This window comes from Streptomyces olivaceus (assembly GCF_000721235.1).
GTDB classification, from domain to species: domain Bacteria; phylum Actinomycetota; class Actinomycetes; order Streptomycetales; family Streptomycetaceae; genus Streptomyces; species Streptomyces olivaceus.
Genome location: NZ_JOFH01000037.1, coordinates 1 through 57,671, shown reverse-complemented (window position 1 = coordinate 57,671; position 57,671 = coordinate 1). Strand labels below are relative to the sequence as shown.

The window sequence follows — 57,671 nt, the reverse complement described above, 5'->3', positions numbered from 1 at the left end:
CCGGGGCGCGGGGAGGCCGGTGGCCGCCGCCCGCGTCCTTCCGTCCGCTGTCCCGCGGCCGTGGCCTGCCCCCGGTGTCGGCCGGGTGGGTTTGGTGCCGCCAAGATGCGCAAGCGGCTAACCCGCTACGGCTGCTGAAGCCTCTACCGCTGAACAGCCCGGCCTGCCAGGCGACGGGCGGGCGCCGCGCTGACATCTTCACGAGATCTGCTGTGGGCTTCCTGGCAGGCCATCTGGAGTGATATCACTACGGTGCGTGATCTTGCGTGGCAGTAGGGATGGGGGTGGAGTGTGGCGGGGGCGCTTGAGCCGGGTAGGGACGGAGCCCGGCCGGTATTCGAGGGCTTTCCCGAGCCCAAATCGCCAGAGGTCGTCGTGCTCGCCCCGCCGACCCAGAGCGCTCCCTTGCCCACGCCTCAGGTGTACCTGCAGTACATCTACGACGCTGACGACTGGGAGGACTTCACCGTCGAGTGGGTCCACCAGTTCGGTGCATGGTCTGGTCGTCCCTATGTCCGGGTGCAGCGGATGGGCGGGGCCGGCGACCGCGGAGCGGACGTCGCAGCCTGTCTCTCCGAGCAAGGCACCGCGGGCGAGTGGCACTGCTACCAGTGCAAGCACTACCTCAAGCCGCTCGGGCAATCAGACGCCTTCCCGGAGATGGTCAAGATCTTCGTCGCGAAGATCCTCGGCACGTACGAGTTGCCCACGCGCTACATCTTTGTCGCACCAAAGATCGGCACGGGACTCGAACGACTCTTGCTCAACCCGCCCCAGCTGAAGGATGAGTTCTTCGCGGCGTGGAACGACAAGGACTCCAAGCTCGGGACCAAGCCCAAGCTCAGCCCGGAGATACGCACAGCTGTAGGCGCGCTGGCGCAGGCGACGGACTTCTCGATGTTCGAAGCCAGGAACCTCGAAGAGATTCTCGAACTGCACGCTGCGACCCCCCACCACGTAAGGCGCTTCCCGCAACCGCTCAAGCAGCGCCCCGCCGCCGACCCGGCCCCACCTGACCAGGCACCCCACGAAGCCGTCTACGTCCGCAAGCTACTGGACGCCTACAACGCGAAGCACGGCATCGTCTTGGAGACGCTTCAACAGGCCCGCGACCACGCGAAGGTCAGCGGCCACCTTTTCCGCCAGCGTGCCGCCTTCTTCCACGCCGAGTCGCTGTGGCGTTTCGCGCAGGAGAGCGTCCCGGAAGCGACCTACACCGCGATCGAGACTGACCTGTACGACGCCGTGATCGAAATCGAAGACCGCGACCATGCCAGTGGCTACGCACGGCTGGAAGCCGTGCTGGACGCGGCCGTCGCCCACACACCGAACCCGGCGAACATCCTCGCCCCCGTGGTGAAGGTCATCGACCTCAAGGGCATGTGTCATCGTCTGGCCAACGACGACCGGCTGACCTGGTGCAAAGAGGAGACTCCGTGACCCCCCTCAACAGCCCCGTGGAGGCCGGGATGCGCGCTCTGGTCCTCCTGTCAGAGACCTTCCCCCACCGCCTGGACGTCGCCCAGCTCGTCTACCTGGACCACGCAATGCTCCACAGCGGCGACCTTGACCACGGCCCGGCCAGCCTCCACCCCGACCTCCCAGCCGGCCCCGGCGAGCTCGGCCTGCGCCGCCATCTCATCGAGCAGGGACTCATGGTCCTGCTGCGCGCCGGCCTCGCCGACATGACCGCCATCGAAGACGGCTTCATGTACGGGGCCACAGATGAGGCCGCGAGCTTTCTCAGCGCCCTGGAGTCCCCCTACGTCGGCCAGCTCATCGAACGGGCCGACTGGCTCACCAGCACCTACATGCATGAAGGAACGGACGTCCGCGAGGGCATGAAGCAGATCACCCAGCGCTGGTCTGGCCGCATCCACGTGAGCACCGCCGACCTGGGAGGAGAGGACGTCCTGTGAACAGGCTGACGCTCGTACACCTGACCTTCCTCGGCATGGACAAGCCCCCGGCGGCGGTGGACTTCAGCCCCGGACTAACGGTTATCTACGGAGCCTCCGACACAGGTAAGTCCTACGTCGAAGAGGCCGTGGACTACATGTTGGGCGCCAGCGAACTCAAGTCAATTCCGGAGGACGATGGCTACACCCGCATCCTCCTAGGCCTGCGCGTGAGCGACGGCCACAGCCTGACCCTGTCCCGCGCCGTGGGCGGCGACACCATCGAGGTGTTCAACCGCGACCTCCGGGACGTGCCATCCGAGCCGGCCGACGAGACCCTGGGGTACCAGCACAACGCCAAGTCGAAGAAGAACATCTCCCGCTACCTGTTGACCGTGCTGGGGATCGACGGCCGAAGGGTTCTCCAGAACTCGAGCGGCAAGACGTTGCCGCTCAACTTCCGGGATTTGGCCCGCCTGGCCGTCGTTAACGACACGCGCATGGCCGACCAGAGGCCCCCCGTGCTCGGCACCCGTATGCCCCAGAACGAGACCAGGGAGAAGTCGGTCTTCAAACTCCTCCTCAGCGGACAGGAGGAGCCGGAGCGCCCTGCCGCGCCCAGCAATCTGGAGAAGCAGTTCGGCAAGGGCAAAATCGCGGTCATCGACCACCTGATCGACGAGAACCGCGGGAAGCTCACGATGGAGGTGAACCAGTCGCAACTGCGGGAGCGGCTTGGCCGCCTGCAAGCGGCCCTCGGCGAGGTGACCGCCGCCGCCGTCGAGCTTGCTGAGGTTCGCACCAGCCTTCTGCGCGACCGCCGGGGCCTGGAAGAGATCGACCTCGCGGCCCAGCAGCGGGCCGCCGAGGTCCAGCAGCTGCTGGCGCGATTCGCTCTGCTGAAGGAGCAGTACGAGTCGGACCTGGTCCGGCTCCAGATGGTCGGTGAAGCCGGAACCCTCCTGGGCTATTTCCAGACCGGGACCTGCGTCTTCTGCGGCGCCGAGCCTCAGCACCAGCACCCGGAGCACCACGTCGCCGAGAGCACCCAGCTGGCAGCGTCTGTATCTGCGGAGACGCGCAAGACAACGGACCTGCTCAGCGATCTGCTCCTCGTGATCGAAGACCTGGAAGAGCAGGCAGCAGACCTAGAGTCGGCCCGCGCCGCCCGCGACGAACAGCTCACGCGCAACGCTGTGGAGCTCCGCGCACTGGATCAACGGATGCAGCCGGTCGACACGGACGCCACCGAGCTGCTGAACGCCCGTTCACGGGTCGAAAGCGAGCTTGCCCTGCATGCTCAGATCGAGCAGCTCGAAGACCTCAAGGCATCGCTGTCCACCGTGGCTCCTGTTCTGCCGGCTGCCCGTCCTGACGGCATTCCCGCCGCCGACGTCGCCGACTTCGAGCGCGTGATCCATGAGACCTTGGAAGCCTGGCACGTTCCGGGAAACAACCACGTCCTCTACGACCCGACGACTGCAGAGCTCTCCGTTGACAGGCAGCCGCGAAAGAGCCGCGGCAGGGGCATGCGGTCCATCCTCCATGCCGCCTTCGCAGTATCACTCGCGCGTCTGAACACAGGCCGCGACCTGATCCACCCAGGCTTCGTCGTGCTCGACACGCCGGTTCTCACCTACCGCCGGCCTGAAGACCCGCATGAAGACCGTCCCGAGCTGATGACCGCCGACGTCGCCGAGAACTTCTACCGCGACCTCCTGGAGAATCCCCCGGGCCAGGTCATCGTGATCGAGAACCCCACACCGCCAGAGAGCATCAGGGGGCGTGCCACCGTCCACGCATTCAGCGTGGACGGCTCGGAGCGCCAAGGGTTCTTCCCACCCCGAGACGGGCAGTGAGCACCGGCCGCCCACTGTTGGTCGGTGTCCAATTGGCCCTTCTCGATTTGGTGTTCGAGATCCACACGCCGAGTTTCACCGGCGCCGACTCGGCTTTGTCGTGGGCCGCCGTTATCTCGACGACCGCGCCTCTTGGCACCGGCCGGTCGCTTCCCGCTCCTTCCATTGTGTGAGGGCTGCCAGGCCCCGCGGGAACGCCGCTTGGGCTTTGCTTGGCCCCTTTGCCGTACGGGCGGCTGCCGGGGCGGGGGCGAGTACGGCGCAGGGCGAAGGCCCGTCCACTCGATCGAGTCAGAGTTCGGTGCAACCCGCCCGTCCTTGCCAACCCATTGCCTAGCGTCGTGCCGGTAGCAACCAGGACAGCAGCGCCTGAGGGGCGCTGCTGACACTGCATCTGAGTGAATGGACCGACTGCGATGGCGACAGCACTGGACATGACAACCGCATCGGAACTGGCGGTGCTGCGAGCTCTGGAACGAGCGGGAAACCATAAGGTCCCACGCTCCGAGCGAGGCGGGCTCAAAGACGTCCCGTCCTGGGAGATCTACACCCACCGGCCGCCGGTGGACCCCAGCAGTCTCGACAAGCTGCTCACCCATGCCTGGGATCTACCCGCAGCAGTGGGGTTCTCGGAAGAGCTCATCTCTGCTCTGGACTCCTACACCCGGACGCTGCTCGCCTCCGGCCACGCGTTCGACCGAAACGACCTGCAGCGAGTCCTGGCACGGCTCCGATAGTGCTGGACGGGCAGGTCGGGTATGTGCCCCTGAACCGGTTCGAGACGCTCTTTGCCGCGCTCAGCACATCCTTCTGACACCCGTGCGGTGCTGGCGCAGACCGGCGGCTTCCGGGACGAGCGTCCGGGAGACCGCTGGTGCTAGTGCTCGTCTTCACACGGGTGGTCTCCCCAGTCCAAGGAACCGCGGAAGCGGTCGACCACAAGCTCTCCATGATTGAGGGTGTACGGGGGTGCTGCCACCTCCGGATCGGCCATGATGATCACTTGGACCCGCCCCAAGACGTTCATGTCGATGGCCTCCTCGGCGCCGAGGAGCACTTGGTCGTGGTAGGCGGCGTAGTGCCGGGCCGCGCCCGGGCGCCGGTCCAGAGCGAAGCGGGCCGCACGGAGTTCTGCTTCGGTGAGTTCACCGGCTTCGCGGCGGCGCCGGCAGCTGCGGCACAGGTGGATCAGATGCCAGGGGTTGGGGGCCTCCGGCCTCAGGCCGGTCTTACGGAGGAACGCCGGGGTCCTCCCCGCGGCGGGGTCCTCCAGGACGACGATGTCGTGGGGCTGAGGGAGCTGCCGGGTCGGGTGGGACATAGAGCACTCCGGGCTGAGCGCGAACAGCAGCCTCCGAGTGGCGTCGGACATGCGAGGCGGCTCCCTCTGGACGGCAAGCGCCTCCTCCTCGCGCTTGGCCTGATACCACAGCCGTTCGAACCGACGGAGGGCCTTCTCGATACCAGTCGCCTGGCTGATGCCCGCCCCCCAGTCGCGGACCTGCAACGTCAGCCAGTCGACGATCGCCATCGTCAGACGCTGTTCGGGCACCTTCGCCAGCCGGAACGCATTGTGGACCCCACTGGGACTCTTGCCGATCGCCTCGGCCAACTCCCGGACACTGGGCAGCCCGGCCCGGCGATGCAACAGGTGAAGTTCCTGGTTGAGATCTCGGCGAGCACCGGATGGCAGATCCGGCCGTTCGATAACTCCGAGGCGTCCCATATCGCCCTTGCCCTTCTCTCGTGCGGATTCGCTGTGTCAGCGGGCTGCGGGGTTACGTCGAGTGCGAGCGGTGCGACGACGGCGCCATTCGAGCCGGACCCGCCGGGCACCCCAGACAGCCAGTGCGACGAGGAGCCCAGACGCGACGTTCTCAACGATGTTCATGGTGAAACCCTCCCAACGCCTGTGGGGCTAATGGACAGATCTGAACAGCGAACTCGCGACTCCCCCGATCGACACCAAGAGGCCCTGGGCGATCACACCCAGGGCCTCTCTGCACTCTTCGCTTGACCGCCCAGCTCAACGACCGACGGCAACCGGTGTCACGCCCACTGCACCCCCAGCCTGCGCAGCGCGTCCAGCTGCTCCGGGGTGAGCTTGTCGCGCCTCGCGCGGGTGTTCGAGATCCACACGCCGAGCTTGACGGCCACGGGCTCCGTCTCGCCGTCGACCGAGATCTTCTCGGCGTGCCCCCTCGGTACAGGCCGTTGGCCTTCCCGCTCGACCCATAGCGCGAGGGCCGCGAGGCCGCGCTGGAACGCTTGCTGCGCCTTACCCAACCCCTTCGTCACACGCGTGGCCGCTGGGGCGGGAGCCGGGGCCTCAGTGGGCTGTACGCCCAGCCTGGTCAGCCGTCCTTGCTGCTCGGCGGAGAGCTGCGCCCAGGTGTGAGGTTCGCGTTGCCGCGTCAGCCATCGTCCGATGTCGTCGCCGTCGAAAAGCACGCCGGGCTGGATGTCGGGCAGGCTGCCGTCGGCGTCGACCAGGTCCGCGAGCACCTTGTAGTGGCGTTGCCAGTCCAGCGGCCAGGGGCAGTCCCAGTCCGGGTCGATCGCCGCCAGCTGCTCCGCGCGCACGGTGGCCCGTTCCGGGTCCTTGCCCAGGCCGTTCTTCTGTCCCTTCCGTCGGAGGTTGGCCAGGTGCTGCCCGATGGGCAGCATCGCCTGGCCCTCGCCCCAGACTGCGTCTTGGCGGGGTGCGAGGTGTCCGGTGGCGCGGTGGTAGGAGCGGAGCGCGGCGAGTTTGTTCTCCCATGCTTCGTCGCCTGGTTCCCACACCATTCCGGCCTCGTCGAGCAGCGTCTTGCGGTGGGGGTCGAGTTCACCGGCTCGCAGCGCCTTGCGCTGCTGGTGGATCCACCGGCCCAGGGGATAGTCCTTCGTCACGCCGACCGCGGTTTCGGTGTCGTACGGCACTGCGTGAAGGCCGGTGATCTTGTTCTCGGTGCGCCAGCGGATCAGGGCCTGGTAGCCCTCGAGCCAGACGAGGGATTCGGGCCGGATGACGCGGCAGCGGGTGAGGGCGGCGATATCGGCGGCGTCGCGGGGGGAGGCGAAGTTGACCACGATGGAGGTGACCCGGTCGACCTCCTGCTGCGTCTGGCTGGTCTCCGCGGGCATGTCCCCGTTCTCCGGGCCAGCCGCGGGGGCGGGGGAGGGGCGGACGTGGATGCGCCGCCGTTCGGTGCCGCGGGTCAGGGCGCGGGAGGCGAGCTGGTCGACCATGCGTTCCGAGTGCGAGCGCAGGGCTTGGAGGATGTCGACCAGGGGCTGGTAGCTGGCCGAGGCGATCATGTCTTTCGGGTCCTCCCCGGGCTGGAGGAAGACGGGGATGATGATCCGTGCGGTCTTGGCCCGGCCGTCGGGGTTGGGGCGCAGGGCCCGTCCAATGTTCTGGACGACGTCGACCTGGGAGCTGCGCGAGCCGACGATGCACACGGCCTCGACCCCGCGCAGTCCGGTGATGTCGACCCCGACCCCGAGGGCGCGTACTGAGGAGAGGAACGCCCGGTGCACCCGCCGGTTTTGGGCGTCGATGCCGTTGGCGAACCGGTGGATCACCGCACGCCGGTGCGCGATGGGATGGTCTCCGCACAGCCAGTCCGCCCACACCCGGTCCGCAGGCACATGACGGCCCTCCTCCAGCTCGTACAGCTCAGCGTCGATAGACGATGCGGGCAGCTCCTCCGCACCGGCCAGCGCCGCCGCGGAGGCCTCAGCGGTATACAGCTCGGCGGCGGTGCGCGGCATCTGCCCGGCTGTTGCGGCGCTTTGGGGGTGAGTAGCCCTAATCCGTGGACCTGGGGCTTTGCTCAGTTTCGGAGGGTGGAACTCCGTGAAAGTTACTGAGTGGTAGGAACGTCTGGTTCGGACGTGAGTCTCTGTTAGTTCGCTTGACCTGCGGTGTTGTGATGTCTTCAGGGGGCTTCTCAGTTGGAGCGTTGGCTGCTCAGGTGCGAGGGGTCGCCGGTGGTGGCAGCCTGATTGTGCATGGTGCTCGTCTGGTTCGACCGCTCTCATGCTTCGACTGTGCGCGGGGGTTGATGGGCTACTGCCGGTGGACCGGAAGTGAGGCGCTGCGTGATCGCGCGGATGTGGCGTTGCCGGGCGGTCTGTACCCGACTCGCGTGCGTCGTAGTGCTGTTCCGGTTGGCGGAGTGCGCGAATGATATCTGGTGTGACGGAGGTTACATTTCACGTTCATGGGTCTCGGGTGCTCTAGATAGGCATGACAGAGAGTCACTCGCGGGATTCCGGTGAGCCGGGGCTGGTGTCAGACTCGGCACCGGAAAGGCGCTTCGATGCTGCCGGGCCGGTCGTGGGTCGGGAATCCGGCGAGACAGCCGGTCTGGTGGTTGTCATCAACGCTGTGCTGGGGGGTTTGGGGAGTCTGTATCTGACCACCAAGTCGACTGTGATCACGATCACTTCAGCTGTACTTGTGGTCCTGCTGGTCGTTTTCGTCAAGCGTAGGGGCGGGCGGGCATTCCGCCCGGGCCGGAGGGGCGATCGGAGTGGATGGTGAGCTCGGTGGCTTCGGTGCCTTCTTTGCGGACCACTACCCCCGGGTGATCGCCATGCTGGTCGCTCACCGTGGCTTCACCGAGGTAATCGCGCAAGACGCAACGGCTGAAGCCATGACGAGACTCGTCGAGCACTGGGGCAAGGTGGAAGCGCCCCAAGCCTGGGTACGGACTGTTGCATTCCGAGTGGCCTGTCAGCTCGCTGGGCATCAACAGACAGGAATGCTCGCGAGCCAGCTCGTTGACCACAGGGCCGCTCACGACCTTGTAGCAGCCGAACTCGCTCTGGTTGCAGGCACCGTGATCGCGGCGTTGCCGCGACGGCAGCAGGAGGTCATGACGCTGACTCTGGTTGACATGAAGCCTTCGGAGATCGCTGACATCCTCGGTTGCACGCCGGCGCAGGCCAGAGCGAATCTCGCCCACGCGCGCCGGGCACTGAGGAACGCGATCCGGATGGACAAGGAGGCGTGATGATGAATCCGGCACACCGCGACGCGTCTGCGTCGACTGGTCAGGACGCCGCTTACGAACGCCTTGTCGCACGCCATTCGTCACCAGACGCACTGGTGGCTGCGCTGGAAAAGGTGATGGCCGAAGCTCGCCGGCGGGCGGCAGCGCAGGAAGAAGCTGCCCGAGGCCGTTCGATGGTCAGCGTTGTCGAACACGATGCTGCTGCCGCGGTCGCGGCCCAACTGGCTCACCGTTCGAGCCGTCAGGTCTCCTCCAACGGGAGCCGGCGAGTTGGGGAGGCAGCGAGCGCCGGCCCACACACCCTTCCCCGTGTGACGACGGCGGGAGAGGACGGTGCAGCTGTCATCCGTGCCGTGGCCCGTCCTTACGTCAAGACCGGCAGACGCGTCAGCTCTGGATACCAACTGGCCATTGAAGCACTCGTATTGACTACGGCTGATGCTCGGCAAGTAGGGGGGCTGCTGCCGGAGCATCAGCGGATCTGCCACCTGTGCCGTGACTTCAAATCGGTGGCGGAAGTCGCCGCCCTGCTTCACATGACCTTGGGCGTCGCACGCATTGTGGTGGCTGATCTGGCGGAAGCAGGATTGGTCGCCATCCATCAACCGGGAGGAAACGACGCCAGGGGAGGCGTACCTGACGCGCGCCTCATCGAGCAAGTGCTTGACGGGCTCCGTAAGCTGTAATCGCCCGGCCGCCGGCAATGACCGGCGGCTCCTGGGTCGTTTCTTGTTGGGGCGGGCGGCCGACGCGGCGGGGCTGATTCTTCAGTGGCCGGCTGGTGCCGACTCGTGTCCTGGACGACCCTCCCTGCCAACGGGCTTGATCGCTCGGCCACCCGCCAACATGCCGCCAGCTGCAGGTCGACGCTGCTGCTCAGAACGTCGCGGTCGGGTTGCTGCCAATCCCCACCTCATCAAGGCCACCGCCGAGGTAGAGCCGCGCAGGACGCCCTCAGGCGGTCAACGTCGTCGATGTGCTTGCGCGCACTGCGTCCTGAAGACCCCGTGGCCGGGCGGGCTTCAGAGCACAATGCTGGAAGGCTTGCTCGTGCTCGAGCCGGATGTCTCCAGCCCCGACTTCACTGAGTTCTGCGGTCTTCCTCGACGGGATCCGCTCAGAGCGGGCCGACGCGACGCCGCTGCAGGTGCCCTCGCTCACGACGTCGCAGGCGAACCTCATGTTCGGCGCGGCGACAACTGTCCCGCAGAACTGAACTACCGCTGGCACCCAACGAGCATCATGTCGGCAGGGCTGCCGCCCTCGTCGTGCAGGGCCTCCAGCGGCACTCGCCGAGCGGGGCGGGTGAGGTGACGGCCCGACCGCATGCGATCGACGACCGGCTGGAACAGTGTCGGCAGCTCGCGGCGGCGACGCGAGTGCACCGCGTAGCGCGGGCCCCCTCTCCCCAGCAACGGTTGGTGACCCAGCCCGGATCACGTACGAGCCGCCACTCACCTCTCGGTGGCGGGGCTCGAAAGGAGGACAGCGCCGGTGTTGGAGTGGTTACACAGAGCTGCCGTTGTGTGCTACTTGTGGGATCTTGCATCCAGCGGGGGCTGGGGGAGGGGGGATTGGGTGGCGGATACCGGTGTGCGTCGGGCGTCGCGCGCGCAGGACGCGGTGAGGTTGCTGTTCCTGTTGGATCGCTGCGGTGCACCGTGCGGCGGCGAGCAGGTGGGTGAGGAGCCGCAGGAGGCGGTTGCGGTGGTCCGGGGGCAGAAGCGGCTGCAGGCGTTGGATTTCTGGCTGCGTAATCCCGACTACCTGGCCGATGAGCTGCTCAACCAGGTCGAAGCAGGGAAGGTTGACGACACCGCGTGGTCGCTGGAGCGAGCTGACGCCCTTCTCCAGGGTGACGAGCCCGAGATCTCTCGCTATCCGATGGTGCGCTGGCGGTTCGGCGCGTGGGAGGCGCTGGACGACGCCTTGGGCCTTTTGTACGCGCACGGCTTGATCGACATCATGCCGGTGGGTGAGCCGCCAGCGAGGGTGGAGCGGTGGGACTACTACCTGCTGCCCGCTGGCCGGGAGACGGCGGCCGAGTTGCGGACCGCTGCCGCAGATCTGGCCTGGTACGACGAACGGGCTTCGGTGGTGCTGGCGGTGGCGGGGCAAAGCAGCGGCAGCCAACTGAAGGCTTTGCAGTACGCGCAGGCCGAGTATGAGCGCACGGTGTGGAAGGCGAGCATCAGCGGTATCACCGACCGCGTGCGTCAGAGACTCGCGCAAATCATGAATCACAGGGTGGGAGCCGGCGGATGAGCGACTTCGTCGAGACGGTAGCCCGCCGGGCTGGCGTCGACAGCGAGCAGGCAGGAGAGATCCTGGCACGGCACGGAGTGCGGGAGAGTGGTGTTCTGCCCCGCCCGCATCAGCTACTGATCAAACACCTGGGGTTCACCGGAGAGAAGAGCGGCAAGTCCACCGGCACAGTCAACTTCTCCTGGGACCTGGGGCCGGGCTTGTGGGGTGTGACGGCGGACAACCTGCGTGGCAAGAGCAGCATCCTGGAAATCATCTGGTGGTGCCTGCGCGGCACCGATGCTCTCCAGGCCGATGTGAGGAACTGGATCCACAATGTCTGCCTGGACGCCCAAGTCGATGGCGAGGCGTTCATGGTGCGCGTCGACAACACCGGTGACCAGTTCACCGGAACCCTGGCCGTAGGCGTCCAGCAACACGTCACGCCCTTCACCAGTGAGACGGAATTCGCCTCAGTAATGGGCTCCTTCATGATGGACCGGCTTGGGTTGGAGTTCCTGCGCGGCTGGCGCAAGGACACCTCCGCCAGCTCCCGCGCTGACATCGACAGCCGAGACGGCCAGGTCGTGACGACGTCCTGGCCGGCCTTCAGCCACGCGCTGCTGTGCCGCAACCGCGAGAGCGACGCGCTGCTGGGAGAGACGGCCGGCGGCGGCACGATGGTGAGCCTGCTGCAGATGTTCGTCGGCCTGCCATGGACGACGACCCGCCGCGATGCCAAAGCAGCCCTCGACCTCGTGCAGCAGGCTCTGCGCGGCCAGCGCCGGCGTGCCCAGCAGGACCTCAGCGCCCGTGGCTCGTCCCTGGAAGACCTGGAAGGTCAGCTTGCCCAGGCCCGCCAGAAAGCTACTCAAGCCGCTTCCTCTCTCAGGCTGGAGGACGCCGCCGAAGCCGTTGAGCATGCTGGCGCGCGCCTGGCCGAACTGACCGCCCAGCACACCGACGCAGTACAACAGATGCACCAGACCCGCCAGGCCGAGGAAGAGATCCACGAAACCCTCGTCCTGGACCAGGCCCGTCTGCGAGATCTACGGGAGACTGCGGTTGCCCAGCGCTTCTTCGGCGCGCTGAAACCAACCTGCTGCCCGCGCTGCTCCACCACCCTGGACCAACTGCCCCACGCCGATCTGGACGAGACACACTGCCGCATCTGCGGATCCGCTCCGGCGGAAGCACCTGCCGACCTGTCCGCGGCCGATGAACTGGCTGCCACCGTCGAAACCCTCAAAGAGGCCCACTCCCAGGCCAAGACCGCAGCCCAGCGGGCTGCCAAGGCTGCGACCGCCATCGAGGCAGCACTGGCGCACGCCCGCGCTGACCTGAGCGCAGCACAAGCAGCCATGCCCCGCGAGTCCGCACTGCGCGCGCACCTGGAAGTCGCCCGTCTCGAAGGCAAACTCTCTGAGCGGCAGGCGGCGGACCAGCGTGCCCGCCGGCCGGACGGGATGTCGGCAGAAGAGCAGGTGCTGGAGGCCGCCGCGAAGGAAGCCGACAAGCGTGCCAAGGGCACCTCGACCGCACTGTTGGGTGCCGTAAGTGAGGAGATCTGCCGTCTCGGGATCCGGCTCGGCATGAAGGAACTTCAAGCCATCAAACTGCTGGGCAACGGCAAACTCGAGGTCACCAAGGGCGGCAGCAAGACCACCTTCACGGCCGTCACCCCTGGTGAGCAGGTGCGCCTGCGCATCGCCACCCTGCTTGCGCTGCTGCGCGTCGGCAAGAAGACCGGCGTGGGCCGCCATCCCGGCCTGCTCCTGCTCGACTCCGCCGGCGCGCAAGAGACCATCGACGTCGACGTGGCGGAAGTCCTCAGCCAGCTCAAAGACATCTGCGAGGAAACTGCCGGTTTGCAAGTGATCACGGCTACGGCCAAACGCGACCTGGCCACCGCGGCTATTCCAGCCGACCGCCTGCGCGTCGCAGGACCGGGTGCCCCCGTGTGGTGACCAGCTCGTTAAGGTAAGCGACCGTCCATCGAAAAAGGCCACCGTCCGTGACCCCACTCGAGATGCTCCTCGCCCAGAACGGCGATCTGCCCACTCTCACCGATATCGGTGGTGAGAACGCCCTCTGGCAACAGGCCGACACCCTAGCCGCCTCCCCACTGTGGTTCCGCGCCGTCGAGATCCTTCTGGCCGAATGGGACACCCTTCACCATCCCGACCAAGCGGCCACCTTCGTCACGCAGGCCCTGACCACTACCACCAGCCCTGCGGCCGCCGACGACCTCCTAGACCAGCTCGTCGAACATCCCGGCTACCTTCAGCGTGCAAGCTCCCAGCTCAACACCCTCGCCCTCGAACGCAGCCGCCACCACAGCACCCCCCTGGAAGCCGAACTCGCAGGCATCTTCCTCGAAGCTGCCCTGCGCCTCGCTCTGCCCGGAACTACCAAGCGCTACGCACTGTTCGACCGCCTCGTCGACTCCGACGCCACCACGGCCTCCGCCGCGTATGCCCGCCGCGTCGTCCGCGCCCTGGGCACCGCCTACGAGTACTGGCGGGACATCGACCTGCTCACCGCATTGCAGCGGTTCTCCCACTCCGCCGCCCACGGCGACGCTGCCTACGAGCTCGCCATGTGTCATCTCGCCGACGCCGCCAACGCCCCTGACCGCTCCACGCTGCTGCAGGCATTCGCCACCGCCCGCGACCTTCTACAGCAAGCCATCGACGCCGACGAGGACCGACCCGACGCCACCGCCTTCCGCGCCGCTCTCGACGCCGTTCTCGCATTCGACACGGGCAACACCACCACCCTGGCCACTGCCACCGGCCAGCTGCGCCGCTCCCTCGCTGAGCACGCCCTGTGGCTGACCGGCACCCGCACACACTGGCGCGCTGGCCGCTACGACACCGAAGCCGCCTGGTACACCCTCAGCTGCAGCCTCGAACACGTCGACGCCCACCTGGACCAGCCCCTGACCGCCTGGCCGAACCAGACCATCCAGCACGTTCTCACCGTCTATACCGCGCACCGCAGCGTCCGTCTTCAGCCAGCCGAAGCCGACCAGGGCCTGCAAGTCCTGGTTGCCCCGCGCATCGAGAATGCCTTCGCTAGCCGCCAAGGCCTCCTGCTGCACCTACGGGGTCTGGTCACCGACGCCCCCGACGACTGGGACGCTCACGCCGCCCACCAACTTCTCCAAGCCATCGACAACCGACTGCAAGCCGACGCCTCCCAGGCGCAAGCAGGAGACCCGGGAAAAGCCGCAGCGGCGGCCTCCTACCCGGAGCTGGCCGCCGAACTCGGTAGCCAGCTCCTCGCCAGCCTGCCCACGCACATGCTCACCAGCCTCCAGGCCACCTACGCAGACTGGGAAGCCACTCTGGTCCGCAGGCTGCCGATCGCCCAGCAGTACATTTACAACGACATTCTTGCGGTCCTACGGGGCTGCCACGACTTCCACCACCCCACCGTCCGGGAGCATTTCACCCACTTGATCGTCCAGGCCATCCGCTTCCTGCACAGCAGGACCAATCGTGCCCGCGCACACCACACTCCGCGCTCCGCCTACCTCTTCGCCCCCGCGACCGGCGAGAGGCTTCCCCTGGAGGAAACAGTCCAGGAAGACCTCCACGACTATCTGGACGGCAACCTGGAGGAAGCCGACATCGAAGTCACCGACCGTAGTGGAGGCCGCGCCGACATCGAAGTCCGCTTCCCCGGCTTCACCAGCGTCATCGAATGCAAGCGCACAAAAGGTAGAACCACACGCAAGGGTCTACGGCGCTACCTCGGCCAAACAGTCGCCTACCAGGCCGGCGGCATCACCTTGGGCATGCTCGTCGTTCTCGACCTGACACCCAAATCAAGCTGGATCCCCAATATTCGTGACGACATGTGGGCAGACCACATCTCCTCACCAGTTCCAGGACAACGAGACCGGTGGGCTGTCGTCGTCCGCGTCCCCGGAAACAGAACCTCTCCGTATGACATGACCACGCCGGGCCCAGCTCAGTAGAATAGACGACCGATCCAGCTACACCCATCGCGTCCCGATCGCGGACAGTTGCTCCACTCGTTCCGGGACAGCGGCGCTGGTTCCCGATCCGCGCCCCCAGCCGAAGCTCCCGCCCTCCTGGTCCTCCTCGACGAAGATCCGTTCGACGTACTTTCCGACGTGCCCTTCGCGCTCGGAGAGCTGCCGAGTGTCGGCGTAATCGCCTATGTGACTCTGGCAAGGACTCTGTGCTAATGGGGTGTGCTGGCGTGCGCCGGTGACGCCTCGTCACGGGTAGCAGCATGGTCAACGAGTGTGATGACCTCGTGCAAATCGTGTCTCCGCACCTTGATGCGGTGCAGGTGAATCGAGTGTGGGTGGTGGTTAGTGTCGTCCGCATCGCAGCCCGCACACGCGAGTTGACGGTGGCGTGTACGGACTGTGCTCGCGGTTCGGCGTGGGTGCACAGCCGCTACGGCCGCATACTGGCCGATGTAGCTGGGGGTGGCCGACCGATGGTGATCGAGCTGCCCGTGCGGCGGTTGCCGCGGTGACTGCCCGGGCTGTGGTCGGCGGGCGTTCGCCGAGCAGGTTGAGGGGCAGACGACGCGCTACCAGCACCGCATCCCGCTGCTGCAGCACTGACCTGGCTCAGGAACTCCCAGAGCCGGTAACTAGTGCTAACGGCCCTCGTTGTCACCTTAGTTGGGTGTCAGTGTCTGCCTCTGCGTGTAGAGAGGGGCATGTTGCGGGAGGCGGGATGGCAGACAGGACGGCGTTCATGCAGGAACTGTGGTCGCAGGTGCTGGAAGTAACCAAAAGGCGGCGGCGGTTCACCTGGATTCTGCTGAGCCAGAACGTAAAAGTTCTCTCCTACGACGGTCTCACGCTGACACTGACCTGGGTGAATCAAGGCGCATTGGACAACTTCGTCAACTCAGGATCCCGCAGCGTGCTTGCGGGAGCGATCGAGGAGGTCCACCACCAGGTCACCATCGAATCGGTCGTCGAGAACGCACTACCTGCCCTCGGAAATTCCGCGCCCGATGGTTCGGCGACGCAACTGCACGTATCCGTCGCCGTCACGGCCCCTGCCCCGTCACCCCAGCCGCCTAAGCAAGCGACTCTCACCCTGCACCGTGTTCTGGGCCAGACGGCGTTTCTCATGCACGAGCAGGGCAACAATCAGGCCGCGGCCCTGCTCGCGGATGTGGGAAACGTGGAACTGGGCCCACAAAACCTGTCGGGGCACCCCCAAGACGCTGTCCTCATTGTGCCGGCCTACCTCGTCCCCCGTTTCACCGATGACGTCCTCGCAGCGATTCAGCCGGTGCTCGAGCACGTGGCGGGACGACACGGACTGAGAGTCAACGGAGTCTCCGCCGCGCCTGCGCTTCCCCAGATCGATGACGACTGGAGGCAGGTCCTGCAAACACGGCTGGCCACGGAAGCGGCCCCCAACCAGCCGTTCCAGCCCCGAACCGACGAAGCCGCCTTGGCTACTGGGCAAGAGGGCCCGGTTGCAGATCGGACGCCTGGGTGCACCCGGTACGGCAAGACCACTGGCCGTCAATGCCGACGCCTGGCTGCCGAATGGCCCCGCTACGACAGCTTGCCTCCTCCTGTAGCTGCTTGCTTCAGTCACCTCACCCCCGAGGAGTGGGCAGCCTGCCAACAGGCCCGTGCTCGGGCCGGGGAGGAACGCAACACCCGCTGGAAGGCAGAGCACGTTGCGCGCGAGTATCCCGAGGATGTGCCGAGACCTGCAGCGAATCCCAGTCCTGCGCCGCGGCCCTGCACTGGCGCATGCACTTCACGAGAACGTGCCTGGGGCCACGACTCGGACGGAGCCTCGGTGACATGCGCCTATTGCGGCGGGTGGGTGTGCGTGAGTTGCGGGCAGGCGAAGGTCGACGGAGCCTTCGAGTTCTGCACCGACTGCTCGAAGAACAATCTGTGGGACGACACCGAGTGCGACCGGCAGCATGAAGAAGAGGCCGACAGCGGACCGGACCCTCACACCCGGCTGACGGCCATGGTCAATGACCTGGTCAAGGCAACCGGCACCACGCACCGGCAGGTGAACGCACGCCTCAACCGCAGAGTCGGGGTGACCACCAGAGTCGGCGCAGACGAACAGGTCATCCGTCGTGCAGTCGGCGCGGCCCGCGTCTGGCTCGGCCAGCTCGGCCCTTCCGACTGACCAAGGCGGGCGGGACGGCCCTGCGTGCCATCACCAGGCGCTCCGACGGACCTTGCCGAGGCGCGATGGGCCGCCTCATCAGCACCGGCTGGTTCGAAGTCGTCCGCCCGACACGCACCCAGCCCCTGCACGCTCTTCACACCACCGTCCGGGGCCGCTCCGCTCTCCCTCACTGGTGACACCCCGTACCTGCGAACGCCCCCTCGCCCCGGCCGGGCCGTGAAGTGTGCCGGGCTGCAGCAGGAGGTGGCACCGAGTGAACACGCTGCGGGTGGACGTGCTGGCCTATGACATGCCCTGCCGGCAGTGCGCCCTGCCGTTGTGGTGGGTGTTCGCGCTGCTGCCCTCACACCGGCCGCGCGGGGACGAGTTCACGACGACAGACTTTCCCGAAGCCGTCGAGATGGCACGCCGTATCCTCGCCGATCCCTCGGGCGACACCGCAGACATGGCCGCGCAACTGCGCCCTCGCCCCGCCTGGCAGCAGGGCCGCGGCTTCAATCCCAACACCTGCGGCCGCTGCGGGCACCAGGCCGAGTGGCATGTACTCGACGACGTGATGCACGATGCCTTCCACGAGGGCTGCATCCGGGCAGCGGAAGGCCGCATTCCTATCGGGGAGTGGCGCGCGATCCGAGGGCGCGGCCAGGGCATCTTCTGGCCCTTCCTCTGACCGGCCACAGGGGTTGCGGGATGAGCCGTGGTCAAGCAGTGATCACCGTGTCGCCCGATGGGATGCTTCAGACGGGCAAGCCGATGCCAGTGAGGGGGCCAGGCTCGTTGTGGGCCACTGACACGCCGTACCCCGGCGGCGTGCGGCACCATGATGGAGCAGCGCATGCCCGGCACGTTCAAGCGGCTCAAGCAGGAAGCCCTCATCGACGGTGAGTGGGACGGCCTCCCTCTCGAGGGGACGCTGCGGCAGCTGAAAGCAGGGATCGGCGCATGTTGCAGCAGCCTGGCCGACGCCTTCTGGATCACCCTGGGAGCGGTCTCCGTCAAACTGCTGCGCGACGCGGCCGAACAGGTCCAGGCGCTGCGCGCCACCGTCGAGTTCGACTCCGGCGTCCGGATCATCACCCACGACCTCCTCGAACGTGAGGTCTCCTTCCTCGACACGGCCACCGGCGAAGTCGAAACCCTGCCCGTCGTCCCCGAAGGAGGCGAGCGCAGCGCCGGCTCCTACAGCGTCACTCTCATGGGCATCCCCGTGGTCGAAACCGCCCGCGGCAGCGTGACCCTCGACGCCGTCATGACCCTGCTCTACCTCCAGCAGGCCCACGCCGGCCACGCTGTCTACGGCGGAGCGAACGCCAACGACCTGGCCGTCACCATCGAGGTCTGCTTCAACCTGCTGGACGAGGAGGCAACCCGGCTCAAGGCCCACTCCACCGCCGCCGCCCGCCGGGCCTCGGCGAGGGCCACACAGCTGAAGAAGGCCCTCGAGCAGCGCGTCGCCGACGGACTGCCCACCGCCATCGAGTTCGACACCGACGAAGCCCGCCTGGCCAAGGCCCTCGACGCGGCCAACAGCGAAATCCTGCGTCTGAACACCGAACTCGACACCCACCAGGCCATCCTCGCCACCCGCAGCAGTGAGCAGGCCCAGGCCGCGCAGCGCGCCACCGATACAGGGCTGGATGCCGACCGTGCTCAGCAGGCCCTGACACCGCTGTACGAGGCCCGCGGACAGGCCCGCGCAGCGCTGGAGCGAGCCGAGGAGGACGCCCGGCCCCGCATTCGCTGCCCCGAGTGCAGCCAACTGCTGAAGAACGACACCAGCCCCGGGCCGGCCTGCCCGCTGTGCGGCCAGCCCGACTCCGCCCTGCCCGAACGGCTGGCCGCCAAGGCCCGCACAGCCGATGCGGCCCGGGCCGCACTGGCCGCCGTCGAGGATCAGCTCCAGACCGCCCAGACCCACGCGCAGCAGGCCGTCGACACGCGCCGCAAGCGCAGCGAAGCCGTGCACAAGGCCGCATCCCGCACCGATGCCTACCGCACAGCGGAGATCACGCCCCGGGAGCAGGCCAGGTCCAAGGCCGCTTCCGCCGCAGCCGAGCACAAGGCCGCCCTTGCCGCGGTACGCGACCGCCGCAAGGAGCTGATCCGCCTGAGTGAACTCGAACGCCTGGCCAACCATGCCGCCGAGGAGGCCGAACGAGCCCGTACGGCCTGGGCGAGCGCCGAAGGCGACGCCCAGCACGTCCGCCAGCAGACGGCGAAGGAACTGTCGGTGATCTACGCGGAGAAGGTCATCCCCATGGCGCCCGACAAGATCCGGCAGGCCACCATCGACCCCAAGACCTTCATGCCGAAGCTGAACGGCCGCACCGTCCGGCAGCTCGCCCGCTCAGCAGGCATGATCAATATCGCCAACAACGGGCTGCATCTGGCTCTGCTGGAGGCATCCCGGACTCTGCCCGGCCTGAGGCTGCCCAGCAGCCAGTGGCTCGATGGCTCCCTCGACGGCCTTGGTGCCGGCGACGAAGGAGCTCTCCTGGCCAGCAGGACGCTCGCCGTCATCACCGCTACTGCCGGAGCCGACTCCCAGCTTCTGCTCGCCACCGCCCACGACCTCCCGCCGGCCGCCGACGCCGTGATCACCGAACACGACAGTCACCACCCGGTGATCCCGCACGCCCGCACCACCGCCGACGACACTCCCTGACAGGTCGGCGATCCCATCGCAGAGACGCTGTCCCCTTGCGCCGCACGGCCGTTGGGGGCAGGGGAGGGGGGTGTCATGGGGATGTCCTTCTCGGTGAGGGAAGCAGAAGAGACGAGATGACGGACGGCGCCGAGTGCGCCGCCCGCGGCCTGCGGACGGGCCCGGCGGCCATGCCGGTGGCGGGCTCAGCCGGTCGGCCGGTCGCCGTCGCCGTCGAGGCCGGTCACTGCGGCATCGACGAACGCCTGCACCAGCTCTCTGACTTGAGATGCCGGCACGATCTGGTCCCAGGCCTGCTGCGCGGGGTGCTGCCAGCAGGAAAGCCGGAAACGGACCGAGCCGTCCGCCTCCATGGTGCCGAAGGCGCGGTCGGGTGGGCGCGGGCAGGCACCGTGCGGTGCGAAGACGAAAGTGCGCAGCACGATGTCTGGCTGATGGCGGGGCGGGACGGTCCGGTCCTGGAGACAGCCCTCGCACTGCAGGAGATGCCGCATTGCGCCGGGCCGGTCCAGGAAGCGGGCGCCGCCGCCTTCGTAGGCGTTGCAGTTGGCGCACACCGGTCCGCGGACCAGTCCGTGCTCGTGGCAGTGGTCCCAGTACAGGGCCGGCCGGGGAACGGGGCACAGCCGGCACAAGAAGCCCTCCGCCCGCGCATACACCGGCAGCGACGTGTACCGCCGGCCCCGCAGGTGGTCCCGGTAGGGCCGTGCGACATCGGTCGCGCACGCCGGGCACAGCGTGACGTAGCCGGCCGTGCTGGCAGTCCGCAACTGCCCGGCCTGCCCGACCGTCCGGCAGCGGCTGCAGGCACCCGACGTGGTGACGCACCGGGCGGCGAGGGCATCCGCCCGGTCCAGCAGGGCGGCGTAGCCGCGGGGAAGCGTCCAGGCGGTGCCGGACCAGGCCAGCAACGGCCAGGGCAGGGTGGCGGCGAGGGCCCGCCGGCCGAGGAACTGTTCGGCTTCGGCCCGGCTCGTTGCACACCCCAGGCCGTCGCCGTTGGGCCGGGCGCGGTCGCAGGGCTGTCGCCCCGTGCAGGTGCAGCCGTGTCGGCTCTGGTGCCGGTAGGCGGCGTCATCGAGCCAGCTGCGGATGCGGGAGCGCCACGAGGAGTGGTCGCCGCCCATGGGCAGCTCGGCGTCGACCGTGTCGTCGAGGCCGACGGGAAGGGAGACGAGGTGGGCGGCGGCCGCGCGGACTTCTCGTTCATCCAGGCGCCAGCGGTTGTTGTACTTGTAGCCGCGGACCGTGGTGTCCCCGACGATCACGTAGTCGCCGGCCTGGAACGTGTACCGGGACAGCCAGTCGGGCGCGATGGGGACGGGGCACTGTGCGGTGCACTCCAGCAGCAGCCGGCGTGCGTAGTCGATGCTGATCACGACATGGTCCGGGAGGGGACGGGCCGCCAGGACAGGGAAGGGCAGGGCCGAGGGCGGGGCAACGATGACATGAGGGGCACGTTCCTTGGGTGTGAGTGGCGGAAACTGACGTCGCCGGCTGGCACGGGCCGGTTCGGCGGGGGCGTGGCCGGACGGGGCAGGGAGCGGGGGCTGGGCCGGGCGAAAGGCGTCACGCGCACAGCACCGGTGCGCACGGAGTTTGACCGGCCACCGGTTCCCAGCCGCCAGTCATCGACAGGTCCTGGGCTTGGGCAAGGACGCCGGCGCGCCGGCGCCCGGCTAGCCTCCCGGCGCGGCCGCTGTAGTCGGGAGGCCGGGAGAGGGCCGGGGACAGCGACCACAGCCGGTCGGCGGCCGCCCCCTGGGCCGCGGCGCCGATCCACTGCCGCAGCGGATCGGTGTGCGCCGCCGTCGGGGGCCGGATCTGGGCCCGGGCGCGCAGCCAGTCCGCGAGCCAGGGCCGACCGATCCGGTGGCCGATCTCTTGAGCCAGTGCGTCTGCGGTGGCGCCCGGCAGAGAGCTGCGGGCGCGCAGGCGCTGCTGCCAGTGCGGGCCGGCCAGCACCCGCGCGACCGTGACCGTTTCCGGGTAGGCCAGCAGGGCATGCGGCTCGACGACGGCCGGGGCGCACCCCACGGCTGCGGCCGCCCGGCGAGCACGGTCCTTCCAGATCGTCTCGGCCTGCCACCCCTGCAACTGCCACGACCACACCACCGCCGCGGCGAAAGCCACCGCCTGCTCGGCGTCCGGATGCCGCCGCATCAGGGCGAGATGCTGTCGGTGAGCGGCGAGGATGTCGGGCAGCGTCTCCAGGCCGATACCGGCCGGTGCGCCGGAGTGCGCCAGCAGCCAGCGCCGGTGGCGCCGACAGATCTGCCCGGCCGGACCCGGGTACACCAGGACCGGTTGCCCCGGCCGCCGCAGCCGGCCCGTACAGGCGTGGCAGGCGCCCACCCACCTGTCGCGCGGCGCGTGCCAGCCGGCCCGCACGAGCGTGGCGTCCGCGAGCCGTGCGGGAATGTCGGCGAGGGAGGGCAGCAATGCGGCGAGCCGGGCCGGGGGAAGGCCGACGGCCCGGGCCAGGGCGCCCTGTGCGGGCCCGTTGAGGAACACCTCCAGACCGGCTGCCGGACTGCCCGTCACCTGTACGTGGTGCGGGCCGCGCAGCAGACCTCGCAGCAGATCCTGCGGGCCCAAGCCGTACGGGGCGGCGAGTCTTCGCAGCCAGGAGCCGGTCAGCTCGCCCGCCACGGGCACAGGGCGCACGGGCGTGACGGTGTCTTGCATAGGGGTCTCTCCTGAGGAGGAGGGGAAAAGGAGCGGAAATAAAGGCGAGACGCAGCCATGCTGCGAGCGCCTCGCCCCCAAAGAGCCAGGCAGGAGGATTCGGTTGGCCCGTCAGCCGCCAGGCTGCCGGCGTCGGGTGGCGCGTGCCGCGTTCGTGGCCTGCACGTCGAGCACCACCTGCGCCAGCTGCTTCTTCGTGATCGCGAAGCTCTCGTCCCACACGGAGCGGATCGCGGCCTCGCGGATCAGCAGGGAGAGGCTTGCCATCACCCCTCCGGTGAGCAGGTGGATGTAGTCGGCGTGCCGCACCAGCGTGCCGGGGCGGTGGCGGGTCAGGCGCAGGGCCGTCTCCATGGCCTCCAGCAGCGCGCGCCACAAGGCTTTCTGCTCGGCCGTGCCGTTGAGCAGCGGGGGAGTGCGCAGCATCTTGAAACGCGCCGAGAGCTGGGCGCCGCGGGGCCCGGTCAGAAGCGGTGACTTGTCCACATCCACCCCGGCGAGGACGAACGTGGCCGGTACCCGCTCGGCCAGCGTCTTGACCTGGTCGGAGGTGTCCGCTCCCGGGCGGGTGCGCGTGTTGAGCAGGTGCACGTCGTCGATGAACACCAGCCGGGTACGGCGCTCGCACAGCACGTGGCACACAGCGTCGGTGATGGCGGTCTCGGTCATCCGGTCGTGCACGGGGATGCACGCGAACCGGGCGAGTTCCTTGACCAGGCCCTTGGGCGTGCTGGACGGGGGGATCGCCGCGAACGCGACGGGCATGTATCCGTCGCGGCGGGCATGACGGCGTCGCTCGCTCAGCTCGAAGGACCGGCCCAGTTCCGTGAGCATGGTCGACTTTCCCGCGCCCGGCGGCCCGGAGATGAGCAGACCGCGGCGCGCTGTGCCCCGCTGCCGGTTGTTCACCAGCAGCGTCCACTTCAGCTGGGCCTGCGCCCGATCCAGGGAGGGCGTGCGCAGGGTGACGAACTCGGAGTGGTACCCCAGCAGTGTTCTGGGGGTCCAGGACGAATCCGTGACCGGTGGCGCGGTCACGCGCGGGCGGCCGACATCGGCCTGCCACAGCAGCCAGTCGGTGACGGCGTCCGGCGCACAGGCGTCGTCGAAGAAGTCGTCCGGGCCGACGGCGGTCACAGCAGCCACTGGTCCTGCTCCACATTGGTGTCGATGAGAATGCTGTCCGTACCGCTGGGCGCTGCTGGCGTCGCTTGCTCCAGGAAAAAGTTGTCGTCTTCGCCGATCACGGTCTCGTCCTCGGTGTCCGACTCGGTGAAGAGGCCGGCCAGCCCGAAAGACGGGGCGCAGACACCGAGTACGTCGAGACCGCCCGGGGGAGCCGGCACCGCTTTCGCCGCCTGCGACTTCGCCGCAACCCGCCGCTCTGGGGCGGTCAACTTGTCCTTGCGCGCGGCGCGTTTGAGGAAGTCATCCAGCGCCAGCGCCAGTTCCGCCTCGTGCTCCTCGCGGGATCCGGTGCGGGTCACGACCGTGCACAGGTGCTCCCACACGTGGTGGGTGAAGGGAAGCCCGACCGAGGTGGCATGGATCCACGGCACCTCGCGGAAACCGGAGGGCAGTCGGACCCAGATGCGGACCGGGTCGTAGGGGTTGTAGTGCACTTCCCACAGGCCGCCTTGCGCCGTGACACCGGAGTCCTGGCCGCGATGGTCGTTCAGGCAGGTGTCGTCGTAGGTGCGGTAATCGAACCGGATACCAGCGTCAGTGATCGCCTGCCAGCGCACTGGCAGCAGCTCCACGAAGTCGTCAGAGGTCAGCGGCACCGGCACATAGCCGGCCACCGGCAGCAGCGCCGACCACATCTGATTCGGTGTGAGCGCCTTCTTCGGCATCAGAGGGTGCCGCAGCCCCTCGTGTGACCGGTGATGCCAGTGCACCAAGAACTCCTCGAACAGCGCCTGAATCTCGGCGACGGTGTGCAGGGGCTCCTGTTCGACCTTGGAACCGCGCTCGCTGACGTGGGAGCCGGTATGTCCCGGCAGCCACTGGCAGAACAAGGAGACGATCGAGCCGAAGCTGCGCTCCACTGGCGCCTTGGCCGGCCCGTTGGCGGGCGGGACGGGCTGCAGGGAGATTCCGAGGCTCTCGCAGGCCGCCCGGGTGGCGGGCGAGATGAAGATCTTGCCCTGATCGACCACCAGCGTCTCCGGCACGATCACCGGGCGGGCTGCCGCGTCCTTGAGCCGCTCATCCACCGCGACCAGCCGGTCGTGCGGCACCACCGAGGCTGCCATCGACAGGCACGCGGGCCAGCCCGGACGCATCACCATCGGTGTCATCATCTGCGCCAGCAGCACCGCGACATCGGTCAGTTTGGTGCCCGCAGGACGCAGCACCCCCCACAGGCTGCGGGTGGCGATGTCGAGAGCCACGGTCAGCTCCAGCCGTCCCACCACACCGTCGTCCAGCATCACCAGCACGTCCAGCGGCGTGCTGTCCAGCATCACCAGTTCACCGGGCCGCAAGGCCACCGTCGGCGTGAACGGCGGAGCTGGCCGCGCTGCGCGGGCCCGCCGCTGTGTGACCGTCCCCTCAAGCCCGAGGGACTCCTCCACCGAGCCCAGCAGCTTGTTGAACGAGGACTGGGCGGGAACTTCCACTGCCCCGGCACCGTGCCGCTCCTGAAGCCACCACTGCGTCTGCCTGCGCATCCGCTTCTTCCACCCCCGGGACCGGGAGCGCAGCGCCTCCTCGCGCAGCAGCGCACGCAGCGCCTCGACCACCCGCGGGTCGGCCCGGCCCAGCAGCGTCGCACCCCGGCGTTTGGGCACCAGCCCCCACACCCCGCCGGCACGGTAGCGGGCCCGCCACCGGCGCACCGTGGCCCGGCTGACGTGCGTCCAGCCCGCAGAGGTGAGTTCATCGGCCTTGGCCTGCTCACGCTCGGCCAGCGTCGTGGACGCAGGGTCATAGCGGGGATCGTGAGGAGTGCTGTCACCGGGCGCCGCACAGCCGGTTTCGACCTCGCGGACGTGGCGCTCGATGCTGAACGCCCGCCACCTCTGTTCCTCACTCACGGTCGACAGCAGACCCAGCTGAGGCACCCGCAGACGCGGCCCCCCGTCCGGCAGGCCGAAGGAGGGATCAGAAAGCAGCGCGGTGAGATCGAACACCGCCAGGTCGCCGGAGTCGTCCGCCTCCGCCAGCCAGATCCGCGGACCGTGGCAGGCGGCGCTCTCCAAGCCGGCCACCCGCCACATACGGTCCTTGTGCCGCACGACCGTGCCGATTTCGAGGCCGAGCCGGCTCATCGTCCAGCTCCCGTTTGTGCCGTCACGGCGACGGCCCGCTCGCTCAGCGCCTCGTGGAGGGAGGCGGACAGCAGCCCGGTCCACAGAGCGTGCAGCACGGCGGGCCAGACAGTCAGGGCTCCGCCCAGCAGCCTGACCCCTTCAATGAGAGGGCGTGGCAGGGAGAAACACTCCGCGACGGCCGGCAGCCAGGACCCCGCACACCGTGGATGCCGGTAGCCGGCCAGCCAGCGCACATTGGCCTCCACTACCTGCGGCGGCGGGCCGACCAGCCGGTAATGCCATCCGGCCGCGGCCGCGGCCGCCTCGACATGCATGGCCCGGCGCACCAGCCGGAGACCGGCCCCCGTGCGGCCCACGCAGTCCAGCAGCAGGCCGCTGCCGTCGGCCAGCCGCGCCATCAGATGCGGCGCATGAGCCACAAGACGGCCGCGCCGGCCCCGCCACAGCAACTCCACCGGCCGGCAGGCCAGCGCCACCACACGCGGGTCGTGATCCAGCAGCATGAGCTGGGTCCGCATGGCCCTGGACCCGTAGTGCACCAGGTGGCCGTTGGTGGCAGACCAGAACCATCCCGGCGCCACCCGGCGCCCTTTGAGGGCCGGGAACAGCCTGACGGGCAGGCAGTCCTCCAGACGGCACTGCCCGGCGGTCTCGAGCCAGGCACCTTCCTGCTCGACACCGGCCCGGTCCACAAACCGGGCCGCAACGTGAGCCGGATCGGCAAGACGGCGTGCGACGGGTGGCTCGGCCCCGGCAGCGGACGGCGGGGGCATGGCAACAGAACGGATCACGACAACTCCCTACGGAGGAACAAAAAGAGCGGACCGAAGGCCGAACACGGCATGCCACCCATGCCGACCGGGCGCACCGGAAAGGCCGCCACCCGCCGGGGCGGGCCGCGCGGGACGGACACCCCGTCGGGCAGCTTCGGAGAAGGGCAGGGCACCCGGACCGGGCGGACCAGTCGGCGCACAGCAAAGACAGTGCGCGGCGCGGTAGGCGGCACAGCGTGGCGCCTGCGGACCCCGTACCACCCTTCCGCACGGCGCCGCCGCACGGCGCCGCCGCACGGCGCAGGCGAGCCGAGGGCCCGGCGCGATCACCTACGGTGCCGGAAACACACTCAGGTCAGGCTGGCAGCGACTTCACCAGTTGGGTCAGATTGTCGATGAAAGCACGAAAGCGCTGGGGCTGCAGACGGTCCAGCTCGTCCAGCTTGCGGTTGGTCATGCCCATCAGATCGTCCGGCTCCTGCCCGGACGACTCCTGCGCCGCACCGGCCGGAACAACCAGCGCCGTGGCCATCGGCCCTGCCTGCGCATTCAGCGCGGGGGCAGGCCACACAACACCCTGCTGATCACGGTGGACGAGCAGGGCCCATTCCAGCCACTCCACCAGGTACCGGCCACGCCGTAGCTTGCCGGGCAGGTCCCCCAGAAGGCGCTTGCCGAGTTCCTCGGCCGGCAGACAACCAGCCAGCAACGCGGCACGCGCTACCGGAACCGACCAGTGCGGACGCAAGAACTGCTCCTGCAGCAGCAACCGCGCGTGGATCGGATCCTCCTGCCAGCGCTGCGCGATGGCCCAGCCCGCCTCGGTGACCGTGAACTTGCCGCGTCCCCCGTTGAACAGGCCGACCTCACAGCAGAATCGCAGGGTCTGGGTCGCGGTCTCGGCCGTCACCTTCTCCGAGCGCGCCAACTCCGCGCTCGCGACGGTGTGCCGCGACGCGCCGCTGCAGTAGCACGCCGCCAGGGCCAGGCCCCATTGGCGGCGTTGACTGGCGCGATCCGTTGGAGTCGTTCGCGTGCCCGAGGAGCCCGCAGGCACGGCCACCGCACCCGCAGGCTCTGCGGTGCCGGCATCAGGAGGGAGCGCACCCTCGGCGGCGGAGAACAGATTTTCCATGTCCGTGAGGCCTTTCAGAACTATTTCCACGTGCGGATGACACGCAGCGCACCGCCCTGCACGCGCTGGGTATAGTGGCGGGGCGCCGTGAGGCCTTCACAAGCGCACCGTGCACCGCCGGGACTCTCACATACCGGCGGTGTTTGGTTTTTTGCGCTCATGTGGCCGACAGGCTTCAGCCGCGCCCGGGTATGGTCCAGTCGCCGCTGAGCCGGTACACGCCGACGCGCGGGCGCACAAGCAGCCCTTGCTGCACCAGACGCGTCAATTCCGGACTGACGTTTTTGACGTTCACATCGGGCATCTCCTGCCGGACGTGCTCGACGATCTCCTTCGTCGCCGCTTCTTCCTGCGTCCGCAGCACCTCACGGACGGCTTGTCCCACGGCGGCCCGCGCACTGACCGGGCCTCCCGCTCCGGACGACCCAGCCGGGGCAGCATCTGTCTGCTGGCGCTCGATCTGCTCCCGCAACGCGGCGACCAACTCCTCGGCGCTGCGCGCCGAGCCGGCGCGCACGTCTTCCTCGGCCTGTGCTGCGGCCAACTCGCTCTCCAGCGCATGCCGACGGCGGCGAGCCACATCGAACGAGGCAGTCTTGCTGGTCGCCAGTGCGCTGGCCTGCAACAGCATGCGGCGCAGAGCGGGCAGTTGCACGGCCGGATCCCCCTCCCGAGATGAAGCGACTGCGATACGGGGCGAGTGTAGGGGCCTGACCGCCACCCCGGCAGCGGGCCAAGCGGCCGGGCACAGCCCATACTCAGACTCAGCTCAAGCCCGTCACCTGCATGAATCACGGACTCGGCAGGGATGACAGAGCCCAGAAAACCCACACCTTCGGGTGAGGCACGCCTGAAGTGCGCCTGAAGGAGCCCAGACATGCCAGCCCTTGTGGTCATGGCCTCACCCGCCGCTTCAGGGCAGGTCCGTCAGCCGTCACCTCACCGAGCGAGCAGGCCCGACGCCGTTACGGCGCGTTCTTCCGGGCCAGCCGGAATACCTCCTGCAGAAGCTGGAACACGCGATGGTCACCGTCCGGCCGGTCCGGATGCCACGTCGTGGCCGCGCTCTTGTAGAGCCGGGCGATGGGCGTCTCGTCGGCCTCCACCGCGCCCGCCAGTTCGCGCAGCAGGGGAACTGCCCGCTCCCAGGGCAGCGGCGTGGCCGCTGTGATCCGCTCCAGCTCAGCATGGAAGTACGCCACGGACCTGACCCGAACTCTCTGTCCTCGCACGTCTCTCCAGCGTTTCCCATCACGCCAGTTGGCCTGCTTGCAGGCATCCGAACAGAAGCGAGGAACCGGGCCCGGTTTCGGCAGCCGGTTCCACGCCAGACCGCACCAGGCACACTCACACCGCTGCACGGACACACCTTCACGTGCTCGGACTGAGCGCTCCTCACGAGCCATGTCACCACCCCTTCTCTTCCAACACCGTCAGCTCTACCGCCCGGAACGCGGGCTCGGCGGACGGGTTGCGACACGTAACACCAAGGAGGGAACCGGGCGCCCGCACATCACCCCTGGCCGACGCCCGCACAGGAGGGCATGAACCGTGCAGCACCGCCGCTCCACGCGTAACCCCACAGTGGCCAACGCCGCTGCACTCCCACACACGATGCCCCGCCCACCTCGCAGGACTGGCTGTGACTGGACAGCACGACACAGTCATGCAGGAAGCTGACTCGTAACACAAACGCAGACGAGGCGGCCTACCCGACCGGTGTGGCCGGCCCTCAGCTGAGCGGGACGGCCCCGGCTGCGTCAACTGGTAAGCGCCGCAGCCGCCTTTCCCCCGACGGTACCGTCGGCCCGAGTACGAACCGCCGCAGCTTCCGCACCCGCCGCCCGAGTGTCGTGCAAGCCTCAGGCAGACGTGACCTGACGGCACCGGACTGTGCCAACCCCATGCCATGCCACCGCTGCCCGAAGGCGCGGCGGCCAGGCACGCTCCGCGAGGCACACCGCGTCGAGGGGCACACCCAGCCGCCCGGAGCGCTCGTGCGAGGCATGCAGACATCCGCCACGACGTCACCCAGCATGCCGACCACACCGAAGATTGCTCCTACGGCTCCGCCCAGACCGGTGAATTCGAGGCCGCCTACTTCGCTCGCCAGGTGGACATCGTCGGCGGCGACGTCACGGCGGCCGTACACGACTGGCTGGTGGAAACAGGCCGGATCCGCCCGGGCGCCCACCTCCTGCACCTGGACCCTTGGCTGCTCGGGCGAGGACTCACCGACCTCGCCCGGCCGGTCGACGTGCAGCACACGGGCGGGACTGCTCCTCGGCGCAAGGCCGACGGGTGCGACGCTGGCGGCCGCCCGCTGGATCGCCGACGCCGCGACCACGTCCTCCGCGCTCCACACCTCCGACGGCATCCTGCGTGACCCGTGCGAGAGCGGCGACTGCGGCGCGGACGGCCCGTCCTTCAAGGGCGCCCACGTCCGTGGCCTCGCCACCCTCGACGCGGCCCTTCCCGACCACCCGTACTGCTCCTACCTGCGCACACAGGCCGACCGTGCGTATCAGGCGGACCGGACACTGCTCGACCAGTACGGGCTGCGCTGGTACGGCCCCGTCGACCGCACCGACGCGGCCCGCCAGCAGAGCGCCCTGGACCTCATGAACGCCGCGTCCTGACCGCCAGCCGGTCAGCCGATCAGCCGCAGCTTCGTGGGACACAGGCCGAGGCGGACCGTCTGGCCCCAGGTGAGTTCGAGGGCGTCGTTTTCCATGCCGTCTCCGAAGGCGACGAGGCGCTCGGACTCCACGGTCACCGTGAGCCGCGCGCCCGCCGCCAGTTCACCCGCGTTCAGGCGCGTTCCCGTGGCGGGGGACGGCCATGCCTCCCGGACGAACCAGGCGAGCCGCGCCTCCGTGGGGTGCGGCAGCCGCCACTCGGTGGACCGGTCCTGCCACACGGACCGGAGCCAGCCGCTCGCCCCCGTTCCCGTGCCGATCAGTACCCCCGACGAGGCCTGGGCCTCGACGGCACCCCTGTCGCCGTCGAGACCCAGGCGGTACCGGGCGGTGCGGTGACCGGCCGCTCCGACGTAGACCTCGTTGAGCGCCACCAGGCGTTGGCTGTCGTCGGTGACGGCCTCGACCATGGTCAGCTCGTCGCCGCCCGCGCAGGCAGAGAAGGCGGCGGGCAGCAGCCGGGCGACGTCCGCTGGCCGGTGCCGCACGAGAACACCCGGATTGCGGCCGGGGTCCGCGTCGACGCCGACCACCGGCCGGTCACCGACGTACTGGGCGACGTTGGCCACGAGCCCGTCCTGCCCGACCGCCACCACGACGTCCTCGGGACCGAACAGGAAACGGTCCAGGTCCGCCCGCTCCACCTGCGCGCGCCGCCAGCTCAGCGGCACCGCGGCCGACACGAGCGCGAGTGCCCGCTCCACCCGGTGATGCCGCTCGACGACCTCCTCGATGGACCGGCCCCGCGAGGACAGGAAGAACGCCGCCTGCCCGTGTGTGCCGTGCCGGGCGACCAACTCCCCGTACTCCGTTGCGCGATGGACGAGGACGGCCCGGGGCGCCAGGCTCACGCCGCCGGCTCCTGGCCCGCTCCGAGCCGTGCGAGCAGCCCGGTCAGCACGTCGGGGGAGACGGTGACGCTGTCGATGCGCGGCAGGTTCTCGGCGAGGCGGGTGCCGGTCAGGGCGCGCAGGACCGCCACGTCCACGTCGCCGTGCACCCGCAGCCAGGCCGCCTGAGCCTGGGCGCGCGCCTCGCCGACCGCACGGGCGCCCTCGGCCTCCGCCTGCGCGAGGCGCACCGCCTGCTCGGCCTCGGCGCCGACCCGGACCGCGTCGGCCGCCGCCTTCTCCTGCGCCTCCCGCAGGCTGTTGGCGCCGCGCTGCTCGACCAACTGCTCCTCACGCCGCGCGAGCTCGATCTGACTGGCCAACTCGTTCTCAGCGATGGCGCGTTCACGCTCCACGGCGACCGCGCGCCGCTCGTACGTGGCCCGGTCCGCCTCCTGTTGGATCAACTCCCGGGCGGGTGTGCGCAGGGCGCGCTCCACTTCCGGCTCGGGCCGCACCGCCATCACGCGGACGGCGACGACCTCGATCCCCGTGGCGGGCAGCCGCGGCTCCTCGCGCAGTCCCTGGAGCACCCGCTCGCGCACCGCGGGCACGCCCTCGGCGAGAGCCGCAGCAAGAGGTGTGCGGGCCAGTACTTCGAGAGCGTGCTGCTGAGCGCTCTCGGTCAACAGCGTGGCCAGCTGCTCCAGCGGGGCGCCGCGCCACACCCCCGTGTCGGGATCGACGGAGAAGTCGAGCCGCTCGGCCGCGACGGCGGGGTCGGCGATGCGGTAGGTGACCGTCGCCTGCACGGCCACGTCCTGGAAGTCGACGGTCCGGGCGTGGAACGTCATCGCCAGCTCCCGGTCGTCGACCGGCACTTCGGACAGCGCGGCGGCCAGTGGCCGGAACCAGAAGCTCAGCCCGGCACCGTCGTGTGCGAGTTGCCCCGAACGGTGGTGCCGCACGTGGGCCGTGGGCGCCGCCCGCAGATGACGCCAGCCGAAACGCCTGGTGATGTCGGCCATGAGAGCCTCCCCTCTTCTTTAGAGTCAATATGACTCTAAAGAAGAGGGGAGGATAGCGTCAAGAGGACGAGAAGGGGTCCGTGCTCGGCCAGAAGCGAAAGTCTCTCGCCGGTCGGCGGAGGAGCCTGGACCTCGTGACGGCGTCCGCCCGCGGCGTGGCTGCGCACGCCGATCCTCAGTGATCTGCTGGCCAGGCTTACCTGGCGGTCCTGCCGCGGCGCCAGGCTCGCCATCTGAGGTATGTGGTGGATAGCCGTCTCAAGAACTTGATCATTTTCAGGGCTTCTACCGTCTGGCCTTGGGTCGGCAGCAGAGCGGCAGAGGCCGAAGGTGCCGGACCGTAGACAGGGCAGCACCTTGCCCTCGACGGAAGTCGCCACCGCCCCGAACATTGGGACGCTATGACCGCCGTCGAGTAGCTGGCAACGGGCAAGGAACGGTCGGTTCACGATAAGGATGGCGCTGACGCGCAGAACGGTACTCGGACTTGTTCCGGTGTCTGCCCCGCCAGGCGTCAGCCGTGAGCGGGCGAAACCGGGTGCGCTGGGCGCATACGGTCGAGCTCGTCGTAGACCCGGGCACGCAGCTGCCCTCGCGGCACCGTCGGCTCCAGCCGACCATAGCGCGACTCGTGCCGGGCCAGGTGCGTGCGGATGTGCTGGTAGAGGTCGGGGTGGCCGCGGACGAGTTCGTCATAGGCATGGTCCCCGGCCTTCTCCGCCCTCCGGGCCTCGCCCCAGCGATGCAAACTGTTCGATGAGAACACCGCATTCCCAACTGCTTTGACGGCTGCGACTTGACTGCTTGGGGTCGTGAGGTGTCTATGCGGTCACAGCACTAGATCCAGTGTCTCGTGTGTCCAGCATCAGGGGTCAAGGCCCGGGGTGGGGGGGGGCGAAGAGCCTGGGCCTGATCGTCGTAGAGGGCTCTCTTCTGTGACGGACAGGCCACTCTGGCTACCACACGGCGAGCCTGCAGGCTTCCTTGGCCCTGCTTTTCGCGCGGTCGTAGCCACCTGACGGCATGTTTGCCCCACGTCACGCGCGCCGTGTCCCTTGCCGCAAGCGAAAGCCGCTCGGGACCCGACACCGGCCCGCGCCCACACGACTGGCCGCACGCCCTTGCGACGTTGCCGGGAGGACCTGCGCAGGAGCCGGACTGCCAAGCGAACTACCCGTGCGATGAGCGGTATGGACGTCCGAACTGGCTGGGCCTAACCTGATTTGACCAAGCCTGGCGAGGGTGTGGGGGATCTGCATGGATATCGATGGCCGCATCGACTCCTTCGTCCAGAACGGCCCGTCCAGAGCTGTTGTGCTGCGCTCCATGCGCGGAAGGGACCTGTGCGCTCAGCGCAACGCCGATCGCACCTTCCCTGCCGCCAGCCTGATGAAGGTGCCCTTGTTCATCGCATTGCTGGAGCAGCATGACGCCACCCAGGTCGTTACGCGGTCAGACCTCAGCCGTACTGCATACCCGTCCCTGTTTGAGGTATTCGATGAACGGCACGAGTTCACCCTGGCGGAGCTCGGCGGTTTGATGCTCGCCACCAGTGACAACCCCGTCGCCGTTTACCTGACCGACCTCGTCGGCATGGAAGCCGTGACCGCCACTGCTGCGCGGGCCGGCGCGCATCACACACACATGCGCGTGGGATTCACCGACAACGACCTGGGCCCGACGGCAAGAAACAGCATCACGACAGCGAACGACATGGCACTGATCTTGCAGTATGCCGCCGCAGATCCGAAGCTGCAGCCCGTGATCAAAGCCCTACGGAACAGCATGCGCAATTTTCGCCTGCCACTGCGCCTCCCGGACGACCTCCATGTCGCACACAAGACGGGCAGCCTGCGCGGCCTCGCCCACGACGCAGGCATTCTCTACGGCCGCGACCACGACCTCATCGCTGTCTTCCTCAGCGAGGATCAGCCGGACACTGCGACAGTCGGAATTGAGATCGGCGACTGCATCGCAGACGTGTGGCGGGTCCTCGGGGAACCTGTGTAGTCGGACTCACCCATGGCCGACCAGCGCTACCTCATCGCAGAAGTTCGGCGCACGGTGCGCATCTACAACCTCCTGGTGCTACTGGTCGGAGCGGTGGCCCTGGTCCTCTCGGTGAACCGCGCTCACGACGACGTTATCGTCAAATCATTCGAGATCGTTGGCACGACGCTGGTCTCGGCCGCGATGGTTAGCTTCATCTTTGGCCAGATCACCATCCGCGACACAACGCTGCAGGTGAACCAGGCCATTGACCACGCTCTACGCGAAGTCCTCGAACCGATCCGTGAAAACCTCTTCACCGGCGCACTGACCCGCTACCGATGGGACTGCCACCTGGACGGCCTCGGAGCCGACGGGTATGCCGTGCAAGCAATGAGGGTCTCCTACCAAGTACCGGAAATTCCCAGGGAACTAAGATTCATCTGTGTGTCCTCTCTGACCGACGAGCCGTTCAGTGTCCTGGCCAACGACAACAGGTATGTGTTTCGCTGGCAGATAGACGACGGGCTTGAGATGATGGACCGCGAAAGCTTCCGCGTCGATCACGTACGGGTCGACGGCCAGCAACTGGAACCAGCGTCACCGCACCAGTCCACGCTGAGAGGATCCTCGGCCGTCGAATTCAGGTTCCCCCTGTCAGAGCTGCACCGGCACAGCGGATTCCACTCTGTGGAGTTTTGCGTTGTCGCTCGCAAGTACTTGGGAACGGACCGAGAGATCAGGGTCCAGGCTCACCTCTTCAGACCCGTCCTGGACGCCGAATATCGGCTGACCGTTGGAGAATCAATCGGAGCTCAGATTCTCAACACGCAGGTCTCCGGACTGAGCCGCCTCGGTACGGGCGGGCTGACCCAACACGGCCGCACTCACCCGGCGTTCGGCCAGGCGGCCGCCCATGCGATCTTCACCACCCCGCTACAGACAGGCAGTAGCGTCGTGTTCACCATCGACCGCGGCAATCCGCGCCGGACAGGCCTCGGTGCCGGAGCGCCCTGACGATGATCGTGGTCTCGGACACCACAAAAACCGCAGTCATAGCACCCGGCAACAAGGACGCCGACCCGATTCCGGTATGCGGGCCACCGGAGCCTCGTGGCGCACCAGACGACGCCGCCGACGCCCTGGCGTCGTCGCGGCCCTCGATGACACCCGGTGCGACGCACGGCAGGCGTCCCGGCACGAAAACATGGCCGACGAGGCGCTGCGCGAGCTCGGCACGCTGGAGCAGACCGAGCCTCATACCGGGGACGAAGCCGTCCGGGACGAACTCACCCGGCGAGCCGGCGGGTACGTCCAGGCCGACGTCGACGGCTGGCTCGCCCACCCCTCTCGCCGCGAACCTCGGGCACTACCGTGACCCGGCCGCCTGCAAAGAAGCCGCCGTCCGCAACCGCGTCAAACGCTGACAGCCCGGCCCCGGCCATGCGTGGCCATGGGAACGACTCGACCGAACCACCTCGTGGTCATGCCGGGCCAGCGCCGAACGCGATTCCCGCGAGCGTGTGCTGGAGCCGGCGGCAGGCTCGGGCAAGGCGTGCGGGGGTATCGGCTGGGGCGTCGGGCTCGGCATGGGTGCGGAGAACGGTCAGGTGGTGGCCGTTGCGGGTGAGGTCGGCGCGGGCGGTGAGCTGGTCGTCGGTGAGCAGGGGACAGACGTAGTAGCCGTACGTGCGGTGTTCGGCGGGTTTGTAGGCCTCGAAGACGTGGGTGAAGCCGAAGAGGCGCCGTGTGCGGGGCCGGTTCCAGACCAGGTTGTCGAAGGGGCCGAGGAGCTGGGCCTGTTCGGGGGAGGTGGGGGGTGGGTTGAGGGCGTCGGGGTGGGTCCAGGTGTTGGGCGGCCAGTGGGGGATGGTGGTGGGCAGGAGCGGGGTGTGGGGCAGGAGTCGGGTGGCGTGGCGGGTGGGGATGCGGAGGTAGTCGGCGAGGTCGCTGGTGGTGGCGGTGCCCAGGGCGCGTCCGGCGTGGGTGAGGAGTGTGGTCAGGCAGGCGTCGTCGGTGAGGGTGTCGGTGTGGAGGTGGTCGGGGAGGTGGCGTTCGGGCAGGTCGAACAGGCGCTGCCAGCTGGCAGTGCGGTGCACGCAGATGAGGTCGCCGGCCCACAGCATGAACTCCACGGCCCGTTTGGCGGGCCCCCAGGACCAGCCGGCCGACGCCTGAGCACCGGGCGGGCGCAGGCCGGCGTGCGTCAGGGGGCCGTGTTCGCGGAGCAGGGCGAGGATGCGGCAGCGTTCGGCGGGCGGCGGGTATTCGGGACGGCGGCGGGCGGCGCGCCGGCGGAACGCCCACAGGGGCCAGTCGTCGAGGGGGACCAGGGCGTGGGCGTGGGCCGGGTATTCGAAGGTGAGGGGACGCTGCTGGTGGTGCAGGAGGGTGTCGGCCTGGCTGGTGGTGAGGTGGGGGAGGCGGGCGGTGAGGGTGAGCTGGTGGGCCCGGGCCAGGGCGGTGATGGAGTCCAGCTGGACGATCCGCAGCCGTTGCAGGACGTCGTCCAGGCTGAGGGCGGTGGGGTCGAGGAGTGTGGCGGCGACGGCGATACGCCGTGCCTCGTGCGGGGTGAGGCGGAGCGGTGGGGTCATGGGCCGGCGGGTACCTCGCTGCCGGGGCCGGGCTGTGCGGCGGGCTCGGGGGCTGCCGCGGGCTGTGGGGGAGGGGTGAGGAGGAGGGCGGTCAGCAGGCCGCCGGCCGCGCAGGCGGAGAGGACGGCGAGAGCGGTGTGGAAGTGCTGGCCGGCGGTGAGGGCGCCGATGGCGATGGCGGTGATGCCGTTGGAGATGTCGGTGCTGGCCCCGACCCAGGTGTTGGCCTCCACGCGTACGTCGTCGGTGGCGGTGGCGTCCAGGAGGAGGAACGCGGTGATGAACAGGGGGGTGACGAACAGTCCGGACAGCAGGAGCAGGACGGCCAGGACGAGGGGCTGGTGGGCCAGGAGCAGGAAGCAGCCGGGCAGGGCGAAGCCCGCGGTCAGCAGCCGGTACAGAGTCCACGGCGGAATGCGGCGGGTGGGCAGTACGGCGTAGAGGAGGCCTCCGATGACGCCGCCGGCCGAGATCGCGGCGAGCAGGGGCCCGATCTGCGCGGTGGCGTGCTGGGCCTGGCTGTAGGCGGGCACGTAGATGCCGGTTCCGCCGAACAGGCAGCCCATGACGAGCAGCGGCCCCATGATCATCAGGATGCGGGGCTGGGCCAGGGGCCCGAGCCACCGGTGCGCACGCCCCGCCGCCCGCCCGCGCGCGGGGGCCGCAGGGGGGAGGGCGGGGCTCAGGCCCCAGTGCCGGGCCGCAGCGAGGTACAGGGCCATGGTGAGCAGGTAGCAGGCGGCGGCGGTCTGGTAGGCGGCGATGGCGCCCAGGAGGGTCACGGCGGTGCCCGCGGCCAGGGGAGCGGCGACGAAGCCGGCTTCCTCCAGGAGGCTGTCGGCGGTGTGCACCGTTTTGAGGTGCTGCGGGTCGACGAGCCGGCGCCAGGCCGAGCGCAGGGCCGCGTTGAGGGGAGGCCCGCTGATGCTGGCGGTGATGACCAGGAACAGGGTGGTCCACCACGGCCACCGGGCGGTGACGCTGACGGCCGCCAGTGCCGTCAGCGTCATGGCCACGGCGGCCATGACGGGCAGGGCGTGCCGGTGCCCGTAGCGGTCCAGGAGCCGGCCCCGCAGCGGGACCAGGAAGGCCAGCACGAGGGTGTGGCCGCCGCCGACGAGTGCGGCACGGGCGTAGCCGTAGCGGTCGGCGAGCGCGAGCAGCAGCGTGATCGGCAGGGTGGCGGCGACGGTGCGGGCTGTGAACGCCAGCCCCAGCAACGGCCCGGCGGGCGGCCGCAGGACAAGCGTGAGCGAGCCGTCGGAAGGTCGGCGGCGGGCGGCGCTCATGACGCCGGGCAGGGGATGTCGGAGGCGGTGGCGCGCACGGTGTCGGGGTGCAGCAGCAGGAGCCGGGCGACCGGCTGCCCCCGGCGCACCGTGAGGGGCCGGGTGGGGCGCACGGCGATGCTGATGCCTCCGCCGCCGGTCATGGCGTTGACGGTTTTCGCCCGCAGGACACCGACCGGAACCTCCAGCCCGTGAAGGGGAGGGTCCAGCGGCAGCACCAGCACGAAGTACGGTTCGGCGACCGTCACGGCCACGCCGAGGCGCCACTCAGCGCTGCCCTGCCCGTTGGGCAGGAACATCCCCTCCCACTCACCCGCTCCGTTGCGGAAGTCGTACAGCCGCATCCACTGTCCGCCGGCCACCGAGATCCAGTCGGTTCCGCGGCGCCACATCTGACCGCCCCCGGCCCGCAGGCTCACGGCCCGGGCCTCCTCCCCGTCCGGGATCCCGACATCGGTGTCCTTGATCGGAGTCATCGTGCAGGACACCGGCGAGCGCACCGTCCAGCCCAGCGTGTGCCCCATGACCCACGGCGGACAGTCCTGCGGCAGACGGGTCACGCGCACATGCCGAAACTGGGCCGCATACAAGTCGCGTTCGGCCCGGGCCGCCGCCCGGTCGACGCACGGCTTGTCGGGCAGCAGCGACCACGGATACAGCGCGGTGAACTCGATATCAGCCAAAACAGCAGCAGACTTCCTGTGCGGCGAACAGAGACGGTGACAACCGCTCGTCCCGCGCGGCAACCGTGCGCGGGAACGAGCGGTCCCAGGGGCGTGGAGGGGTCAGGCGCGGAGACGGTCCGCACGCTGCGCGCGGGCCTCTGCCGGCAGCGTGTCGAGGTCGAACATCGTCACTGAGCACGGCCCGTAGCCGACGACGACGGGCTCGCAGGCGAAGACGTCCTCGTCGCGGTCCAGCGGCGCGGAGGACAGATCGATCACCGTGAGGGTGTTGGGCTCGTAGTCCAGCTCCGGCGCCAGCCCCAGCACCGTGGCCCTCGAAAAGTTGGTGACGTAGGCGGTCTCGTCACGGGCGTCGACGACCAGACCGCGCGGGCCGGCACCCACCGGAATGTGCCGCGTGACCTGAAGCGTCTCCACGTCGATGACGTAGACCCGGCTGACGGTCTCCACCGTCAGCAGTGCATGCCGCCCGTCCGGGCTGAACTGGATAGCCCTCCCGCCGATGAACCCGATGTCGACGTTGGTGACCGCGTCGGTGGCGGTGTCGATCACCGTCACGTACGGTGCCTGCGTGTTGGCGACGAACACGCGCTGGCCCGACGGGTCGATGGCCAGGCTGTAGGGGTGCGCGTACCGGTCCACCGGGATCTGCGCGACCTCCGCCACCCCTGCCGCGTCCCCGTCGTCGACCAGCGCGGACAGGTCGAGCTTGCTGACGTGCCCGGCGCCCCACACGCACACGTACGCGGTGCGGCCGTCCGTGGTGATCCCCATGTGCCGCGGGTCCCGGCCCACCGGCACCTGCCGCAGCTCGACGTTCAGCTCCAGGTCCACGATGCTCACGGTGTCGCTGCCCGAGTTCGACACCAGCAGGTAGCGATCCCCGGGCAGCAGACCCTGACCGCGCGGCCCGTGCCCGACCTCGATCCGCCGCACCTCCTCCAACGCCACCGCGTCGATCTCCGACACCGTGTTCTGCGAGGTGTTGCACACGAACCCCCGCCCGTCCGCGGTGAACTTGACGCCACCCCGCGGGGCGTTGCCGACACGGATCTGCTCGATCCGCCGGTGCTCGCCCGGCCCTGTCTTCGCCACCACCGAGATCGTCCCGTCGTCGGTGTCGGTCGTGAAGAACTGCACGTTACGCGCCATCACTGGCTCCCTTTTCTTCGACTTTTTCCGTACTCGCTGTCCTCTTGCTTCCAGCTTTAGAGAATGGTCAGCCGGAACGTGCCATGTAGTTCAGGTTCCAGGAAAGAGAAATACGCACTCCCTCATCCTGGAATGTGGGTACCGCGTGCCGCAGCCACCCCGGAATCAGCACCAGATCGCCCGGCGCACACACCAGACGGACCCGCTGCTCCTCCCCGGCCAGGGAAATACCCGCATCGAAGTAGTCCACAAAATGCCGCGGATCCAGCAGATCAAGCTCACAGGGCCCCGGAGCGGCCACATAGTAGATCGCCGACCACGCCGTATTGGGATGGAAGTGCGGCTCATGCCGGTCACCGCTGCGATACACGCTCGCCCAGCTGCGGCGAGCCACTACACCCACCACTGGCGCCCGCCCGCCCTCGCCCTCGCGTTCCCGTGACCGCAGATACGCCTCGGCGAGCGACACCCCAACCAGCTTCTCGACCAGCTGGCCGGCCATCCGCCCCACCCACCGGGTCAGCTCCTCCAGCCCCGGATCACCCCACGACGCCAGATCACCCGCCGACTCCGTCTTGTACCCGAAGTCCTTCCTCCCGCCCCCCACCCGGGACAGGACCAACTCCTCCAGCCGTGCATTGAGCTCACCGGCTTTCGGATAAGAAAGACGCGCCACAGGAGTAGGGAAAGCCTGAAGCAGATGCGTCCCTGCGGACGTGCCTGAGGAATCAGGCGCAGAAGTATCTGAAGAGCCCAGCATGAACCATCCCGGAATGTGCCGAAAAAATCACTCGGGCAGTGAAATCAGTCTCCGGTCCGACGGCGACTGTGTGCAAGGGGCACCTTCCGCAGCACGGGGAGGCGCACAAAGGGCGCACTCTGAAAAAACCGTTCTTCTCGCTCCTGGGCGTCACACACGGCAACCAAATCGCTCCCGTGTTCGCCCGCATGTCCAGCCCGCCACCCACCGGTCCGCCTCGTACGCCTCACGTGCCTCAGAGCCCCACGCCACCCCACAATGAGCGAAAACGGCGCAACAGGCGGCGTACTCGATATACCTTGCCGAGAGTCGGCGTCCCCCTTGCACCACCAGCCACCTCACCCTGCCCAGACACTCACGCCCGCACCCCATGCACCCACCCGGTACACGTCCCGCACGCCGCCATTCAAAGCAAGGACTCCTCCGCCCATGCCCACCTCCTCCGACACCAACCAGGTCCTCCACGGGGGCCTGCACCATGTCGAAATCTGGGTCCCCGACCTCCAACGAGCCATCGAAGACTGGGCCTGGCTCCTCGAGTCCCTCGACTACACCCTCTACCAGACCTGGGACAACGGCAGAAGCTGGCGTCACCACACCACCTACCTCGTCTTCGAACAGTCACCCGACCTCGTCCACCACCGCCATGACCGCTGCGCACCCGGGCTGAACCATCTCGCTTTCCACGTCGCCACCCGCGCCGACGTAGACACCCTCACCGACAAGGCGATCGCCGACGCTGGCTGGAGCCTGCTGTTCCCCGAACGCCACCCTCACGCCGGCGGTACCCAGCAGTACGCCGCCTACATCGAGAACCGCGACGGCTTCGAGGTCGAGCTCGTCGCCGTAGCGCCGTGAGGGACCGGCCCAGCATGGGAGGGATGACAGCTGCCGGAGGAAGCGGATACGGTGTCTTTGACGCGCCCCTGCTTCAGCGACCATGGTCGCCGCTCAGGAAGACAGGAAAGCCATGAGTGACCTCCCCGCCGAGGAGGTTCTCCCCCTGCTGCTGCACAGTGTCCCCGAATCCGCGGCGTTCTTCGCGGAGAAGTACCAGATGCCCGCAGACTCAGCCGCCGTGGCCCGCGACGCTTTCCTGGATCTGTACGAGGTACTGGCCGAGTGCTTCACGGCACCCGTCCTCATGCCGCAGTTGGAGAGACCCATCCCGGACCCGGAACTGCTCGGACGGTGCTGGGACTTCGTGGAACGTATCGTGGACCATCCCTCACAGCACGTCAGAGGTGCCGTGTACTTTGAGGTTCTCGAACAACTGCTGCATGAAGGATGCCTCGTGGAAGCCGCTTGGCCGCACATGAAGGACCGGGCCCAGGCCCGCACCGTGAAGATGCTGGATTCCTACGGGGTCGTCCTGCCCGGCCTCAACCGACGATAGCGCTGGCAGGGCTTCGTAGTTGCCTCGAAACAGCCCTCACACTGAACTACGGAACCACTCGGGCGACCATCTCCTAAACCGCGAACGTCCGGTTGCGAACGTCTGCCGATAGGCATCGCCGCACGTGTGTTCGCGGGCGGCCTGTGCGGCCGTCTATGGGCCTTGCCCCCGAGGGGCGACCGAGGTATCCCAGAGGAGCGGCCGCAAAGGCGATGGCGACCGTCACCGCCTCGGGGAAGAAGCCGGCGTCCGCGAGCGACATAGCCGACACGAACTCGGACGGAACCCCAGGCGGTCGGGGACTGGTGCCGCTCCAGCCGCTGCGATACGGAAGCACAAAGCCCGTTACGATGCCGGTGCCTCGAGTGATGCAGCCCTGGCGGACCCGCTTGCCTCAGCGGGCCAGTGGCTCCTGTCGCGGTAGCGAGCAATCCGCAGGGAGCGAAGAGCGGACGTCATCGAAGGCCGTCGCTCGCCCGGCCAGGTCTCATCGTGCCAGTCTGTTGCAGGCGGCGATACGCGAAAGACAGAGACCCGGCCGGGGGGAACGCAAAGCCTGGGTCTCTACTTACCCTTCCCGGCTGCGGTGGCTTCGAACGCTGCCACGGGTGCAGGCTCACCGCTCGCGGTGTAGTAGACCGAGGAGCCCTGCTTGGTGCGCTGTGCCTGCTGCTTGGCAACAAGGCCTTCGAGCGTGTTGCGCACCACGGTGGTCTGGACAGCGCGTTCGGGGTGAGCTTGGTTCAGCGCGGCATGGACTTCTGCGGCGGATCGCGGTTCGCTCTGCGCGGCAAGATACCGGCGGACGAGTTCGACGAGCGTGGGCGCGTTGCTCTTCGCCGAGGTTGCCTCGGCCGAAGTCTTGATGGCACGTGCCTTCTTGGTGGCGGGCCTCTTGGTCGCTGTGCGACCCCGGGAGGCTGCCGTGGTCTTTTCGGCTCGTGAGCCCCTGTCACCGGTAGGCTCAGCGGCCACCTTCTTGCGGGGTGAGGGCACTTCAGTGTCCGCACCGGCAGCCCCGGGCCCAGCGCCGGCCAGTGCCTGCTGGATGTTGACCAGCACACTGTGGTCATGTTGCAGGGCGGTGAGCTTCTCCTGAAGCGCGGCGATGTCCGCGCCGATGCGCTCCCGCTCCTTGGCGTTGTGCTCGAGGTCGCCAGCCACCTGGGCGGCGTATTGTGAGGCCACTTCGGTGGGGGTCGAGGTCTCCGGCATGGGCTATTTCTCCCTGATATCAGAGGGCGGAGAGGGTGAGGTGGCTGCCGGACGGTAAACGCCCTGGTTGTTCCTGGCAAACCGTAGCAACCACTGTGTATACCCCGGTGCAGAGATAGTACGGACGAAGGACGGGGATCGTTCCTCTGAGTTAAGCCCGTGCCCATCGCCGTACGGGGGCGGGGAGTTGCAGCACTACCTGTCCCGGTCTGCCGAGCCGCCCGGCTGCTGGCGCGTGAACTGCCAGGACACTTCATCGGTGTCGTGATGGTGGCGCCAGGCCAGCAAGACGTGTGCCGCGGCCAGTCGGTCGAGCAGTTCCTTGGTCTGCTGCGGGGAGTGCCCGCACAGGCGACACACTGTGTCCAGGTCGCTGGTGCTGACTGCGGAAGTGATGGAATGCGAGGCGAGTACGAGCGCCGTCAACCGCAGTGCGGCAGACGTTGCCGGCGCCAGCATCAGGGGCGCCGGGTGCAGTGCCCAGTGAGCGGCGCGACGCCGTTCACTTCGGCCTGGAGCCTGGCCCAGCACTGCGGCATCCAGCAGCCGTACGGTCATTGACCCGCACTGCGTGCCGGTTGCCTCCATCCAGCCGGCCTGGGCCAGCTCCAGCCACAGCTCCTGGCGCCCGCGCAACCGCATGCTGCGCAGCAGCCCGTCCGCAAGGACGACATACCCTCGCGTGTCCGCACGCAGGGCACACTGCAGGGCGAGCAGCCGGGCAGCGGGTGAGGTGAACTGCGGGAGCGCGGCGGCCAGGTAGGTGAGCATCTCCCGCACACGGGCTCGCTCGCCAGGCCCGGAAGAGGCGCTGTGGCGGGGACGCCGCGGCACGCGTCCTGCCGACTCGAGCCGTGGCGCGCCGAACAGGGTGTCCGGTACGAGGGCGGTACCGCCGGTTACTGAGGCGCAGGAGGCGCAGGTGTCGGCCAGGCGCCAGGAGCGCCCACCGGCGTGGCGGGTGAGCGCGAGGAGTACCCGCCCACCGCATCCCCGGCTGCGGGGGTGCCAGGAACAGCCCAGGGCCCGGCACTGGCACGTGCGCAGATGCCCGGGCAGCACCTCCGTGCGGGCATGGCTGGCCAGATGGGCCAGAGCCGCCGAACGGGCCGAGGACGCATCCGCCACGGGAGCATGGGCCTGGCACTGGAGGCAGAACAGCCCCGGTCCTTCCGCCTGCGGTCGCAGTTCGACCGTCCAGACGCGCCGCACCGCGGCCTGTGTAGCGGCCAGCCTCATCGGCTCGTCGTCCTCCCGTGAACGCGACTGGTAGCAGGGGTCTTGGCGGCAGGCGCCAGAACGCCAGAACGGTAGTGCAGATTCCTGCACCGTAAACGTCACCCTCACCAGCACAGATAGTGCAGAAACTCGCACTGACAGGGCAGTCTTCTGCACCGTCGGATGGGGGAGTGACGATCTTGCCCCCCGACCCCGACTTCAGCGCACTACGCGTGGAATTCGCACGCCTGCGGGGCGAACGCGGCTGGACCTTCGACGAACTCGCCAGCCGCAGTGGCCTGGCCCGCCGCACCCTCATCGACCTGGAACACGGCCGCACCCCCGGCAACCTCACCACCTGGCACCTCCTCGCCCACGTCTTCGACGTACCCATCGAGCAGCTCCTCGCGGCACTGTGCACCAACCACACCCCACCGGGCCGCAGCGACGCCTGACAGGCCCCCCGCACCCCGCGATCCACGCCGCGCCGAATCACCCGAAGAGGCGAGAAGCCACCGCACGCACGTACGGACATCCGCTCACGCATTCGCGCGTACTGGGCCGTTCGCGGGACCTGCGGCAGCCGCAACACCTTCTGCGCCGTGCCGACTGGCACGGTCCGCCGCATGCGTCCCCACCCCACCCGCACCCACGCGGCCCGCCCACGGCGCCCGCACGTACCCGCCACCAGCCCGAGCCGCCTCCTACACGAACATCTCCGGACCCGCCGTACCTGCGGCCACCGGATCGAGCTCCACACAGACGCCGACCGTCGGCCCGCCGCCCCGCATCCCGCAGAACTGATCACCGACGAGGCCCCCACGGACTACCGCCGGCACCTCACTCCCGGCACCGCCCGCCCCGACGACGCCAGCAACACGTGGCGCCGAACCCCGCACCGGCTCATCAGCCCCGGCCACGTCCGCGTCCCGCAGGCAGCGCCACGCCCAGACGCCCATCGCCTGCGGCTCGTACTCAACACCCGCCGCCCCCTCGACAACGGCCTGCCTGCCCCCGAGCCACACCGCTCACAACAGCTGGCCGCCCCACAGCCCTGCCCGCTCAGGTGCATCCTGCTCCACCCCTACCCGGCCCCCACGCCGGCCCAAGACACCAGCCGCGTGGCACAGCCCTCCCGGCGCCACCCCCGTGTCCAGTGCCTCCTGGCCGTTCGCGTCCCTGCCAGCGCCTGGAGACTCCTACAGCCCGGCCCACAGCGAGGCCCGGGCCAACCCCCGCCGCCGGCCGCGGTCCACGCTCTCAACCGGCTCGACCGCGGTGAACGACTGCGCCAGCGCACCCACCGCTGCCCAAGCCCTGCAGATGACGCCACCGGCCACAGCCCGACCGGACGGCAGGCCAGCGACCCCCTTCGCCACGCCGGCCACCACCACACCCGCCCCACGCGTTCGTCACCCTGCCCCACTCAAAGGGCGTGACCATGCCCCACCACGCTCTGGAAGTTGTACTCACCCGTCCCGCCCGCCCGGCCGAACTCCGCGCAGCAACCCGTTCCGTCCCGCTCGCCGCCAACTGCGACGGCACACGCCTGATGGCACTGTGCCCCGGCAAGACAGCCCGCCGAGCCGCACACCGCCTGCGCCGGCACCTCGGCAGCCTGCCCGTCGACGTCATCACCGCGCACTACCCCGACCAACACGGACAGGTCCTGCTCAACATCGCCTGGCCGCCCACCACTCAAGCCGCCCTCCGCCGCACCGCAGAGGAGGCCGGCCAGAGCCTCGAACAGATGGTGGAGCAGACACTGCGCCGGGCGCTGGACCAGTACGACATAGACGAAACCGAACGCCTTTGCCGCGCGGTCACACACCTCCTCACCGGCACCACTCCCGCCCACCTTCTGACAGCCCTCGGCCACGTCCTGGCCCGCACACCCGGAGCAGCACCATGATGACCGCCACCCACGAACAGATTGCCGCAGCCGACGCCTTCCGCAACGGCGACCACCTGTCCCTGCAAGCCGGGGCCGGCACCGGCAAGACCACCACCCTGGACCTCCTGGCCCGCACCACCCAACGCCAAGGCCGCTACCTCGCCTACAACCGAGCCATCGCCCAAAACGCCGCCACCCGATTCCCCGGCAACGTCCAGTGCAAAACCGCCCACGCCCTCGCCTACGCCGCCGTCGGCCACCGATACAGCCGCCGCCTGAACGCCCCACGCCGCCCCGCATGGAGGAGCGGACAGGACCTCGGCCTGACCAAAGCCATCCGCATCGACCAACGGGAAGTGACCCAGAAGGCACTCTCCAACGCGGTCCTGCGCACCGTCTCCCGCTTCTGCCACTCCGCGGACCCCGCCATCACCCCTGACCACGTACTCCCACTCCGCGGCCTGGAAGACGCCGGACTCCACGCCCAGCTCGCCTCACACATCGTCCCCTACGCCCGAAAGGCCTGGGCCGACCTGCAACACCCCCACGACGGCGCCGTCCGCTTCGACCACGACCACTACCTCAAGATCTGGGCCCTGACCCAGCCGGTCCTCGCGGCCGACTTCCTGCTCCTGGACGAGGCCCAGGACACCAATCCCGTCGTCGAGCAGATCTTCCTTGCCCAGCGAGACCACGCCCAGCTGGTCATGGTCGGCGACTCGGCGCAGGCCATCTACCACTGGCGCGGAGCCAAAGACATCATGACCGGCTTCAACGGCACTCGCCTGACCCTGTCACAGTCCTTCCGCTTCGGTCCCCGCCTCGCCGCAGAGGCCAACCGCTGGCTTCACCTCGCCGACGCGCAGATCCGCCTCACCGGAACGCCCGACATCCCCACCGAACTCGGGCCCGTCACCCGACCCGACGCCGTGCTGTGCCGTACCAACGGCGGCGCCATGGCCCAGGTGATGGCACTCATGGCCGCCGGCTTCAAGGTAGCTCTGGCCGGGGGAGGAGAGAGCCTGCAGACGCTGGCCCTGGCCGCCCGCGACCTGAAAGAAGGCCGCCGCACCCACCACCCGGAGCTGACCCTCTTCGCCCACTGGGGCGACCTTCAGGACTACGCGTCCCACGACCCCGCCGGACGGGACCTGCAGCCCCTGGTCCACCTCGTCGACACTCATGGCACCGACGCCATCCTCACCGCCGTGGCCCGACTCGCTCCCGAGCCCCAGGCACAGGCAACCGTCTCCACCGCCCACAAGGCCAAGGGGCGGGAATGGGCGCGCGTACTCATCGCCGACGACTTCACCCCTCCGCACAGCGGCCCGCCCGCCAGCGGCACCGACACACCACCGACTCCCGGCCCCATCGACGACGCGGAAGCCCGCCTGGCCTACGTGGCCGTCACACGAGCACGCCAACGCCTCGACCTCAAAGGCCTGTCCTGGATCAATGACCACCCCGACGGCATCGCCGCCCAACAGCTGCCACCAACGCCTGCACCCGCGTGAGGGCTCACACCTCGATGACCCCGCTGCACCGTGTACGTGCCGACGCGGTCACCAAAACCGCAGCCAGCCCGAATGCGCAACCAGACGCGTCAACACGGCCTCTCCGTACGCCGCATCGGCCGAGCCTCGCTGAGGGAGTCAGCGCGTCCACGACGATCGGCCCGCGCAGTCGGTGGCGGTGGGGCGCTGGCGGCTGAGGTACGGGCAGGTTCTGCGCCTTGAAGGAGCGCTCATCGGAAGGGGGCCTTTGCCGCAGGGGCGGTTACCGCGGGCTGGGGTACCACGCATGCGGGACACGGCAAGTGTGCACGGTGTGATCCTGGCCTTGCAGCACGGCTGGATACCCAATCATTGTTCTAACTGATCGTTTCAGAATGAGATCGGCGTATCGGCTGACGGCCGGTAATATTCGTGGGCAGTGTCTGCGGGGTGTCCGATGATCTTGTCCCTGATGACCTGTGAGAGAGCATAGCCCCACTGCTGCCACCACAGCCCGCGCGAAGGCACCGACACCCAGGCCGGCTTCGGGTGCCTGACCGCGTTGCACTGGCGGGCATTGCCTACGTGCTGCACAAAGGTGTGGCCTGGCGGGATGTGCCCGCCAGTGTGGTTGGCTGCTCGGTCGTGACCGCCTGGCGCCGCCTGCGGGACTGGACCGAAGCCCGGGTCTGGCCCCCGGCTGCACACGGAACTCCTCGTCGAACTGCGCAAGACCGGCTTGCTGGAGATGGACGACTGCGCGATCGACGGCTCTCATGTCAGGGCCCTCAAAGGGGGGATCACGTCGGGCCGTCGCAGGGTCCCTTGCATGATCGAGGTCTGTCCGCATTCATCCGGTGAGGCCGAGGGCGGCCAGGGGCCTTCGCCAGTCACGGGCGGTGTGACGTAGGGCGGCGGCGATGTTGGTGTGGCCGTCCTGACGATGGATCCCGATGGCGAGGTTGCGCAGGCTGGCCATGATGCGTGGTAGATGGCCGGTACGGATCTTGGAGTCGTCCTCGCGGAACGTGCGGTCGCGGACGTGGTGCAGAAGATTCTCGATCTTCCAGTGGCCTCTGATCCAGTCCGCGAGCTGGGCGCCGGTGACCGCACCGGGCGGCAGGCTGGTGATCACCGGGCGGCAGGCTGGTGATCAGGGGGACACGCTCGATGGTGAGCTTGCTGCTGGTGAAGTCCCTCCTCCAGCGCACGAACTGCAGGGCTTGCCGGGCGTCGGGATAGTCGCGGTGGGCGAAGGCGGCGGTCTTCAGCCACCGGATCTCCAGACGGTGGTGGGCCCGGGTGCGGTCATGGTGATCGAGCGTGATGTTGCGCCAGGGCAGGCGGCGGACCCGGTCGAAGAGGCCGGGATGGTTGGCCTTGACCTGGGCGATGTAGTGGGCGCCGCGCTCGCGGAGGTAGGTGCCGTGGGCCTGCTGGGTGTGCAGGGCGTCGGCGGTGATGACCGTGCCGGTCATCCGGACGGATCCCGGTCATGCAACGACCCCTGCAAACGAACCCGAAACGTGCACTTGCCATGTACCGTTCAGCTACCAGGTTGTTGATCATGACGCCTCCATGAGTTCGGCTTGGTGCTAGTCATACCTACAAACCGTAAAAGGGAAGGACCTTATAGTGAGTTGGCGAAGACTGGGCGCTGCGCTGGCGGCAATAGCCCTCGCCTTCATCTTGCTCCCCAATCAGGCGCTGGCAAGTACGCAGACTTCGGAGCCTGAGCGCACGCATGGCCGACTGCTTGGGACGGTGCAAAATCGGTCCGCTCAGCGTGCCGCCGCATCGTCGGACACGGTGCAGGCTTCCTCTATCAAGGAGACCTGCTCGCCAACCGCTCCAGGATCCGCAGAGCGGCACTCCGGCGCTACGCGCGTGTGCACTTCGCTAGCACCAGCCCCTGCACCATCTTCCCGCACAGCCGCTGTAAGCCGTGCGGATTCGGCCGCTGCCGATCAAGTTTGCGGGATCGCAGATCGTGGCTACTGGCATTTTGAGCGCCTGAGCGCCTGCCTTCGCGAGATGAAGGTGACGTACACACTGCGAGGTTCACAGCAGGAGGTCCTCGGCACGGCGATCCTCTACGTGAGTTCCAGCGCTACGCTCAACCCGCGCTCAGGTACATGGGACGACGATCTCGTAGTCGAGGCCGTTGACCTCACCGGCCAGGTGACGAGCATGAGTGTCGCCATCGAAGCGTCGTGCACGTCGCAATGCACGGCGACGAGCAAGAATCCGTGGGCGGGGAACAAGGTGTTGACGGAGTTGGGCGTGGCCACGGGGAGGGTGTCCTACTCCAACGTTCCAGCGGTCGGTGTGGCTGACGCGGCCACGGTCAACTATCGCCTGACCATGTTCAGGACTGGTACTGCACCTACTCCCCTGCCTGCAGTGAACTGGGACAATCCTCGTCCCATCCGATGCGACTCCGCACTGACTGCGTCGGGCAACACAAGCACAGGCTGTGCACTTCCCAGTGTGACTCCTCAGCTGGACCTGCCGATAGCTACCTACGGCGCAGCTGCCGCCACCTATGACTGGGCGCAATACAACCTTCCTGGCAAGTGGGGCCGGTATTCAGGGCAGCCTATGACCCGAGCCTTGGACGGAGAGGCGAGGCGGATGAAGACCTGCGGTACCCAGAGCTCGCTTCCCTTCGTGAGGAAGCCCGACGATATCGTCCCGGATGACTCCTGTGACGAGTTCCCATTCGCCTCAACTGAGCAGGGAGGAAACGACGGGGGCCTCTGCGCGGAGATCGTCCCACTCCTTGAGAATGGCGTGTGGAACATTTACGAGGCGGATCCCGCCAGACCTGTCACGTACACTGAACCGTGCGTCCGCGGGCACGTCCCCCGGGAAGTCAACCAGCTGGCCGGCACGGCCTACAGTAACCTGATTCAGAATCAGCGAATCATCGAAAAAGACCCCTTCTATCTGGTCGTAGAACTGTAGTAAATCGGGCTGGAGTTGTGCGCCCGCAGTTGATGCCGCGGGCGCACGGCCAGGCGACAGCAATATTGGCAGTTTCACTCCTTGGTGACGGAGGTTGCGATGACGGCAGAGCCCTGGACATTGGCTCAATCGGGACAATTCTGCCTCGCGTTGTCGGCGGGGCGCAGCGTTGAAGACATACTCGAAGTATATGGCGCCGACACCTCCAAAGCCCGATGGCTCACGTCCGAGGAGTGGTTCGGAATCTATGAGCCGACCGCAACCAGTACCGCACTGCGCGCGGGAAGTCTCGGTGGCTGGTCGTTTTGTATCGAGTTCGATAACTGCATCGGCTTCACACCCGGAATCCGACGTGAGCTATCGAAGGAGACAGAAACATTCATCTTGAGTCGGACTGGGCATGCGCTTACCACGCTGCAGTACCTGGCCGATGAAGAACTCGTTGAGTCGTTCGAGCCTGGAAGCGACACTTCCTCCGTACCAAGCGGCCACGACTTCGCAGGCAGGGTCAAGCGACTCACCGACTCTTCGGACGGTGTCACGGCATGTCTTGAAGTGCTAGCAGAATATACGGGGCACTACCTGACAACAGCGCTCCTCCACGGTCCTTTGCTGTCCGTGACCGTCCAGGATCCAGATCGAGAAGGCCTTACGAGGGCTGAGCCCAACCGTCCCGGGGAAACCACCACAGCCGGAACCGCAACCAGTTTGGGCAGACGCCTGGGGACGATCGGGCCAGGGGCCGATGCATGACCGGGATCCGTCCAGAACGTCGTGCTGGTCCGATCCCGGAGCGGACGCCCGGTTCGGGCCGGGGGTAGACGCGGGTGCAGGCACGGGCTCGGTGATCATGTGAGTGTCGAAGTCCCATGAACACCTGGCGAGTCCGTGCCTGCATCTGCATCTTCCCTTATACCCACCGCGCTGGACCAACTGAGCCGGGCTGCCGCGCCGGTTCCGCTGGCGGACGCGGTCGCACTGTCCGGTTTCCTGAATCTGGTGCCCGACCCGCGAGGCGTACCGCGGCCGCCGCTACCGGCTGTCCGCTCTGGTCGCCGCGGCAGCGGCGAGTGTCCTGGCCGGCGCCCGCTCGCTCACCGCGATCACGGAATGGATCAGCGACGTGCCCGTGTGGGTCTGCCGGGTACTCGGCTTCTCGCGGAACGTGCGGTCGCGGACGTGAGGCACCGCTCGAATCGCTCGAAGTCCGACCGGGGTCCCGCCCAGTGGCTGCCGCCGGCCGCCGAGATGCACTGCCGGTACGTCGCCGAGTGGACCGCCACCAAGCTCCGCTGGGCGCTGTCCGCGGACGAGGCCGAGGTAGCGGCCCTGCGTGAAGCCGCCGCCGACTGCCCCGCCCAGACGGTGACGTTCGAACCAGCCGTGTAGCCGTCCGGCCACCACGCCCGCACGCGCCGGCTCCGGTACGCCGCCTTCGGGTGAAACCGTGGGAAGCGGCGTACCGGGCCGGGGGGTCGGTGCGTTGTCGAGGACGTGGAGACGATCAGGGAAGTACACGTGGCGGAGAAGGGGCTGGCCGTGGTCGACGTTGCGTCTGCGGACGAGGCCACCGCCCTCGCAGTCCAGACGGCCCTCGCCGGCCGCTGGGCGACTGCGGTGGCCGACCGCACCACCCAGACCCCGGGCGAGCCAGGAGTGCGACTGCGCTGCTACCTGGATCTGCGCCAGGAGGTCGGTCCTGCCTTGCATCCGTGCCGTGCTGTCTCCGGTGAGGTGCCGACTTCTTCGTCGGCGGGGGCGCTGGAGGTTCCTGCCTCGGGGCATACGGTCTGAACCAGGCCAGCCCGGATTCCGGCCGTGTGCCTGCTGTGACCCGCATGCGTCCGTCGGCCGCTGGTGGGCAGCGGCGCGGTGGTCATGTTCGTCCGAGAGGAGTGATGGGGGAGGGGAAGAGGCGTTGCCGCAGTGCGTCGGTGGCGGTGGACAGGGGGCGGCGGGGCGTGGGGGGTGTGGTGGCGAGTTTGGTGAGGAGCCGCGCGCGGCCGTCCTCGGCGGGGTGGTCCTCGGTGAGGACCTTGCTGAAGGCCTTCATGACGGCGTCGGGTCCCGCGAAGGTGTCCTGCCTCGTCTGGGACGTGGGCGGGACCGTGGTGTGCTGCCTTGCGCTGCCGGTGGGGGAGGGACTGTTCGGCGGTTGGCTGCGGGCAGGGCCGGAGGTCTCGCGGCAGGCGTTGTTCAGAAGTCGGCCGAAGTAGTCGGGGTCGCCCCCGAGGAGCTTCACGAAGGTGCGGAGCACGTCGAGGGGCGGAAGGACGGCGGAGTCGATGAGAGAGGCGACGGCGCCGGCACTGAGGACCCAGCGGCTGGCAACGGCGATGTCGCCGGGGGCGGGACGGCCTGCGCGGAGGTGGAGTGTGCGGATGGCGGTACGAAGCTCCTCGACGGCGCTCGGTGCGGCGGGAGCGGCAGCGGGGACGGCGGTGGCGGGACGGAGTTTCTCGGTTTCCCACACTGTCCGGAGCACCTCTGGATCAGCACCACACGCCTGGGCGAACTTGCGGGTCAGCTCCCAGGTGGGGACACGCTCTCCCGACAGGATGCGGGAGGTATAGGAAGAGGAGCAGCCGATCTGGCTGCTGAGCTCCTTGTTGGTGAGCTGCGCGGTACGCACCAGCATCGACAGGATCGGGGAGAGCCGGTTGTAGGCGGCCCGCACGGACCCCGCCGGCGCGGACTGCTGCTGCTCCGGGGTGGTTCCGTCGCTGTCGGGGCCGCTGGCCTTCCTGGCGCCGGGCGGCTGCGGGGAGAAGAGGCGTGAGGCAGAGGTGAGAGCGGTACCGGAGCGGTTGAAGCGGGAGAGCCGGCGCAGAATGTAGCGCTCGGTGTAGCGGTGCCGTGCCGTGTCCTCGCTGATGCGGAGGATCGTGCTGACCGTGGCCCAGACGACGCGCTGGTGACGTGCCCGGCCGACTGCCGCGGCGGTCAGGACATCGAGCTGCTCCTGAAGCTGGGCGACGTGTCGCAGAGGTGTCTCGCCCTCCATCGTCGGCAGCAGTCGTGCGAGGGTGCGGGCCTGCTCCTGGATGTCTCGTGCGAGCTCGATCATCAGCTCGTCGCCTGCACACGGACTGTGCGTTTCGGTCCGCGTGGCCTGAGCGGCCCGGAGGAGGGCCGGCTGCTCCGCCGTGCTGTGCGGGAGGCCGGGCGTGCTTCCGCCGTTGCGGCGCCGGTGGGCTGCCTGGCGGCACGGGTCGCCGCAGTACTTGCGGGGTCGGCCCTTCCCGGGGCCTGATCCCAGGGGAGAACCGCAGAACTCGCAGGGGTGACTCATGGTTGTCCGTCCGTAACGAAAGGGGTTCACAGAGGGGTGCGCGGCGTGGATGTACCCGAGAGTCCCTGGTTTCGTCGCACACCGCTCCCGAGGGGGCGCAGGAGGGTCCGGGAAGGCGGACCGTGGCCCGTGGGAAGGAAGGAGGGGGCCCAGGTGGGCTCGGCCCCCTCCTGCGTGGAGACTGTTACTGAGGTTGAACTCGTGATGTCGGCGGGTTGTTCAGGTGGCTCTGATGGTCAGGCGGGTTTCGGCGAGGCAGCCGTCTATGAGGTCGCTGCGGTACTGGATGTGGCGGAGGCCGCGTCTGATGCGCTGGACGAGGTGTTCGGGGGTGGCGAAGGCGACGTTGGAGAGCCAGCCGCGCCGCAGCAGTGACCAGATGCCCTCGACGGGGTTGAGGTCGGGTGCGTAGGGCGGCAGGTAGTAGATGGTCAGCCAGTCCCGGGAAGCGGCGAACTCCCGCAGGCCGGCGGCTTTGTGGACGTTGAGGTTGTCCCAGATGAGCACGATCGGGCCGCCGAGCTGCTGGTGGGCGGCGATCAGCAGGTCCCGGTAGTCGCGCCAGGAGAAGCTCTTGCGTCCGTCGCGGCGGCCGTCGTCCCGGCGTGGCCGGTAGATCAGCCGGGACCGGTTGCCGGGTTTGTAGCAGGTCAGCGCTGCGATGGAGATGCGTCTGCGGGATCGGCCGCGGACCCGCACCACTGGGGTCCGGCCGCGCTGTGACCAGGTCCTGGCATGCGGCGGCGTCATGGAGAATCCGGCTTCGTCCTCGAAGACGAGCCACGCTCCACTCACCGCCGCGAGTCTTCCGCGCAGGGCCACACCTCCTTGACCCACCCGGCCACCGCCTCGTCGTCCCGCTCGATGGCGCGTCGGGCGGGCACCTGGCAGGACCAGCCGTTGCGCACCAGCAGTTTGCGCACGCCCTGGATCGTGTAGGTCAGGTGGAAGCGCCGGCCGATCACCGTCTTCACACGGCTCAGGGTCCAGCGCTGGTCTTCCCAGCCGTGCGCGGCCGGGCCCTTGGCCAGCTCCGCCTCCAGCTGCGTGAACTGCTTCTCGCTCAGCCTGGGCAGTGACGCCGGCCCTTGTGACCGCAGGGCTCGCGGACCGCCCTCGTCCCACGTCTGCCGCCATCGCTGCACCGAGCGGACGCTGACCCGCAGGTCCTTGGCGATCACCGAGCTCGCCTCGCCCTGGGTGAACCTCTCGGCAGCCTTCAGCCGTAACTCCTCGCGGAACTGCTGCCGTTCGGCGGTCAGCCCGCCCCCTTGTGGATACCGCATGCCCTGGTGATACCCCAGCGGACGGCCAGCCGTCAGCCCCTACGACACCACGAGTTCAACCTCAGTAGTGCCGGTGGCGGCGGGTCTGCACGAGGCGCAGGGCAGCGCCGGAGAGCGCGGCACCGAGGGCGGCGGCGGTCTCGGAAGAAACGGTTACGTGAATCGACGGGGCGAAGACGAGCACGTACCCGATAAACACGATTCCGAGGAACGCTGCGACGACCGGCTTGCCAAACCGGTTCGCGTTACAAATCTTTTCGTTACGGGTCGTACGCTTGCGGCGGGCGATGCGGCCGGCAGGCAGTTTCACCCGGCGGTGACGAGGGGAAGAGAAGCCCATGGGCATTCCTTTCGGGACTGTCTTGAGCGCGCGGGCCTTCGGACGAGGTTTGGAGACGTTGTACGAAGGCCCGCACGCCAACCTGAGGGTGAAGCTACAGACGCGGACGGTGATAGGCGAATGGATCAAAAGCCCCATATGGGGGCGATCTGTTGCGTTGCTCCAGGTGGGTGGAATTCTGTCGCCGAAAGTGCGGAAAACTCCTCGGGTTACGTATCTTCGCACGCCTGGCGCGAGTGCTGAAAAATTCTGTCAATTTCATTCACTCGCGATCGGTGAAACGACCAGAATGAGTCATCTGTGGGTCGCATGCGGGTGGATCCATGTGCAATTCGAAGCAGTGGCGCCCCTCTGGGGTGACTAAGCGTTGTCCCGTAATTGATCACGGTCGTGCTTGCTGACCTGCCTGCTCGGTTCAGCCGGTGATGGTGACGTTGTGGAGGCGGGCGATGCCGAGCATGGCGTGGTGAACGCCGTTGCCCTTCAAGCGGCAGTCACGGAGGATCTTCCAGCTCTTCATCCGGGCGAAGGCGTGCTCGACGCGGGCCCTGACCTTGCGGTGAGAGGCGTTGTGTTCCTCTTTCCAACTTGGTAGTTCGGCCCGACCGGGGCCACGGCGGTGAGGGATGATCAGGCCAGTGCCCCGGTAGCCGCCGTCAGCGATCACAGTGGTCCGGCCGATGGCGTCCTTCGCTCCGGATAGCTCCCATGCCTTGCAGTCGTTGCGGTTCCCCGGGACCGGCCGGCCGACTGCGACGACCAGACGGGTGTCGGCATCGATGACGACTTGATGGTTGGTGGAGTACCTGTAGTTCTTCGACTGCTCGGCGATCGTGTGGTCTCGGGTGGGGATTAGGGTGCCGTCAACGATCAGCACCGTGTCTTTCCGGAACCTCGTGCGAGGCCGCAGGGCGAGCAATGGCCCGAGGTGGGCGATGATCCGGTCCGCGGCGGACTTGGAGACCCCGAACAACGGGGCCAGCTGCCGCAGGGTGAGGTTCGTCCGCCAGTACGCGGCCACCAGCAGAAATCTGTCTTCCAGCGGCAAGCCCCAGGGCCGGCCTCTGCTCACCGGGTCGGCGCCCTCCCGCCGTAACGCGGTCACAAGTTTCGTGAACTGTCGTGGGCTCAGCCCGGTGAACGGGGCTATCCAGGAGGGTTCCGACGCCGTGATCACACCAGCCACGGCGAGATCGTCTCACCTTGATCATGCTTCAGGGCCCGCAGCCTCTGGCGGGACAGTATCTCGATCGCCCGGATGGCTTCCGCGTGAGATCCTCCGCCCGTGGCTACGGAGACCGAGGTGGGGGAGCTGTTGCACCAGCGCGGCTGGCGAACGGCGTTCACGGTCACTGAAAGGGTGAACGCGTGGGCCTCCCTGGTCAGCGCCATCGAGCGCGGCTACGACGACGACATCTACGAGTACACCAACGACCTCTACTGCCGGAACTGGCTGCACGAGGCATGGATCCTGCTGGACGAACACATCGTCCAGTTCTGGACCCCGCGGATCAAAGCTCTGGACGACCGGTACAGGGCCGCGACCGTCGACGACGACGGCCAAGCACTCGACCAGTTCCACAGGCTGCCCGGCCCCGACCTGTGGTGGTGGCGGCGACACCCGCGCATCCTCACCGGAGACCTCGGGCGTTCCCTTCGCTCGGCCGGCGCCATCGGCACCGACCCTGACGCAGCATGACCCTCAGCCTCGTGGGCTTACGGGACAACCTTTACGAGCTCGTGCATGGTTGGCGGTAGCGCGTCGAGACCTTGATCGTTGATCATGATCCGTGTGGTGGGGAACCGGGCGCGTGCAGCAATCATCCGTAG

At 68.3% G+C, this 57,671-nt stretch carries 50 protein-coding genes and 4 pseudogenes; 29 read left to right on the top strand and 25 right to left on the bottom strand.

The window, feature by feature from the left end; all coding sequences use genetic code 11:
* Nucleotides 1–291 precede the first annotated feature (291 nt).
* The 4 genes from IG94_RS0131930 (at nt 292) to IG94_RS41000 (ending at nt 4,494) form a co-directional block, all read left to right on the top strand.
* A complete protein-coding gene (locus IG94_RS0131930; protein WP_031045318.1) occupies nt 292–1,440 on the top strand; it encodes an ABC-three component system protein in 1,149 nt (382 codons plus the stop codon).
* The gene (locus IG94_RS0131925; protein WP_107060758.1) at nt 1,437–1,919 is read left to right on the top strand and encodes an ABC-three component system middle component 2; all 483 of its coding nucleotides are present in this window, start codon (nt 1,437–1,439) and stop codon (nt 1,917–1,919) included. The genes IG94_RS0131930 and IG94_RS0131925 overlap by 4 nt, the downstream gene beginning before the upstream one ends.
* Nucleotides 1,916–3,757 carry a coiled-coil domain-containing protein gene (locus tag IG94_RS0131920; protein ID WP_031045314.1) on the top strand — a complete coding sequence of 614 codons (1,842 nt, stop codon included), beginning with the start codon at nt 1,916–1,918 and terminating at the stop codon, nt 3,755–3,757. The genes IG94_RS0131925 and IG94_RS0131920 overlap by 4 nt, the downstream gene beginning before the upstream one ends.
* 416 nt (nt 3,758–4,173) lie before the next feature.
* Nucleotides 4,174–4,494: a hypothetical protein gene (locus tag IG94_RS41000; protein WP_224326586.1), complete on the top strand. Its 321-nt coding sequence runs from the start codon at nt 4,174–4,176 to the stop codon at nt 4,492–4,494.
* A 140-nt stretch (nt 4,495–4,634) separates the two neighbouring features.
* Here IG94_RS41000 and IG94_RS0131905 read toward each other — a convergent pair whose 3' ends face one another.
* Nucleotides 4,635–5,288 carry a hypothetical protein gene (locus IG94_RS0131905; protein WP_157852365.1) on the bottom strand — a complete coding sequence of 218 codons (654 nt, stop codon included), beginning with the start codon at nt 5,286–5,288 and terminating at the stop codon, nt 4,635–4,637.
* A 518-nt stretch (nt 5,289–5,806) separates the two neighbouring features.
* A pseudogene (locus IG94_RS0131900) lies at nt 5,807–7,513 on the bottom strand (helicase associated domain-containing protein); the annotation flags it as partial.
* 764 nt (nt 7,514–8,277) lie between these two features.
* Between IG94_RS0131900 and IG94_RS0131895 the strand changes: the two are divergent.
* The 8 genes from IG94_RS0131895 to IG94_RS0131845 all read left to right on the top strand — a co-directional run bounded on the left by IG94_RS0131895 (nt 8,278) and on the right by IG94_RS0131845 (nt 19,839).
* On the top strand, nt 8,278–8,760 hold the full coding sequence (locus tag IG94_RS0131895) for an RNA polymerase sigma factor (RefSeq protein WP_031045306.1): 483 nt from the start codon (nt 8,278–8,280) through the stop codon (nt 8,758–8,760).
* 311 nt (nt 8,761–9,071) lie between these two features.
* Nucleotides 9,072–9,446 carry a DUF742 domain-containing protein gene (locus IG94_RS44420; protein ID WP_372459493.1) on the top strand — a complete coding sequence of 125 codons (375 nt, stop codon included), beginning with the start codon at nt 9,072–9,074 and terminating at the stop codon, nt 9,444–9,446.
* 892 nt (nt 9,447–10,338) lie between these two features.
* Nucleotides 10,339–11,025 (top strand): hypothetical protein, encoded by a 687-nt coding sequence (locus IG94_RS0131875; protein ID WP_063763423.1) that lies wholly within the window; start codon nt 10,339–10,341, stop codon nt 11,023–11,025.
* Nucleotides 11,022–12,971, top strand: a complete 1,950-nt coding sequence (locus IG94_RS0131870; RefSeq protein ID WP_031045295.1) for a coiled-coil domain-containing protein — start codon at nt 11,022–11,024, stop codon at nt 12,969–12,971. Before IG94_RS0131875 ends, IG94_RS0131870 begins: the two co-directional genes overlap by 4 nt.
* A 47-nt stretch (nt 12,972–13,018) precedes the next feature.
* The gene (locus IG94_RS0131865; protein ID WP_031045292.1) at nt 13,019–14,989 is read left to right on the top strand and encodes a hypothetical protein; all 1,971 of its coding nucleotides are present in this window, start codon (nt 13,019–13,021) and stop codon (nt 14,987–14,989) included.
* A gap of 739 nt (nt 14,990–15,728) precedes the next feature.
* Nucleotides 15,729–17,171, top strand: coding sequence for a hypothetical protein (locus IG94_RS42670; protein ID WP_157852363.1), 1,443 nt, complete (start codon nt 15,729–15,731; stop codon nt 17,169–17,171).
* Nucleotides 17,172–17,427: 256 nt separating this feature from the next.
* Nucleotides 17,428–17,844 (top strand): hypothetical protein, encoded by a 417-nt coding sequence (locus IG94_RS0131850; protein WP_031045286.1) that lies wholly within the window; start codon nt 17,428–17,430, stop codon nt 17,842–17,844.
* Between the two features lie 165 nt (nt 17,845–18,009).
* A complete protein-coding gene (locus tag IG94_RS0131845) occupies nt 18,010–19,839 on the top strand; it encodes a coiled-coil domain-containing protein (RefSeq protein WP_157852361.1) in 1,830 nt (609 codons plus the stop codon).
* 185 nt (nt 19,840–20,024) lie between these two features.
* Here IG94_RS0131845 and IG94_RS0131840 read toward each other — a convergent pair whose 3' ends face one another.
* The 8 genes from IG94_RS0131840 to IG94_RS0131805 all read right to left on the bottom strand — a co-directional run bounded on the left by IG94_RS0131840 (nt 20,025) and on the right by IG94_RS0131805 (nt 28,912).
* A complete protein-coding gene (locus IG94_RS0131840; protein ID WP_031045280.1) occupies nt 20,025–21,218 on the bottom strand; it encodes an endonuclease domain-containing protein in 1,194 nt (397 codons plus the stop codon).
* Between the two features lie 190 nt (nt 21,219–21,408).
* Nucleotides 21,409–22,506: a TniQ family protein gene (locus IG94_RS0131835; RefSeq protein ID WP_157852359.1), complete on the bottom strand. Its 1,098-nt coding sequence runs from the start codon at nt 22,504–22,506 to the stop codon at nt 21,409–21,411.
* 132 nt (nt 22,507–22,638) lie between these two features.
* Nucleotides 22,639–23,673, bottom strand: coding sequence for a TniB family NTP-binding protein (locus tag IG94_RS0131830; RefSeq protein WP_031045274.1), 1,035 nt, complete (start codon nt 23,671–23,673; stop codon nt 22,639–22,641).
* Nucleotides 23,661–25,799, bottom strand: a complete 2,139-nt coding sequence (locus IG94_RS0131825; RefSeq protein ID WP_043485136.1) for a helix-turn-helix domain-containing protein — start codon at nt 25,797–25,799, stop codon at nt 23,661–23,663. The genes IG94_RS0131830 and IG94_RS0131825 overlap by 13 nt, the downstream gene beginning before the upstream one ends.
* A complete protein-coding gene (locus IG94_RS0131820; RefSeq protein WP_224326582.1) occupies nt 25,796–26,593 on the bottom strand; it encodes a TnsA-like heteromeric transposase endonuclease subunit in 798 nt (265 codons plus the stop codon). Before IG94_RS0131820 ends, IG94_RS0131825 begins: the two co-directional genes overlap by 4 nt.
* A 337-nt stretch (nt 26,594–26,930) precedes the next feature.
* Nucleotides 26,931–27,740: a hypothetical protein gene (locus IG94_RS0131815; protein ID WP_157852357.1), complete on the bottom strand. Its 810-nt coding sequence runs from the start codon at nt 27,738–27,740 to the stop codon at nt 26,931–26,933.
* A 145-nt stretch (nt 27,741–27,885) separates the two neighbouring features.
* On the bottom strand, nt 27,886–28,365 hold the full coding sequence (locus IG94_RS0131810; RefSeq protein ID WP_031045263.1) for a hypothetical protein: 480 nt from the start codon (nt 28,363–28,365) through the stop codon (nt 27,886–27,888).
* Between the two features lie 310 nt (nt 28,366–28,675).
* The gene (locus IG94_RS0131805) at nt 28,676–28,912 is read right to left on the bottom strand and encodes a hypothetical protein (protein ID WP_031045260.1); all 237 of its coding nucleotides are present in this window, start codon (nt 28,910–28,912) and stop codon (nt 28,676–28,678) included.
* A 1,068-nt stretch (nt 28,913–29,980) separates the two neighbouring features.
* On the opposite strand from IG94_RS0131805, the pseudogene IG94_RS0131800 reads away from it, so the two are divergent.
* Nucleotides 29,981–30,349 (top strand): annotated as a pseudogene (locus IG94_RS0131800) (glycoside hydrolase family 76 protein); the annotation flags it as partial.
* A gap of 11 nt (nt 30,350–30,360) precedes the next feature.
* Here the strand turns inward: IG94_RS0131800 and IG94_RS0131795 are convergent.
* The 3 genes from IG94_RS0131795 to IG94_RS0131785 all read right to left on the bottom strand — a co-directional run bounded on the left by IG94_RS0131795 (nt 30,361) and on the right by IG94_RS0131785 (nt 33,015).
* Nucleotides 30,361–31,260 (bottom strand): NAD(+)/NADH kinase, encoded by a 900-nt coding sequence (locus IG94_RS0131795; RefSeq protein ID WP_031045254.1) that lies wholly within the window; start codon nt 31,258–31,260, stop codon nt 30,361–30,363.
* Entirely contained in the window at nt 31,257–32,267 is a 1,011-nt protein-coding gene (locus IG94_RS0131790) for an SPFH domain-containing protein (protein ID WP_031045252.1), read from the bottom strand. Before IG94_RS0131790 ends, IG94_RS0131795 begins: the two co-directional genes overlap by 4 nt.
* Nucleotides 32,268–32,781: 514 nt before the next feature.
* Entirely contained in the window at nt 32,782–33,015 is a 234-nt protein-coding gene (locus tag IG94_RS0131785; protein ID WP_157852355.1) for a hypothetical protein, read from the bottom strand.
* A 509-nt stretch (nt 33,016–33,524) separates the two neighbouring features.
* Here IG94_RS0131785 and IG94_RS0131780 point away from each other — a divergent pair.
* From IG94_RS0131780 to IG94_RS39010, 3 genes are all read left to right on the top strand, one after another.
* Complete coding sequence (locus IG94_RS0131780; RefSeq protein WP_031045246.1) at nt 33,525–34,277, top strand: serine hydrolase; 753 nt, start codon at nt 33,525–33,527, stop codon at nt 34,275–34,277.
* Nucleotides 34,278–34,289: 12 nt separating this feature from the next.
* Nucleotides 34,290–35,273 carry a hypothetical protein gene (locus IG94_RS0131775; protein ID WP_031045243.1) on the top strand — a complete coding sequence of 328 codons (984 nt, stop codon included), beginning with the start codon at nt 34,290–34,292 and terminating at the stop codon, nt 35,271–35,273.
* A 190-nt stretch (nt 35,274–35,463) separates the two neighbouring features.
* Nucleotides 35,464–35,634: a hypothetical protein gene (locus IG94_RS39010; RefSeq protein ID WP_224326580.1), complete on the top strand. Its 171-nt coding sequence runs from the start codon at nt 35,464–35,466 to the stop codon at nt 35,632–35,634.
* A 106-nt stretch (nt 35,635–35,740) separates the two neighbouring features.
* Here the strand turns inward: IG94_RS39010 and IG94_RS0131765 are convergent, their stop codons facing one another.
* The 5 genes from IG94_RS0131765 to IG94_RS0131745 all read right to left on the bottom strand — a co-directional run bounded on the left by IG94_RS0131765 (nt 35,741) and on the right by IG94_RS0131745 (nt 40,656).
* Nucleotides 35,741–36,853, bottom strand: coding sequence for a DNA glycosylase AlkZ-like family protein (locus IG94_RS0131765; protein WP_052410955.1), 1,113 nt, complete (start codon nt 36,851–36,853; stop codon nt 35,741–35,743).
* Entirely contained in the window at nt 36,850–38,142 is a 1,293-nt protein-coding gene (locus IG94_RS0131760; protein WP_078892500.1) for an MFS transporter, read from the bottom strand. The genes IG94_RS0131765 and IG94_RS0131760 overlap by 4 nt, the downstream gene beginning before the upstream one ends.
* Complete coding sequence (locus IG94_RS0131755; RefSeq protein ID WP_031045233.1) at nt 38,139–38,825, bottom strand: hypothetical protein; 687 nt, start codon at nt 38,823–38,825, stop codon at nt 38,139–38,141. The genes IG94_RS0131760 and IG94_RS0131755 overlap by 4 nt, the downstream gene beginning before the upstream one ends.
* A gap of 102 nt (nt 38,826–38,927) precedes the next feature.
* Complete coding sequence (locus IG94_RS0131750) at nt 38,928–39,980, bottom strand: beta-propeller fold lactonase family protein (RefSeq protein WP_031045231.1); 1,053 nt, start codon at nt 39,978–39,980, stop codon at nt 38,928–38,930.
* Nucleotides 39,981–40,047: 67 nt separating this feature from the next.
* Complete coding sequence (locus tag IG94_RS0131745; protein ID WP_224326578.1) at nt 40,048–40,656, bottom strand: putative 2OG-Fe(II) oxygenase; 609 nt, start codon at nt 40,654–40,656, stop codon at nt 40,048–40,050.
* Between the two features lie 513 nt (nt 40,657–41,169).
* Between IG94_RS0131745 and IG94_RS0131740 the strand changes: the two genes are divergently transcribed.
* On the top strand, nt 41,170–41,598 hold the full coding sequence (locus tag IG94_RS0131740; RefSeq protein ID WP_052410954.1) for a VOC family protein: 429 nt from the start codon (nt 41,170–41,172) through the stop codon (nt 41,596–41,598).
* A 112-nt stretch (nt 41,599–41,710) separates the two neighbouring features.
* Nucleotides 41,711–42,136, top strand: coding sequence for a hypothetical protein (locus tag IG94_RS0131735; protein ID WP_031045220.1), 426 nt, complete (start codon nt 41,711–41,713; stop codon nt 42,134–42,136).
* Nucleotides 42,137–42,700: 564 nt separating this feature from the next.
* Here IG94_RS0131735 and IG94_RS0131730 read toward each other — a convergent pair.
* Together IG94_RS0131730 and IG94_RS43755 are read right to left on the bottom strand one after the other, a co-directional pair.
* A complete protein-coding gene (locus tag IG94_RS0131730; RefSeq protein WP_031045217.1) occupies nt 42,701–43,351 on the bottom strand; it encodes a hypothetical protein in 651 nt (216 codons plus the stop codon).
* 195 nt (nt 43,352–43,546) lie between these two features.
* Nucleotides 43,547–44,122 (bottom strand): hypothetical protein, encoded by a 576-nt coding sequence (locus IG94_RS43755; protein ID WP_224326576.1) that lies wholly within the window; start codon nt 44,120–44,122, stop codon nt 43,547–43,549.
* A 638-nt stretch (nt 44,123–44,760) separates the two neighbouring features.
* Here IG94_RS43755 and IG94_RS0131720 point away from each other — a divergent pair.
* The 5 genes and pseudogenes from IG94_RS0131720 to IG94_RS40975 all read left to right on the top strand — a co-directional run.
* On the top strand, nt 44,761–45,024 hold the full coding sequence (locus tag IG94_RS0131720; protein ID WP_031045211.1) for a helix-turn-helix transcriptional regulator: 264 nt from the start codon (nt 44,761–44,763) through the stop codon (nt 45,022–45,024).
* Nucleotides 45,025–45,195: 171 nt separating this feature from the next.
* Complete coding sequence (locus IG94_RS44415; RefSeq protein ID WP_224326575.1) at nt 45,196–46,008, top strand: DUF6083 domain-containing protein; 813 nt, start codon at nt 45,196–45,198, stop codon at nt 46,006–46,008.
* A 2-nt stretch (nt 46,009–46,010) separates the two neighbouring features.
* Nucleotides 46,011–46,481 carry a hypothetical protein gene (locus IG94_RS40980; RefSeq protein WP_224326573.1) on the top strand — a complete coding sequence of 157 codons (471 nt, stop codon included), beginning with the start codon at nt 46,011–46,013 and terminating at the stop codon, nt 46,479–46,481.
* Nucleotides 46,481–47,977, top strand: a complete 1,497-nt coding sequence (locus tag IG94_RS0131700) for a UvrD-helicase domain-containing protein (RefSeq protein ID WP_031045199.1) — start codon at nt 46,481–46,483, stop codon at nt 47,975–47,977. Before IG94_RS40980 ends, IG94_RS0131700 begins: the two co-directional genes overlap by 1 nt.
* A gap of 468 nt (nt 47,978–48,445) precedes the next feature.
* A pseudogene (locus IG94_RS40975) lies at nt 48,446–48,772 on the top strand (transposase); the annotation flags it as partial.
* A 34-nt stretch (nt 48,773–48,806) separates the two neighbouring features.
* Here IG94_RS40975 and IG94_RS43750 read toward each other — a convergent pair.
* Nucleotides 48,807–49,091 (bottom strand): DDE transposase family protein, encoded by a 285-nt coding sequence (locus IG94_RS43750; protein ID WP_052410953.1) that lies wholly within the window; start codon nt 49,089–49,091, stop codon nt 48,807–48,809.
* Between the two features lie 899 nt (nt 49,092–49,990).
* Here IG94_RS43750 and IG94_RS42665 point away from each other — a divergent pair.
* The 5 genes and pseudogenes from IG94_RS42665 (at nt 49,991) to IG94_RS43740 (ending at nt 52,717) form a co-directional block, all read left to right on the top strand.
* Nucleotides 49,991–50,923 (top strand): NucA/NucB deoxyribonuclease domain-containing protein, encoded by a 933-nt coding sequence (locus tag IG94_RS42665; RefSeq protein ID WP_157852353.1) that lies wholly within the window; start codon nt 49,991–49,993, stop codon nt 50,921–50,923.
* Between the two features lie 99 nt (nt 50,924–51,022).
* A complete protein-coding gene (locus IG94_RS42660) occupies nt 51,023–51,676 on the top strand; it encodes a DUF6461 domain-containing protein (protein WP_157852351.1) in 654 nt (217 codons plus the stop codon).
* Nucleotides 51,677–51,917: 241 nt separating this feature from the next.
* Nucleotides 51,918–52,106 carry a transposase family protein gene (locus IG94_RS44255; RefSeq protein ID WP_224326596.1) on the top strand — a complete coding sequence of 63 codons (189 nt, stop codon included), beginning with the start codon at nt 51,918–51,920 and terminating at the stop codon, nt 52,104–52,106.
* Nucleotides 52,103–52,312, top strand: a pseudogene (locus IG94_RS0131680) (HNH endonuclease); the annotation flags it as partial. The gene IG94_RS44255 and the pseudogene IG94_RS0131680, both read left to right, overlap by 4 nt.
* 105 nt (nt 52,313–52,417) lie before the next feature.
* Complete coding sequence (locus IG94_RS43740; protein WP_224326572.1) at nt 52,418–52,717, top strand: DUF6207 family protein; 300 nt, start codon at nt 52,418–52,420, stop codon at nt 52,715–52,717.
* A gap of 82 nt (nt 52,718–52,799) precedes the next feature.
* Here the strand turns inward: IG94_RS43740 and IG94_RS0131670 are convergent, their stop codons facing one another.
* From IG94_RS0131670 to IG94_RS0131650, 4 genes are all read right to left on the bottom strand, one after another.
* On the bottom strand, nt 52,800–53,990 hold the full coding sequence (locus tag IG94_RS0131670) for a helix-turn-helix domain-containing protein (RefSeq protein ID WP_031045186.1): 1,191 nt from the start codon (nt 53,988–53,990) through the stop codon (nt 52,800–52,802).
* 444 nt (nt 53,991–54,434) lie between these two features.
* A protein-coding gene (locus IG94_RS44410; RefSeq protein WP_428837411.1) for an IS630 family transposase occupies nt 54,435–55,501 on the bottom strand; the annotation gives its coding sequence in 2 pieces (ribosomal slippage) (nt 54,435–55,055 and nt 55,058–55,501; 1,065 coding nt in all).
* 61 nt (nt 55,502–55,562) lie between these two features.
* The gene (locus tag IG94_RS0131655; protein WP_031045177.1) at nt 55,563–55,841 is read right to left on the bottom strand and encodes a hypothetical protein; all 279 of its coding nucleotides are present in this window, start codon (nt 55,839–55,841) and stop codon (nt 55,563–55,565) included.
* Between the two features lie 415 nt (nt 55,842–56,256).
* On the bottom strand, nt 56,257–57,027 hold the full coding sequence (locus tag IG94_RS0131650; RefSeq protein ID WP_031045174.1) for an IS5/IS1182 family transposase: 771 nt from the start codon (nt 57,025–57,027) through the stop codon (nt 56,257–56,259).
* Nucleotides 57,028–57,126: 99 nt separating this feature from the next.
* Between IG94_RS0131650 and IG94_RS0131645 the strand changes: the two genes are divergently transcribed.
* Complete coding sequence (locus IG94_RS0131645; protein WP_031045171.1) at nt 57,127–57,540, top strand: hypothetical protein; 414 nt, start codon at nt 57,127–57,129, stop codon at nt 57,538–57,540.
* The last annotated feature ends 131 nt before the right edge of the window (nt 57,541–57,671 follow it).

What these genes read in the sequence shown, in the direction of transcription:
- IG94_RS41000 (WP_224326586.1), top strand. Translation starts at nt 4,174, where the DNA reads ATGGCGACAGCACTGGACATGACAACCGCATCGGAACTGGCGGTGCTG.
- IG94_RS0131905 (WP_157852365.1), bottom strand. Translation starts at nt 5,288, where the DNA reads ATGGCGATCGTCGACTGGCTGACGTTGCAGGTCCGCGACTGGGGGGCG.
- IG94_RS0131870 (WP_031045295.1), top strand. Translation starts at nt 11,022, where the DNA reads ATGAGCGACTTCGTCGAGACGGTAGCCCGCCGGGCTGGCGTCGACAGC.
- IG94_RS42670 (WP_157852363.1), top strand. Translation starts at nt 15,729, where the DNA reads ATGGCAGACAGGACGGCGTTCATGCAGGAACTGTGGTCGCAGGTGCTG.
- IG94_RS0131845 (WP_157852361.1), top strand. Translation starts at nt 18,010, where the DNA reads ATGCCCGGCACGTTCAAGCGGCTCAAGCAGGAAGCCCTCATCGACGGT.
- IG94_RS0131825 (WP_043485136.1), bottom strand. Translation starts at nt 25,799, where the DNA reads ATGAGCCGGCTCGGCCTCGAAATCGGCACGGTCGTGCGGCACAAGGAC.
- IG94_RS0131790 (WP_031045252.1), bottom strand. Translation starts at nt 32,267, where the DNA reads ATGGCCGACATCACCAGGCGTTTCGGCTGGCGTCATCTGCGGGCGGCG.
- IG94_RS0131780 (WP_031045246.1), top strand. Translation starts at nt 33,525, where the DNA reads ATGGATATCGATGGCCGCATCGACTCCTTCGTCCAGAACGGCCCGTCC.
- IG94_RS0131775 (WP_031045243.1), top strand. Translation starts at nt 34,290, where the DNA reads ATGGCCGACCAGCGCTACCTCATCGCAGAAGTTCGGCGCACGGTGCGC.
- IG94_RS39010 (WP_224326580.1), top strand. Translation starts at nt 35,464, where the DNA reads ATGGCCGACGAGGCGCTGCGCGAGCTCGGCACGCTGGAGCAGACCGAG.
- IG94_RS0131765 (WP_052410955.1), bottom strand. Translation starts at nt 36,853, where the DNA reads ATGACCCCACCGCTCCGCCTCACCCCGCACGAGGCACGGCGTATCGCC.
- IG94_RS0131760 (WP_078892500.1), bottom strand. Translation starts at nt 38,142, where the DNA reads ATGAGCGCCGCCCGCCGCCGACCTTCCGACGGCTCGCTCACGCTTGTC.
- IG94_RS0131750 (WP_031045231.1), bottom strand. Translation starts at nt 39,980, where the DNA reads ATGGCGCGTAACGTGCAGTTCTTCACGACCGACACCGACGACGGGACG.
- IG94_RS0131740 (WP_052410954.1), top strand. Translation starts at nt 41,170, where the DNA reads ATGCCCACCTCCTCCGACACCAACCAGGTCCTCCACGGGGGCCTGCAC.
- IG94_RS0131735 (WP_031045220.1), top strand. Translation starts at nt 41,711, where the DNA reads ATGAGTGACCTCCCCGCCGAGGAGGTTCTCCCCCTGCTGCTGCACAGT.
- IG94_RS0131730 (WP_031045217.1), bottom strand. Translation starts at nt 43,351, where the DNA reads ATGCCGGAGACCTCGACCCCCACCGAAGTGGCCTCACAATACGCCGCC.
- IG94_RS43755 (WP_224326576.1), bottom strand. Translation starts at nt 44,122, where the DNA reads ATGCTCACCTACCTGGCCGCCGCGCTCCCGCAGTTCACCTCACCCGCT.
- IG94_RS44415 (WP_224326575.1), top strand. Translation starts at nt 45,196, where the DNA reads ATGCGTCCCCACCCCACCCGCACCCACGCGGCCCGCCCACGGCGCCCG.
- IG94_RS40980 (WP_224326573.1), top strand. Translation starts at nt 46,011, where the DNA reads ATGCCCCACCACGCTCTGGAAGTTGTACTCACCCGTCCCGCCCGCCCG.
- IG94_RS0131700 (WP_031045199.1), top strand. Translation starts at nt 46,481, where the DNA reads ATGACCGCCACCCACGAACAGATTGCCGCAGCCGACGCCTTCCGCAAC.
- IG94_RS42665 (WP_157852353.1), top strand. Translation starts at nt 49,991, where the DNA reads ATGAAGGTGACGTACACACTGCGAGGTTCACAGCAGGAGGTCCTCGGC.
- IG94_RS42660 (WP_157852351.1), top strand. Translation starts at nt 51,023, where the DNA reads ATGACGGCAGAGCCCTGGACATTGGCTCAATCGGGACAATTCTGCCTC.
- IG94_RS0131670 (WP_031045186.1), bottom strand. Translation starts at nt 53,990, where the DNA reads ATGATCGAGCTCGCACGAGACATCCAGGAGCAGGCCCGCACCCTCGCA.
- IG94_RS0131655 (WP_031045177.1), bottom strand. Translation starts at nt 55,841, where the DNA reads ATGGGCTTCTCTTCCCCTCGTCACCGCCGGGTGAAACTGCCTGCCGGC.